We start from the raw sequence: 51995 nt of genomic DNA, 5'->3' as shown, positions 1-51995 counted from the left end.
CGCCCGCCACCGGGGCGGGCGGCCCCCAGGTGTACCGTCCGGTCGGCGCACGCGTCCCGCGCGCAACGCCGCCGCGCGCGCGATCGCGGCACCGGACCACCCGTTCGCCGGACGGCGGGCCGGAAAGCTCCGATGATCGGTCCGGCCCGCGCGGTCCTGCTGCCGGTGCTGCTACTTCTCCGGCTCGTGGGCCGGCTCCGTCACCTCGAACTCGGGGCCGTCCTGCGGCCCCTTCTCCTCCTCGTGCTCCGGCGGTGGGCTTCCCTCGCCGGTCATCCGGGACTCCGGCGTCTCGACCGGCTCCTGCGGATCCTTCGGTACCGGGTTGCTCATGGTGCTCATCGCGTTCGCCTCCTTGGAGCGGGCGTGGGGCGCGGGCGGGCGGCCGGTCAGGGCTGGAACAGCACCTTGACCACGCCGTCCTGCTTGTGTTGGAACATGTCGTACGCGGCGGGGGCCTCGGCCAGCGGCAGGTGGTGGGTGGCGAAGCCCTCCACCCCCAGCGGGTCGCCGTCGCCCAGCAGCGGCAGCAGGTCGTCCATCCAGCGCAGGACGTTCGCCTGCCCCATCCGCAGCCGCAGTTGCTTGTCGAACATGGTCAGCATCGGCAGCGGGTCGGTCATCCCGCCGTACACGCCGGACAGCGAGATCGTCCCGCCGCGCCGGACCAGGTCCACCGCCAGGTGCAGGGCGTGCAGCCGGTCGAGGCCGACCCGGGTCATCAGCCTGGCGGCCAGCGCGTCCGGCAGCAGCGAGGTCATCCGCTGGGCGGCGGTCGCGGCGGGGGAGCCGTGCGCCTCCATCCCGACGGCGTCGATCACGGAGTGCGGGCCGCGGCCGTCGGTGAGGTCCCGGACGGCGTCGACCACCCGGGAGCCGAGCCGGACCAGGTCGAGCACCTCGACCCCGTTCTCCCGGGCGCGTTCCAGCCGCTCGGGCACCAGGTCGACGCCGATCACGGTGCCGGCCCCGCGGTGACGGGCGATCCGGGTGCACATGTCCCCGATGGGGCCCAGCCCGAGCACCGCGACGCTGCCGCCGGGCGGGATCTCCGCGTAGTCGACGGCCTGCCACGCGGTGGGCAGCACGTCGGACAGCAGCACGTAGCGGTCGTCCGGCGGCCCGTGCGGGATCGGCACCGGCAGCGTGTTGCCGAACGGGACCCGCAGCAACTCGGCTTGACCGCCCGGAACTTGACCGTAGAGCTTGGTGTAGCCGAACAGGGCGGCGCCCATCCCGTAGTCGCGCACCTGGGTGGTCTCGCACTGGGACTGGAGGCCCTGCACACAAGTGGGGCAGGTGCCGCAGCAGACGTTGAACGGCACGACCACGCGGTCGCCCGGTTCGACGGCGTGCACGGCGGGGCCCGCCTCGCGGACGACGCCCATCGCCTCGTGGCCCAGGATGTCGCCCTCGTCCAGGAAGGCGCCCAGCACCTCGTACAGGTGCAGGTCGGATCCGCACAGCCCGGTGGTGGTGACCTCCACCAGGATGTCCGTGGGCTCGCGGATCACCGGGTCGGGTACGGAGTCGACGCGGACGTCACGGCGTCCGTGCCAGGTCACGGCCTTCATGGTGGCTCTCCCTCCGGACGGGTCGGCGGCCGCGCGGGGCGGCCGCCGTACCGGACTCAGTCCTTCCCGACGTCCTTGAGCTTCTCGCCGGCCTGCTTGATGTCGCTCTTCATCTGCTTGCCCTTGCCCTCGGCCTCGACGACCGGGTCGCCCATGGCCTTGCCGGCGGCCTCCTTGACCTTGCCGTGGGCCTTCTCCGCGACATTGCGTGCCTTGTCCTCGGTACCCATGGGGTGTGCTCCTCTCGTGGCTCCGACGGTGGGGCGGGTCATGGCCCCCGAGCCGCGTGTGCCCCGGACGCGCGCTTCCACACCCGGCAGGCGGGGGCAAACACCCACCTCAGGACGCGGTCGGCTCGTTGTGGGCCCGGGCCGCCCGCCGTCCGAGGGCGGTGAGCCGGTGAACCGGGCCACCCGGACGGTGCCGGGAGGCGGCCCGCACGCCCGGGACGCCGTGCTCCGGAGCGCCGCCGGCCGACGGCAGCACCCGCGCGGTCAGGGAGAGCAAACGGTTGGTGGTGGCGGGCGCGGCGCCGTGGGCCAGCACGGCGGCCTTGGCCAGCGGCGTCAGCACCAGCTCGCGCCGCCCGGTCTCGGCCGCCCGGACGATCCGCCGCGCGGCCCGCCGGGCGTCCATCGACACCAGCGGCATGGACGCCGCGGTGGCGAACCAGGCGTACTCGCGGTCCGCCTGCCCGGCGAACTCGGCGGCCGTGTGGGAGCCGGTGCGCATCAGGCCCGGCAGTACGGTCGTCACCCGGATGCCGTACGGCGCCAGCTCCGCCGCCAGCCCCTCCGAGAGGCCGGTCAGCGCGAACTTGGCGGCCACGTACGGCAACAGGTGCGGGGCCGGGATCCGCCCGCCGATCGAGCTGATCATCACGATCGAGCCCGCGCCGCGGGCCCGCATCGCCGGCAGCACCGCCTGGACCAGCCGCAGCGGCGCCCTCGTCATCAGCTCGTGCGCCCGCCGGAAGTCCTGCTCGTGCATCGCCGAGACCGGACCGACCTGGATGACACCGGCATTTCGGTCAGCCGGGGGCCGGGTGCGCCCAGGCGAGGAGCCGCTCGCGCGGCCAGGTGGTGACGAGCCGTTCGGGGGTGAGGCCGAAGCGGGCCGCGCGGGCGTAGCCGGAGGTGAGCCAGTGCAGTTGCTCCGGGGCGTGGGCGTCGGTGTCGACGGCGAACAGGCAGCCCGCGTCGACGGCCAGACGGAGCAGCTCGTCGGGCGGATCGCGGCGCTCTGGGCGGCAGTTGATCTCCACGGCCGTCCCGGCGGCGGCGCAGGCCTCGAAGACGGCCTCGGCGTCGAAGCGGGAGGGCGGCCGGCCGCGGCCGGTGACGATCCGGCCGGTGCAGTGGCCGAGCACGTTGGTGCGCGGGCCGAGCACCGCCGTCAGCATCCTGGCCGTCATCGGCTCCGGGTCCGCGCGCAGTTTGGAGTGGACGGAGGCCACCACGAGGTCGAGCCGGTCGAGCAGTTCGGGTTCCTGGTCGAGCGAGCCGTCCTCCAGGATGTCGCACTCGATCCCGGTCAGGAGCCGGAAGGAACCGTCGTGCCCGTCCCGGGAGTTGTACGCCGTGACCACGTCGAGCTGCTCCCGCAGCCGTTCGGGGCTGAGGCCGTGGGCGATCGTCAGCCGGGGCGAGTGGTCGGTGAGGACGGCCCAGCGGTGCCCGAGCGCGCGGGCGGCCTCGGCCATCTCCTCGATGGGGTGGCCGCCGTCGGACCAGTCGGAGTGGAGGTGGCAGTCGCCCCGGGCGGTCGCGAGCAGACCCCACCCGGCCTCGGCGGTCGGTCCGGCCGCGGCTTCCAGCCGGGCGAGGTACGTCGGGGTCGTGCCGGTGGAGGCCTGGGCGATCACCTCGGCGGTGACCGGGCCGACGCCCGGCAGGCGGCGGGCCCGCGCGGCGTCCACCGGCCCGGGCGGCAGGGCGTGGACCGCGTCGGCCGCGGTGTGGAAGGCCCGCACCCGATAGGGCGAGGCGTCGTTCCACTCCAGTAGGAAGGCGATCCGCCGCAGCGCCGTGCCCGGATCCATGACGGCCGGTCGGTGCACCGCCGCCGGTCACCGCCCCCGCGCGAGCGCGCGGGCGGCGGCACCGGCGAGGACCGCGCCACCGGTGGTGGCGAGCAGTCCGTGGTGCTGGGAGGCCCAGAGCTGGGCGCTGCGTTCGTGGGACTCCTCGTCGAAGCGGCCGTGGGCGCCGTGGTCCCGGGAGGCGTCCGCCGGGGCCCACAGGTTGGCGCGGTCCTCCGGGTGGCGCGGCCCGTGCTCCTGCTGGGCGTTGATGCCGGTGCGGGCGAGGTAGCGGTCGAGCAGACCGGGGGCGATCGCGTTGGCGATCAAGGTGGCCACGGTGCTGCCGCCGACCCAGTACTCGCGCCGCCCGGGGTGGTCGGCGGCGTAGCGGACGGCGCGGGCGGCCACTTCGGGCTGGTGGACGGGCGCGACGGGTCGGGCCCGGCCGCGCAGCCGGTTGAGCACCCAGTCGAACTGCGGGGTGTTGACCGCGGGCAGCTGCACCATGGTGACCCGCACCCCCGTCCCGCTGGCCAGCAGCTCGCAGCGCAGCGCCTCGTGCCAGCCCTGGATGGCGTGCTTGGCACCGCTGTAGGCGGTCTGGAGCGGGATGCCGCGGTAGGCGATCGCGGAGCCGACCTGGACGATGGTGCCGCGGTCACGCGGCAGCATCCGGCTCAGCGCGGCCCGGGTGGCGTTGACGTAGCCGAGGTAGGTGACCTCCGTGACCCGGCGGTACTCCTCGGGGCTGATCTCGGTGAAGGGCGCGAACACCGACACGAAGGCGTCATTGACCCAGACGTCGATCGGGCCGAATTCCGCCTCGGCCCGGGCCGCCGCCGCCTCGCAGGCCTCCGGGTCGGAGACGTCGGCCAGGATGGTGCGCACCGGGGAGCCGGCGGCCTGCGCCTCGGCGGAGGCCGCGCGCAGCCCGGCGACGCCACGGGCGACCAGCACCAGTCGGTTGCCGTCGGTGGCGAACGCCCGGACGCAGGCCCGGCCGACTCCGGCGGTGGCACCGGTGATGACCACGGTTCGGGGCTCGGAATGCGTACGGATCCTCATGGGGGGCGTCTTGCCGGGCCCCCGGCGCCGAAACGTGCCGGACGGGTCACCCCGTCACGGGTGGGGGTCGTCGCAGTCCGGCCCGTCGGGCCCGTCGGGCGGCCGGGGGCTCCGGTCGTTGTGCCGGTGCAGGTGCCCGACGGGCAGCAGCAGCCAGCAGGACGCGAACCACAGCATGACGGCGGCGGTGATCCAGCCGGAGATCGCCGAGTCGGTCGCCACCCGCAGCAGGAGCAGCAGCGCCGAGCCGATCGTCAGGGCCAGCAGCACCAGGCCGACGGCGACCAACCGGGCCGCGGCGTCGACCAGTTGGGGCTTGAGGCGGCGCCCGGCGAAGATCCGGTGGTAGGCGACGGGGGACGTCAGCGAACCGGTGGCGAGAGCGCCGAGCACGACGGTGGCCACGTAGAGTCCGCGGTCGAAACCGTCGAGCTGGGCGAAGCGCGGCATGAAGACCACGCTCAGCAGGAAGCCGAAGAGGATCTGCGAGCCGGTCTGGGCGACCCGGACCTCCTGGAGCAGGTCGCTCCAACGCCGGTCGGCCCGTTCCTCGGGCGACTCCCGGCGGCCGACCCGGGGCCGGGGGAGGTGGTCTTCGTGGCCGATGTTCGTCGCCGCCATGGTGATCGCCTCCGCCTCCTCACGTCGGCGCGTGTCTCACGTCGGCGCGTGTAGCCATGACCGGGCGGGGCAAACGCGGGGCATGGACGAGGAGCACGTGGCGTCCCCGGCCGCATCCGGGACGGTCTCCGAGCACTCGACCGTCCGCCTCGCGCGGCACGGCGGTCGGGACGGCGCGGCGCCGTCCCGACCGGTGAGACGGGTCGACGAACCCGCGCAGCGGGTCCATCCAGATCCGGGAGCGGCGTCGGCCCTGCCCGGTTCTTCGCCGGACGCGGAGCCCGGGGCGTCGCCCGAACCCGCACGGCCGTCGGAGGAAGTGTCGTCGGCGCGACGAAGCGCCCCGCCGGGCCCGGTGTGAGGAGGGCCGGCATGGACCGTACCGGGCGAGGACGACCGGCGGCCGCCGGGGATACCAGGCGGCTCGCGTTCGCGGGCAGTGAGGGCGCGGTGCAGCGCAGCCGTGATTTCAGCCGTGCGGCGCTGCGGTCCTGGCACTGGCTGCCGGCCGCGGACGACGAACAGAGGGCCCTGGCGGAGGACGTCCTGCTGATGGTCTCGGAGCTGGTCACCAACGCCTGTCTGCACGCCCCCGGCGGCCCGCGGGAGCTGCGCCTGGACTGGGACGGTGCCCGTCTGCGGGTGGAGGTCGTGGACGCCAGCCCGGTGCCGCCGCGGCTGGCCGAGGCCGGTGACCCGGCCCGGCCGGGCGGGCACGGCCTGCGGGTGGTGGACCGGCTCGCCCGGGCCTGGGGGTCGGTGCCCGAGGGCGGGGGCAAGCTGGTCTGGCTGGAGGTGCCCTCCCCGCTCGACCGGCACGTACGGCTCGACGGCTTCAGCCGTCGGGGCTGAAGCCGTCGAGCCGCAGAACGCTACGGCTGCCCGGGGTGTGGCTGCGGTGGTGGTGCCGGGTCGGGGTCAGGGTAGGGCGTGGGGTCCGGGAACGGCGGGATGGGCGGAGGCACCGGATCGGGGCCCTCGCCCGGCCTGGGCGCGGGGTTGGGGTGGGGGATCGGCTGGGTGTCCGGATCAGGGGGCGTCGGAACGGTCATGGCGCACCTTCGTCGGAAGTCGGAAGTCAGGAGCCGGAAACCGGATGCAGCGGCGGCCCCGCTCGGTGAGCAGGGCTCAGCGGCCGAGCGCGTCGGCCAGCTCGTGCTTGTTCATCTTCGAACGGCCCTTGATGTTGCGGTGTTTGGCCTCGTTGTACAGCTGGTCGTAGGTCGGCCCGCCCGAGCCCTTGTGCGAGCGCTGTCCGCCGCGCCGGGCGGACGACATGTCGTGGGTCGACGTGCGGCTCGCGGTCTTGGACTCGCCGTGCCGGGCGCGCTCCTTGTTGACCGTCCGGGCTGCGATCTCCTCGGCCCGCTTCTCGCTCTCGCCCCGGTCGAGCGCGCTGTCCTTGATGTGCTCGTACTGGCGTTCCCGCTTGGGGCTGGATCCTCGGGGCATGACCGCCCCTCCTCTCGGACGTCCGGGTCATTGCCTGAGCGCGTGTACCCGGATAAATCACAAGAAACCAGCCGGAAACGTGAATTCCATGTCGTATGTCGGGTAGAACACCCGTGCGGCGGTTCGCCGGACGAACGGTCGCCGGCACCCGGCCGGGTGCCACCGGGACCCCGCCGGCGAAGCCGGGTCGGGATCCTGGGGAAGAGCCCCCGACGCGCGAGCGAGAGCCCGTGGGCGTCGCCGGGCGTTCATCCCGATGCCGAGGAGGACTCGTGTCCACCCCTCTGGAAACAGCTCCCCGTGGCGGGCAGGAGACCGTCCTGTCCTCGGGCACCCCGTCCGACCTGCCGCCCCGACCCACCAAGACCCAACTCCGCGCGATGGGCAAGACCGAGGCGCGTGAACTCAGCGACGCGCTGTTCGAGCGGCTGTCCGGGCTGGCCCGGGAGAGCGCCGCGTACAGCTACGTACGCGGCACGATCATCGAGCTGAACATGCCGCTGGTGCGCTTCATCGCCGCCCGCTTCCGCCACCGTGCGGAGGACATGGACGACATCCTCCAGGTCGGCACGATCGGCCTGATCAAGGCCGTCGACGGCTACGACCCGCAGCGCGGCGTCGAGTTCGTCACCTACGCCATCCCCACCATCGCCGGCGAGATGAAGCGCTTCTTCCGGGACACCTCGTGGCCGGTCCGGGTGCCGCGGAGCATGCAGGAGCTGTACCTGACGGTCGCCCGTGGCTCGGACCGGCTGGAGCAGGAGCTCGGCCGCCTCCCGCAACCGCGGGAGATCGCCGAGGACCTCCACCTGAGCGTCGAACAGGCCACCGAAGGCCTGGTCGCCGGCCGGGTCTACCGCCCCAGCTCGCTGGACGCGCTGCGCGAGCAGGACACCGACGAGAGCGGCAGCGCGATGCTGGACCGGCTCGGCGGCTGCGACCCCGGCATCGAACTCGCCGACTTCCGCACCGCCGTGCGCCCCCTGCTCGCCGGACTCCCCGAGCGCGAACAGACGGTGCTCAAGCTCCGCTTCTGGGAGGGCCGGACCCAGTCCGAGATCGCGGAGCGGATCGGCGTCTCCCAGATGCACGTCTCCCGGCTGCTCACCGCCACGCTGACCCGGCTGCGCGAGCAGCTGGAGGACCGCGACGCCCCCGGCTGGGCCGACGAACCGGCCGAGTCGGACTGACTTTTCCCCCGGCGGGTGTTTCCGACCCCCCGCAGCGGTTAGCCGTGCTGCGGGGGGCCGTCGTGTCAAGGGCGTCAGGAGGAGCACTGTGTCCCCGAAGGTTTCCGACCACATCCTGGAACGACTGCGCGCCTGGGACGTCCAGTACGTCTTCGGCTACCCCGGCGACGGCATCAACGGGCTGCTCGCAGCCTGGGGCCGCGCCGACAACAAGCCCGTCTTCGTCCAGGCCCGCCACGAGGAGATGGCCGCCTTCGAGGCCGTCGGCTACGCCAAGTTCTCCGGCCGTACCGGAGTGTGCGCGGCGACCTCGGGCCCGGGCGCGATCCACCTGCTCAACGGGCTGTACGACGCCAAGCTGGACCACGTCCCGGTGGTGGCCATCGTCGGCCAGACCAACCGCAGTGCCATGGGCGGCTCCTACCAGCAGGAGGTCGACCTGCTGAACCTGTTCAAGGACGTCGCCGCGGAGTACTGCCAGATGGTGACCGTCCCCGAGCAGCTGCCCAACGTGCTCGACCGGGCGATGCGCACCGCTGCCGGCCGCCGCACCGTCACCGCCGTGATCGTGCCCGCCGACGTCCAGGAGCTGGACTACAGTCCCCCGGAGCACGCCTTCAAGATGGTGCCCTCCAGTCTGGGCGCCCCGCAGTGGACGGTCGTCCCCGAGGACGCCGAGCTGCGCCGGGCCGCCGACGTGCTCAACGCCGGCCGCAAGGTCGCGATCCTGATCGGCCAGGGCGCCCGCAGCGCCCGGGAGCAGGTCCAGCAGACCGCCGAACTGCTCGGCGCAGGGGTCGCCAAGGCGCTGCTCGGCAAGGACGTCCTGCCCGACACGCTGCCGTACGTCACCGGGTCGATCGGCCTGCTCGGCACCCGCCCCTCCTACGAGCTGATGCGCGACTGCGACACCCTGCTCACGATCGGCTCCTCCTTCCCGTACACCCAGTTCCTGCCCGAGTTCGGGCAGGCCAGGGCCGTGCAGATCGACCTCGACCCGTTCATGGTCGGACTGCGCTACCCGTACGAGGTCAACCTGGTCGGCGACGCCGCCCGCACCCTCGACCGGCTGCTGCCGCTGCTGGTCCGCAAGGAGGACCGCGACTGGCAGCGCACGATCAGCGACAACACCGAGCGCTGGTGGGACGTGATGGAGCGGCGCGCCGGGGTGGATGCCGACCCGATCAACCCCGAGTACGCGATCCACGCCCTCGACCACCTGCTGCCCGACGACGTCATGGTCACCGCCGACTCCGGCTCCGCCGCCAACTGGTACGCCCGCCACCTGCGCTTCCGCGGCCGGATGCGCGGCTCGCTGTCCGGCACCCTGGCCACCATGGGCCCGGGCGTGCCGTACGCGATCGGCGCCAAGTTCGCCCACCCCGACCGGCCCGCCATCGCCATCGTCGGCGACGGCGCGATGCAGATGAACGGGCTCGCCGAACTGATCACCATCGCCAAGTACTGGCAGCAGTGGGAGGACCCGCGGCTGGTGGTGGCGGTGCTCAACAACCGCGACCTCAACCAGGTCACCTGGGAGATGCGGGCCATGGAGGGTGCCCCGAGCTTCCTGCCCTCCCAGCAGCTGCCCGACATCGACTACGCGGGCTTCGCGCGCAGCCTCGGCCTCGGCGCCGAACGCGCGGTCGAGCCGGAGGACGTGGCCGGAGGCTGGCAGCACGCCCTCAACGCGGACCGCCCCTACGTCCTGGAGCTGCGTACCGACCCGGCCGTCCCGCCGATCCCGCCGCACGCCAGCTGGGACCAGATCCAGGCCGCCGCCGCGTCCGTGCTGCGCGGGGACAGCGACCGCGCGGCGATGGTCCGCCAGGGCTTCAAGGCGAAGCTCCAGGAACTGCTGCCGTCCTTCGGAGGCCGGCATGGCCATCACTGACCCGGTCCGGCGCGGTGCCGGACTGGCGCTGCGCAACGTCCGCACCGGGCGCTTCCAGCGCTCGCTGGCGCTGGCCACCGGCGCCGGCTCGGTGATCACCGCCGCCGAGATCTACCTGGAGCACGACCGGGCCGGCTTCGGCAACCGTGTCATGTGGTGGCCGGTCCTGCTGGGCCCGGTCGGTGCCGTCGCCGGGGTGGCCGGGGCGATCAGCCCCCGGGCCGCCCGCACCCTGCTGCCGGTCGCCTCCGCGTCCATCGTCGCCAACGGCCTCCAGGGCACCTGGCTGCACGTGCGCGGCATCGCCGAGAAGCCGGGCGGCTGGGCGATGGCCCGCTACAACGTCGAGATGGGCCCGCCGCTGTTCGCACCGCTGCTGATGAGCCTGGTCGGAGGGATGGGATTGGTCGCCGCCGTACTGCGACGGGAGTCCGCTGATGCCTGAGCCCCGCTTCCCCGGCTTCGACGTGCTCTCCCAGGCCCGGCACTGGGACCGCGAGACGACGGCCGTCGTGGTGGCCCGCACCGGGCCCCAGCCGCCGCTGCGGTTCTTCACCCCCGCCGAGGAGGCCACCGCCCGCGCCCTGCTCGACCAGCTGCTCGACCACCCCGACGCCCCGCTGCTGCCGATGATCGACGCCCGGCTCGCCGAACTGGAGACCGACGGGTGGCACTACGCCGACATGCCGATGGACGACGAGGCCTGGCGCCGCTCCCTGCGCGCCCTGGACGAGGAGGCCGACGGCCCGTTCGCCGCGCTCAGCGAGGTCCAGCAGCGGGCGCTGATCGGACGGGTCCAGGAACTCACCGGCGAGCACTGGCACGGCATGCCCGCCAAGCACGTGTGGAGCCTGTGGACCAGGTACGCGTGCACCGCGTACTACTCGCTCCCCACCGCCTGGAACGAGATCGGCTTCGGCGGCCCCGCCCACCCGCGCGGCTACCTGCGCCTCGGCGCGGACCAGCGCGAACCCTGGGAGGTCGCCGACGCCCACTCCAGGCCGCCCCGGCCGCCCGACGACGAGCCGCCCCACCCGGTGCCCCCCGCCACCGACCCCGGCCGGCACTCCAGGCTGCGCGCCGCCGCCGAGACCGTACGGGCCAACGCCGCCGCCGAGCGGGAGGTCCGCCGCAGCAACGCCTCCGCCTGGCTGCTGCCCCGCGACGGCCACGGTTTCGACCACGGCCTGCGGCGCGACATGCGGCGCTACGCGGAGACCGACGAGGTGGACCTGCTGATCGTCGGCTGCGGCGCGGGCGGCTCCACCCTGGCCCAGCGGATGGCCCGCCGGGGCTGGAGCGTCGTGGTGCTGGAGGCCGGCCCGTTCTGGGACCCGCTCACCGACTGGGTCAGCGACGAGGCCTCCTCCCACCACCTGTACTGGACCGAGCCCCGGCTCATCTCCGGCACCGACCCGGTACCGCTCGGCTCCAACAACTCCGGCCGCGGCGTGGGCGGTTCGATGATCCACTTCGCCGGCTACGCGCCCCGCTTCCACCCCTCCGACTTCCGCACCCACAGCCTCGACGGCGTCGGCGCCGACTGGCCGCTCGACTACGAGGACCTGCGCGAGGCCTATCGCCGTGTGGAGTACGAGCTCCCCGTCGCAGGCCAGTACTGGCCCTGGGGCGACCCCCACCCCTACCCGCACCCGCCGCACCCCGTCGGGGGCAACGGCGAGATCTTCCTGCGCGGGGCCGCCGCCCTCGGCATCGAGGCCCGGGTGGGCCCGGTCGCCATCACCAACGGCCGCTTCGGCCGCCGCCCGCACTGCATCTACCGGGGCTTCTGCCTCCAGGGCTGCAAGGTCAACGCCAAGGCCTCCCCGCTGATCACCCACGTCCCCGACGCCCTCGCCCACGGCGCCGAGATCCGCGCCGACTGCATGGCCGCCGCCGTCGAACTCGACGCCGACGGACTCGCCCGCGGCGTGCGCTACTTCCACCACGGCCGGGAGCACCTCCAGCGCGCCCGTACCGTCGCCGTCGCCGGCTACGCCATCGAGACCCCGCGCCTGCTGCTCAACTCCGCCTGCCCGCGCTTCCCCGACGGGCTGTGCAACGACCACGACCTGGTCGGCCGCTACGTCATGGTGCAGGGCGCGCCGCAGACCTCCGGCCGCTTCGACGAGGAGATCCGCGCCTACAAGGCCCCGCCGCCCGAGGTCTCCACCGAGCAGTACTACGAGACCGACCCCGACAAGCCGTACAAGCGCGGCTTCACCATCCAGAACATCTCCCCGTTGCCCATCACCTGGGCCGAGCACGTCGTCGCCCAGGGTCACTGGGGCGCCGACCTGCGCACCTACCTCTCCGACTACGTCCACTGGGCCACCCTCGGCGCCATGGCCGAACTGCTGCCCCAGCCGGACAACCGGATCACCCTCGCCGAACAGACCGACCGGTACGGGCTGCCGGTCGCGAACTTCTCCTTCTCCCAGTGCGACAACGACCGGATGCTGATCCAGGCGGCCCGGGGGGTGATGGAGTCCATCCTGCGCGCCGCCGGGGCGAGCGAGGTCATCACCATCGACCGCTACGCCCACCTGGTCGGCGGCTGCCGGATGGCCGACCACCCGCTCGCCGGGGTCGTCGACCACCGCCTGCGGACCTTCGCCGTCCCCAACCTCCTGATCACCGACGGCAGTGTGCTGCCCACCCAGGGCAGCGCCAACCCGGCGCTGACCATCATGGCCCTGGTCGACCGGGCCGCCGGGCTGCTGGCGGCGGGCGAACGCTCCGGACTGCGGGTGCCGTCATGAGCGAGGCCGAACACGTCGCCGCGGCAGCGGCTCCGGCGAAAGGATGAAGACCATGACGACCACCGCGGCAGCACTCTTCGACGTCGACGGCACCCTGCTCGACACCACGTACTTCCACGCCCTCGCCTGGTGGGAGGCGCTGCGCCAGCACGACCGCACCCTGCCCGTCGCCCGGGTCCACCGGGCCATCGGCATGGGCTCCGACCAACTCCTCGACCACCTGCTCGGCACCGACCGCGACCGCGGCGACGACGAGGGCATCACCGCCGCCCACAGCGCCCTCTACGCCCGGTTCTGGCCCCACATCCAGCCGCTGCCCCGCGCCGCCGACCTGCTGCGCGCCTGCGCCGACCGCGGCTGGGCGGTCGTCCTCGCCAGCTCCGCGTCCGAGCGCGAACTCGCGGTGCTGCGCCGCGCGCTCGGCGCCGACGAGGTGATCACCGCGGTCACCTCCGCCGACGACGTGGACGCCACCAAACCCGCCCCCGACCTGGTCCACGCCGCCCTCGACCGGGCGGGCGCCGAACCCGAGCACGCGGTGTTCATCGGTGACACCGTCTGGGACGTCACCGCGGCCGGCCGCGCCCGGGTGCCCTGCATCGCGGTGGAGAGCGGCGGCTTCGACACCCGCGAGCTCCTCGGCGCGGGCGCCGCCGAGGTCCACCGGGACACCGCCGAACTGCTGGCCGACCTCGACCGCAGCCTGCTGGCCGGCCCGGCCTGAGGCTCCAGGAAGACGGCCCACCGGCCCGGGGCTCCCGAAGACCAGATGGAGTCGCCCCGGCGGAGTGAACTCACGTGGGCGGGGTACCCGTCGGGGCGTCCCGAACGGACCCCACGGAGGAGGCCGCGATGGACCGAAGCCCCGGACAGCCCGATCCGTCCGGCCCGGCCCGGACCGAGCCGAACGGCTGGCCGCTGGACGAACCCGGGGGCCACATGCCGCCCGACCGGGCCCAGGCGATCCTGGAGGCCGCGAAGCGGATCGGCTCGCTGCTCAAGGCCAAGGACCACCCGTTCGCGCTGGCCGGCGGGGTCGCCGCCTACGCCCACGGCGCCGATGTGCGGCTCCAGCACGACGCCGACTTCTGCATCCGTCGGGAGGACGTCGAGGCCGTCACCCACACGCTGCGCGAGGCCGGACTCCAGGTGTTCCTGCCGCCCGAGGACTGGCTGATCAAGGCCCGCTGCCTGGGCCAGGACGTCGACCTGATCCTGGAGCTCGCCAAGCGGCCCGTCACCTCGGAGCTGCTGGAGCGCGCCGAGGTGCTGCCGGTGGACTCCGTGCGCATGCCGGTGCTCTCCGCCACCGACCTGGTCAGCGGCCTGCTGGCCGCCTTCTCCGAGCACCACTGCGACTTCGGGGCGGCGCTCTCGGTGGTGCGGCCGCTGCGGGAGAAGATCGACTGGCGGCGGGTGCGGGCGGAGCGCGGCGAGCAGCCGATGCCGGCCGCCTTCCTGTACCTCCTGGAACGGCTCCAGGTGATCGAACCAGAGGAGGCCGCCGCATGACCGGCGCCCACGACACCGGGTCCGAGGACACCGAGTACCGGCTCGCCCACCTGCGCGACCGCCTCGCCGACGACGAGGTCGGCGAACTGGGCCTGAGGATCGAACTGCACGGCACCCACGTCACGGTGAGCGGCACCGTGCCGAACGAGCGGCGCCGCGCCGCCGTCGAGCGGATCGTGGGGGAGGTCCTGGACGGTCTGAAGGTGTACACCGACATCGCGCTGGCCGACGGCCGGCCGCCGACCGGGGCGGAGGACCTTCCGTGATCCGGGTGGCGGCGGTGGGGGACATCCACCTCGGCCCGGACAGCCGGGGCGTGCTGCGGCCCGCCTTCGCCACCCTCGGCGACCTGGCGGACGTCCTGCTGCTGGCCGGGGACCTCACCCGGCACGGGACCCCCGAGGAGGCCGCCGTGGTGGGGGCGGAGGTCGGCGGACTGCCCGTACCCGTGATCGCCGTCCTCGGCAACCACGACTACGACGCCGGCCGGCCGGAGGAGGTCGCCGGGATCCTGGCCTCGCACGGCGTCCAGGTGCTGGAACGCAGCTCGACCGCCGTACGGGTGGACGGCCTGCTGGTCGGAGTGGCCGGCACCAAGGGCTTCGGCGGCGGCTTCGCCGGCCGCAGCGCCGGTGAGTTCGGCGAGCCCGAGATGAAGGCCTTCGTCCGGCACAGCCGCGAGTGCGCCGACGGGCTGCGCACCGCCCTCGACGGACTGGCCGCCGAGGGCTGCGACCTGCGGATCGCCCTGACCCACTTCGCCCCCGTCCCGGACACCCTGGCGGGGGAACCACCCGAGATCCACGCGTTCCTGGGCAGCTACCTGCTCGCCGAGGCGATCGACGGCGCCGGTGCCGACCTGGCCGTGCACGGTCACGCCCACCTGGGCACCGAGCGCGGTCTGACGGCCTGCGGCGTGCGGGTGCGCAACGTCGCCCAGCCCGTCATCGGCCGGGCCTTCGCCGTCTACCAGTTGCACCCGCCGGTCAGCTGACCCCGAGCCCGCCGGTCAGCGCCGGTCAGCCGGCGGCTGGGCCAGCCGGGCCGCGCACTCCAGCAGCATGGCGTGCACGAAGGCCTGCGGCAGGTTGCCCCGCTGCTGGTGCTGGGCGACGTCGTACTCCTCGGAGAACAGGCCGGCCGAGCCGCAGAGTCCGCGAGTGGTCTCGAACCAGCGGGCGGCCTCGACGGCGTCGCCCTGCCGGTGCTCGGCGAGGGCCATCAGGAAGCCGCACAGCACGAACGCGCCCTCGGCCTCCGCCAGCGGGCGCTCGTCGTGCCGGAAGCGGTAGGCGTAGTGCCCCTGGGTGAGCTGCTCGCGGCAGGCCCGCAGGGTCGCGACGGTGCGCGGGTCGTCGGCGGGCGGCCAGCCGCGCACCGGGGGCAGCAGCAGGGCCAGGTCGGCCGCCGGGTCGCCGGGGGAGCGCTGCCAGCGGCCGGACGGGTGCAGCGAGCGGCGGGAGGTACGGGCGGACAGCCGGTCGGCCAGTGCGTTCCACTCGGCCGCGAGCCCGTCCGTCAGCCCGGCCGGTCCGATCACCTGCGGTCGGGTGATCGCGCGCAGTCCGGCGGCGCAGATCAGCCGGCTGTGAGTCCACAGGCGGGGGCCCAGCTCCCAGATCCCGGCGTCCGGTTCGCGCCACCGGGCGGCGATCGCCGCGGCCGCGGTCCGGGCCGCCCTGCGGGTCTCCGGGCCCAGCCGACCGTGCCGGGCGGCGGCCGCGAACAGCAGTAACGCCTCGCCGAACGCGTCCAGTTGGAACTGCCGGGTGATCTGGTTGCCGACCTGGTCGTGGCCGCCCGGGTACCCGGGCAGGTCGACGCTGTGCTGGTCGGGCACCTGTCCGCCGGTCACGGTGTAGGCGGGGGCGATGTGCGGCCCGTCCTCCGCCAGCCGCGCGGTGGTGAACCGTACGGCGTCGTCCAGGAGCCGGTCCGGTCCGCAGGCGGCGACGGCCTGCCCGGCCAGGCACTGGTCGCGGATCCAGACGTAGCGGTAGTCGTAGTTGCGGCCCTCCTCGGCGCGTTCGGGCAGGCTGGTGGTGGCCGCGGCCACCATGCCGCCGGTGGCGGGCGAGGTAAGGCCGCGCAGCACGGCGTGGGAGAAGCGGGCGTCGCGTTCGTCGTAGGTGTGCCGGAGGTCCGGCACGGCCGCGTGCCAGGCACGTTCGGTGGCCCGCCAGCACCGTTCGGGGTCCGGCGGCGGCCCGTCGAGGCCGTGGTCGGACACCTCCAGGACGAGGTCCAGCTGCTCGCCCGGGGGCAGGGCGACGTCCGCCACCAGGCATCCGTCCGGATCGGGGCGGGCCGCCCCGGCGCCCGTCCAGCGCAGCCGCAGCCGCCCGGCGCGGATCGTCCAGCCGTCCGCAGTCCGGTGCGGGGTACGGGGGCGGTCCGGTCCGAAGCCGCTGCCCGCCGCCAGCCGCAGCCGCAGCCGGGCCGGGCCGTAGTCGGCGGTCACCCGGCGCAGCAGCACCAGCCGGTGCGGGTCGGCGGGCATCGCGAGGGCCTCCCGGCACACCACCACGCCCTGCTCGGTGATCCACCGGCCATGCCGGATCAGGCCGCGGTCCTCGTAGTAGCCGCCGGGGACGAACCGGCCGACCGGGGTCACGGCGTACTCGCCACTGCCGCCGATCAGCCCGGCGAACACCGGGTCGGAGTCCCAGCGGGGAGCGCAGAGCCAGGCGACCTCGCCGGACGGGCCGATCAGCGCGCCGCGTTCGCCGTCGGCGAGCAGGGCGTATTCGCGCAGACTGCGGGGAGGGAAGGCCGTCAAGTCACTCCCCCTGGGCCACGCGGGGCAGGATCTGCTCGCGGTAGAAGTCGAAGAAGCCCTCCTGGTCCGGGCCGATCTGGCCGACGTACACCTCGTCGAAGCCCGCGCCGACGTAGCTGCGCAGCCGCTCCGTGTGCTCCTGGGGGTCGTCGCCGCAGGTGACCGCCTCGGCCACCATCTCCTCCGTCACCAGCTCGGTGGCCTGCTCGAAGTGCCGCGGCGTGGGCAGGACCTGGGCGAGCTCGCCGGGCAGCAGTTCGCTCGGCCAGAGCCGGTGGACGGTCTTGACCGCCCGCTCGCGGTCGGGCGACCAGCACACCTTCACCCCGCCGACCACCGGTCCGGTGCCGCCCGCCGCGCGGTAGCGGCCGACCAGCTCGGTGTCGGGGGTCATGGTGACCAGCCCGTCCGCGTACCGCGCCGCCGACTCGGCCGCCTTGGGGCCGAACGCCGAGACGTACACGGGCAGTCGGCCGTCCTTCGGTGGGGTGTAGAGCCGGGCGTTCTCGACCGTGTAGTGGGCACCGCGGTGCGAGACGAGGCCGCCGGTGAACAGCTCGCGCATCACCGCGACGGCCTCCTCCAGCATCTCCGTCCGTACGTCGAACGGCGGCCAGCGGTCACCGAGGACGTGCTCGTTCAGCGCTTCGCCGGTGCCCACGCCCAGCCGCAGCCCGCCGGCCAGCTGCACGTCCGCGGTGGCCGCCGCCTGGGCCGTCACCGCGGGGTGGAGCCGGACGGTCGGGCAGGTGACCAGGGTGGTCAGCGGCAGCCGGGTGACCTGGGAGAGCGCGCCGATCACGCCCCAGACGAACGGGCTGCTGCCCTGGGCGTCGTTCCACGGGTGGTAGTGGTCGGAGATCGCCAGGCGGGTGAAGCCGGCCCGCTCGGCCAGCTGGGCCTGCTCGACCAGCTGCGCGGGGGTGAACTCCTCGCAGGACAGGAAGTAGCCGAACGCGGTGGTCATGGCAGCCTCGGTTCCTCGGTGGGCTCCTCGTGGTTCCTCCGGTGGAGCGGCTAACCCCGCCTGGGGCGGTGAAACCTCGGCGCCGCCCGCCCGCCCGTCGTTCGCCCGGCGCGCCGGACGACGAGAGCAGGGTGATGCGGAGACCTACGCCGTCCTCGGAGAGGACTGACCAGGCGGGGACCGGCCGGGCGCAAGCCGTCGGCCCCGGCACCTGCTCCCGTCTTCCGCGCGCCGCCCGGCGGCCGGTCCACCACCGGCCCGGCCGCCGCTGGCCGGGCGTCGGCCGCGGCGCCCGGGCCGCCCGCTACCGGCTCAGGCCGGGGGCTGCGCGGCCTGACCGGGGGTCCGCGTGGCCACGTCCCGGGGTGCCTCAGCGTGCCGGGACGAACTCCGAGAGCCGGTCCAGGCCCTGAGCGACCGCCGCGAAGCCGCGGTCGAGCATCCGCAGCTCGTACTCCTCGACGGCGGAGGACAGTTGGGCCTCGCCGCGGTGGACGGCGGTGAGCGAGCGGCAGAGCAGCGCCGCGTCCCGGAACGCCGTGTTGGCGCCCTGGCCGGCGCTCGGCGGCATCGTGTGGATCGCGTCGCCGAGCAGGGTGACCGGCCCGGTGCCCCAGTGCGCCACGGGCTCGGCGTAGCGGATCGTCAGCGGCGAGCTGTTGCCCGTGTCGGACCGCCGGACGAGTTCGACCAGATCGGGGTGCCAGCCGTTGATCAGGCCGAGCAACCGGTCGCGCACCTGCGGCCAGGTCACGGCGTCAGCGCCGAGCGGCTCGGGGAGCATCACCACCCAGCGCAGGTAGCTGTCGGCGTCCGGCAGTTCCACGTCGGGCGCCAGCTCGGCCGCGGCGAGCCGCGGTGGCCTGCGGAACTCCATCCGGCCGATCAGCAGGCTCAGTCCGGAGCCGCGCACCAGGGTGCCCGCACCCGGCACCAGGGCGGCGAGGCGCTCGGTCAGCGGGGTACGGCCCAGCAGCGCGTTGCCGGGAACGGCGGCGACCTCGGCCCCCGGAAGCAGCTGCCGGCGCACCGCCGAGCCCACGCCGTCCGCCCCGACCAGGAGGTCGCCCACCACGCTGCCGCCGTCCGCGAGCCGGGCCTCGACCCGGCCGTCCGGCAGCTCGTCGTACCCGACCACGGCCCGGCCGAACTCCACCCGGTCCCCGAGCCCGGCGAGCAGCAGCTGCCGCAGCACGTGCCGGTCGGCGGCCGTGCCGTCGGCTACCTCGCCGAGCTGCCGGAGTTCTTTCAACTGCGGGTCCACCAGCCGCCTTTCGCCCGTGAGCGGTCCGGTCACGGCCGCCAGCAGGCCGTGCAGCCGGGGCGGCAGGCACTCCCGCAGCGCGGCGAGCCCCAATCCGTCCAGGCCGATCCGGAAGCCCTGGTAGCGGCTGCCCGCGCCGGGCTCCCGTTCGAAGACCCGGACGTCGATCCCCGCCCGGACCAGCCCCTGTGCCAGGCAGAGCCCGCCGATCCCGGCCCCGGCCACCAAGACCTTCATGCTCTGGATCCCCTTCGCCATGGTGCTCTCTCCTGCGTGTGCGTTCGATTGATGCACCGTCAGCTTCGCGAATCCCGGCCCCCGGGCGGCAGGCCGCTGCGTCACCGGTCGGGGGTGACACCTGTCACCCCCGATCTCCTGACCGCTGTCAGCCCCGCGGCACCCCGGCCCGGGCGATCTCTCGGACGGTACTGGGACACCCACCCGTCGCTCCAGGACGCCGAGCCACGCGGTGCCGACGCCGTCGCCGGGATCGCCGCCCACGACCGCAAGCTCGCCGCGGCCCGGCAGTTCACCTCCGTCGGCCTGCCGCTGACCGTCAACGCCGTGTTGCACCGCGGCAATCTGGCCCGGCTCGGCGCCCTCGCCGACCAGGCGGTCGCGCTGGGCGCCGACCGGGTCGCGCTGGCCCACGTCCAGTACTACGGCTGGGCCTGGCGCAACCGCGCCCACCTCGCCCCCGGCGAGGAGCAGGTCCGGCACGTCGAACGGGACGTCGCCGCCGCCCGGGAGCGCCACCGCGGGCGGGCCGAGATCGTGTACGTCGCCGCCGACCTGCACGGCGGCACCGTCAAGCCGTGCACGAACGGGTGGGGGCACGAGCAGTTGGCGGTCGCCCCCGACGGCGACGTCCTGCCCTGCCTCGCCGCCGCGCAGCTGCCCGGCCTGACGGCGCCCAACGCGGTCACCGACGGGCTGGCGGCCAGCTGGCACGACTCACCCGCCTTCAACCGGTTCCGGGGCACCGCCTGGATGCCGGAGCCCTGCCGCAGCTGCGACCTGCGCGAGCTGGACCACGGCGGCTGCCGCTGCCAGGCCTACCAGTTCACCGGCGATCCGGCGGCGACCGACCCGGCGTGCCGGCTCTCGCCGCACCACCATCTGGTCTCGGACCCGGCCCCGGTCGAGACGGCGGCCCCGGTGCCCCGGCGCTTCCGCTGGGGACCCGCCCGGGCCACCGGGAAAGGAGCAGGTGTGAAGGTCAGGGTCCTCGGGGCCGCCACCGGCGGCGGCCTGCCGCAGTGGAACTGCGGCTGCGCCGAGTGCACCGCCGCCCGCCGCAGCGGCACCGCGCACAGCCAGGACTGCCTGGCGGTCAGCGGCGACGGCCGGGCCTGGTACCTGGTCAACGCCTCCCCGGACCTGCGGACCCGGGAGCTCAAGCGGCCCGGAGTTCCGCCAGTGCGTCCTTCGACAGGCCGACCCGGACCAGGGCGGCGGCAAGTCGGGCGTGCTCCTCCGGCGGGACGAGGCCGCCCAGGCCGCGGGGCGTGTGCGGCAGGCCGAGGTCCTCGGCGGCCGCACACGCCCGCTCGTCGAAGAACGGGCGCAGCCACGGCCACACCGCCTGGACCTCCCGGCAGAAGATGTCCGCGCCGACCGGGCCGATCCGCGGCACCTCCCGCAGCAGCTCCCGCAGCGCGTCCGGATCGCCGTCGGCCTCGTCGCCCAGCCTGCGCAGGTCGCCGTGCCAGCGGTCGAGCAGCAGCTGCGCCCCTTCGCCGAGCGCGGTCGCGGTGCTCTCGTCGTACCGCACGTAGTGGGCCCGGCCCAGGGCGTCCACCCGGTCCTGCCAGCCGGAGGCGGCCATCGCGCGCGGCGTGCGGTACCCGGCGGCGGACAGCTCCCGGGCGGCCTCGATGGCGGTCCCGGCGCTGATCCGGATCGAGCACAGGACGGTCATGACCAGCAGCCGGTACAGCGGCGAGGGCTTGTCGTGCAGCGTGATGCCGGCTTCCTCGGCGTACGTCCGGCCGTGCTCGGCGAGCAGCCGGGTGGTGATCGTGTCGACCGTCATGGCGTCGGCGCCTCCGTCGGATGGGTGGCCGTCAGGAACGGGCGAGCAGCGCCCGGTAGACGCCGCGGTGGCACATCGCCGGCCACTGGCGCTCGGCGGCGCGCCGCGCCAGGTCGGCCCGGTGGACGGTCCGGGTGGCGTGGGCGGCGCGCACCGCCCCGACGAGCGTGTGCCCCGCGGGGACGGCCGCGACCCGGATCCCGGTGCGGCAGCGGCGTTCCGGCCCTGCGGGGACGGGCGGGAGATCGGGGATGACGGCGGTCATGGCTCCTCCTGGAGCGCGGCCGGTGACGGTAGGTCAGCCGGCGCCGGGCAGCCGGACCTCCAGGTGCCCCGAGAGCACCCGGGTCTCCAGCACGGGCTGCGGCGCGGTGGCGGGGCCGCCGGCCACCTCGCCGTCCCGCAGCCGGAACTCGCTGCCGTGCCAGGGGCAGCGCAGGCAGCCGTCGACGACGGTGCCCTCCGAGAGCGGGCCGGAAAGGTGGGCGCAGCGCTCCGCGAGCACGTGGCAGCCGTCCCCGTCGCGGACCACGACCACGGAGAGCTCGCCGGCCTGGCGGCGGACCGGTCGGCCGACGGGGAAGTCCTCGACCGGGCCGAGCGCGGCCCAGTCCGGCGGCGCCAGCCTGGGCACGGCGGCGGCCCGGTCGGGTCCGGCGGCCTGCCGGTAGGCCAGGTGCCCGCCGAGCACGCCGCCGGCCATCACGGCGGCCATCCCGGCCATGCCGAGCAGCCGGCCGCGGCCGCGGTGCCCCCGGCAGCGGGCCAGCAGCGAACCGGAGTACAGCAGCACGCCGCCGGTGTTGGCGAGCGCGTGCACCAGCCCGGTGCGCCGCCGGGGCGGGTCGAGCTTGGCCCAGTCCACCCAGCCCGCGAGTGCGGCGGGCCCGGCGGCCAGCAGGCCCGCCGCCACCAGGGCGTCGGCCGATCGGTGCCGGCCCGGGGCGAGGTCCAGAAGTCCCGCCGACATCCAGCAGCCGATCGGCAGCTGGACCAGGGCCGGGTGCAGCGGGTGGCCCAGCCAGACCCCGTGCAGGGCGTCGCGGTAGGAGCCCAGCGGAAGGGCCTGGACGGCGTCGGCGAGCGGCTGGGCCGGGGCGTCCAGCACGTCCCAGTGCGCCGGTGCCTCCAGGGCGCGGCGCAGCAGACGGGACCACTGGTGGGTGTGGAGAGCTGAGGTGTCCATATCGGGCGGCTAGCCGAACCCGGCCCGGCCAAACCCACCTCGGCGGCAGGGCCCGCCGCTCCCCGCGGGAACGGGCCCAGCGGCTGGGCACCGACCTGGACGGAGTGGTCCGCCGGATCATGGCGGAAGGCCGGTAACGGTCAGGAGCCCCGGCCGGCGGAACCGGGCCGGCGGAACCGGGCCGGGTTTCCCGGGGCGGCGGTGTTTTCGATCGGCGGCCCGGGGCAGCCGCCGGGTGTCGGAGCCGCTGCCACCTGGGACGACACCATGACCTCTCCCGATCCAGAACCCGACCGCACCCCGGCGCTGGACGAACACGGCGCACTGCCCGGCGGGGACACCCCGCCGGCCGAGGGCGGAATCTCCGGCATCTCCCACCCGGAGCCCGTGGAAGTGCGCCGGGCCTGGGGGCCCTGGCCGGCCGTCCTGATCGTGCTGCTGGCCGTGGCGGTCTCCGCCATGCTGGTCGGCATGCTCGTCGTGCTGGCCTGAAGCCCCCTCCGGCCCGCCCGGCCCGCGGTCAGCGATCGCCGGCCGCGAGCGCCTCGCGGACGGTCACCAGACAGGGATCGCAGTACCGGTCCGGCACCTCCGTGCCGGTGCCGTCCGCGGCCGGGACCACCCGCTGGGACGGTTCGAGGAACCGCCCGCACAGTGACGCCGTCACGTCGTCCTTCGCCACCACGTGCCACACCACGGCGGGCGGCGTCACCGCCGGGTCGTGCTCGGCCCACATCTCGTACACGGCGACCTCCGGGTCTCGTGGCTCGGTCACCCCATGCAAACCCGGGACACCGGGCTCGGCCACCGGGCCGGGCCCGGTGGGATGGTTACGCCGCTCGGAGACGGGCACACGCGGGATCGGCCGGGACGGACCCGGCCGGGCGACACGAGGAGGCCCCAGATGAGCATGGTGAAGGAGTCCGTGGACGTCGACGTCCCGCTGCACGCCGCCTACAACCAGTGGACGCTGTTCGAGGAGTTCCCCCGCTTCATGGAGGGCGTCGACGCGGTGACCCAGCTGGACGACCGCCACAACCACTGGCGCACCAGCATCGGAGGGGTCAGCCGGGAGTTCGACACCGAGATCGTCGACCAGCAGCCCGACGAGCGGATCGCCTGGCGGACCGTGGACGGCGATGTGGAGCAGAAGGGCGTGGTCACCTTCCAGCGACTGGACGACCTGCACACTCGTGTCAACATGGCCATCGACTTCCGGCCCGAGGGCATGGCCGAGAAGACCGCGGACGTGCTGGGCGTGGTCGACCGGCGGGTGAAGGGGGACCTGAAGCGCTTCAAGGAGTTCATCGAGGAGCGCGGCCGGGCGGAGGGCGGCTGGCGCGGCCGGATCAGCCCGGGCTGATCCCCTCCGCCGGTGCGCTCCGCCGGTGCGGCCCCCTCCCGGGAGACCTCCCGGGAGGGGGCCGCACCCGTGCGGTGGGCCATCAGCTCTCGGTCGGCCGCTCGCCCTCCGCGTCCTCGCCGCCGGTCGTGCCCTCCACGGACTCCGGCGTCTCGACGCCCGGCTGATCGGTACGGTCCTCCGCCCACGCCGCGTCGGTTTCCGGGGCGGTCGGATCGGGCTCGGGCGCGCCGCCGTCGGAGCGGATCCGCACCGCCTCCTCCTCGGCCGACAGGCCCGCCGTGTCACCGGGGGCGTCGCCCCGCAGGTCGGTGTGCCGGTCCGGGAGGTCCAGCCGGCCGGCGGCGTCCTCCGGCTCGTCCGCCACGGCCGTCCGCTCGTCAATCTCCGGCTCCTCCTGGGCGAGCCGGGCCTCCAGGGACTCTCCCTCGGCCTGTTCGGCCCCGGTGGTGCCGTGGGACTCGGCGGCCACCGGGGTGTCCCCGGGGACGGCCGGGATCTGCGGGTCCTGCGACCACTCGCGGGACGGGGAGCCGTCCTGGAGGTCGGGGATGCCCTCGTCCTCGGGCTCGGCGCCCGGATCGTGGTGGCCGCGCTCGGGCTCCGGCAGCGGTTCGTCCGTCTCCGGCACCGGGTCCCCGGCGCCCGCCGGGTCGGCCCGACTCGTTCCGGTGGGCGGATCGTCCGAGGGCGGCGGCTCGACCGAGGTCGGCTGCCGGCGCGTCGGTCCCGCGTACTCCTCACCCGGCTGGACGCCCGGCACAGGGCCCTCGGCGATCTCCGGCTGCTGCTCGGCGCTCCCGGCCACGTTCGGCGTCCCGCCCTTGCCGGTCGGCGACGTGCGGCGCTCGGGGCCCTCGCCCCGCTCCTCGGCGGGCTGCGTCCCCGCGGTGTCCGCCGGCCCGATCGCGCCGCCCATGTCGTGCAGCGGCCGTTCGTGTGGCGATCCGTTCATGGTGTTCCTCCCTGCCGTGTGCGGCCCGATCGACCGGACCGCTGACGCGTCTACCCGGCCGCCGCCGCGCGTACCGGCCGGTTTGCCGGGCCGATGCGGGGTAGGCGCGCGGCATGGAGGACTTCGGACCCCCGGCGGACGACTCGGCCGCCGACGACACGGAAGCGTTCGACCTGTGCGACCTGTGCGGCCAGGTCGTCGCCGCCCCGGACCTGCTCAGCGCCCTGGTGCCGGACTCCTCCGCGCTGCACCCCAGTGATCCGGAGCTGGACGGCAGACGGGTGCTCACCGCCTGCACGGTGGAGCACCTGGCCGAGCTCGTCGAGCACTACCGGGACCGTCCGTTCGTCCCCGAGGAGCAGTGGGCCGGCAAGGTCTGCCGGACGCTCGCCGAGCAGGAGGAGCCCGTTCCGCTCAGCCAGGTCGCGCAGCTGAGCGGTCTGTCCGTGCAGCAGGCGGCGCAGGGCGTGGAGTGGCACAACGCCCGCGCCCGCGAGTGGCAGGCCCGCTACGGCGACCGGGCGGCAGCCGACCACGACGACGACGAGCCGTGACGCGGCGGGACCGCGCAACCACCCCATCGAACCCGGAGGATGGAACACCACCACCGCCCTCCCGCTGGGCCGTCCGGTCCGCGCGGAGCCGCCGGACTGACCGCCGGTCCGACGGCCCGACAGCCGCCCGATGAGCCGCCGGCTGATCCCGAGGTCGCGCCCGGGACCAGCCGGTGACGGCTGTGCGAGGACCACCCGCGTCTCACGGCTCGGCCGACTCCGTCGCCCGGGGGTCCGGGTTTTCGTCGGGCCGTTCCTGGTCCTCCTCCAGGCCCGCCGCAGGCGCGTCGGGGCCCGGGGCGCGGGGACGCGGCGGACCACCGCCTCCAGCGTTCCGGTGCGGGATCCTTCGGCCCGCCGGTGCCGCGCGGCTACCCGGAACGGACACCGGCGATCCGGCATGGCCGCGCCGATGACGGGTACCCGCCGACATCCGGGGGGCGCGGTCCGCCGCGCCCGACGATACCGAAGCCGCCAAGGAGGAGCGATGACCCACCACACCAAGGTCCTGGCGATCGTGACGAACTACGGTGTCGAACAGGACGAACTCCTCGTCCCCCTGCGGCACCTGCGCGAGAACGACGTCCAGGTCGACATCGCGGCCCCGCACCGGGACGACATCCAGACCCTGGTGGGAGACAAGGACCCGGGCGAGACCGTGCGCCCGACCCACACCCTCGACGAGGTCGAACCCTCCGGCTACGACCTGCTGCTCATCCCCGGCGGCACGATCAACGCGGACACCCTGCGGCTGCGCCAGGAGGCGGTGGCCCTGGTGCTCGCCTTCACCACCTCCGGCCGGCCCGTCGCCGCCATCTGCCACGGCCCGTGGATGCTGGCCGAGGCGGGCGTCGCCTACGGCAAGCGGCTCACCTCCTACCCCTCCCTGCGCACCGACCTCGCCAACGCCGGTGCGACCTGGGCCGACGAGGCGCTGGTCACCGACGACGCCAACGGCTGGCGGCTGGTCACCTCCCGCAACCCGGACGACCTCGACCACTTCCTCCGGGGCATCGACTCCGCCCTGAGCGCCCGCACCGGAGCCGCCGCCTGACCGGCGCCCCACCGGCCCGGGCCACGGCGAAGGCCCGTACGGGCGCCGCCTGGTCCGGCACCGTACGGGCCTTCGCGGCGCCGGTCACCCGCGGCGCCGGTCACCCGCGGCGCCGGTCACCGCGACGGGAAGCGGTCGCGACGGGAGGCGGTGGGGCTCCACCGTCCTGGCGAGAGCGGCCAGCGGAACCACGGCGTTCACGCGCCGGAGTTCCCCGTGGAGCGACGGAGTTCTGTTGGTCGGTGCCGCAGCAGGAGGTAGGCCGCCTCGGCCGGTCCTTCGGCAGCCGGGCAGGCCGTCGGCGTACAGGACCGGTACGGGGCGACCGTCGGCCGGGTCGCGTCCGGGACCCGGATGGCGTGGGCGCCGGCCGCGAGCGCGGCGGCGATCACGTTCTCCCCGCAGCCGATCACCGTGACACGGGAGGGCGGCAGGCCGAGCGCCCGGCAGGCGGCGGTCACCAGACCGGGTGCGGGCATGTGGCAGGAGCAGGTGTCGTGCGACCCGTGCGGGCACACCGCCCACACGTCGATCGGACCCAGCAGCGCCTCGGCCCGGGCCTGGACCGTCTCGACCTGCCCGCGCCCGAGGAGCCCGCGGGCCACACCCGGCTGGTTGCTCAGTACGCCGACCGCGAAGCCCGCCGCGCGCAGCGCCGCGAGCGCGGCCCGGACGCCCGCCGTCGGGTGGACCATGGCGGGGTCGCCGTTGCAGGCGACGTTCTGGAGGAGAGTGCCGTCGCGGCCGAACAGCACGGCGCCCGTCGGCCCGTCGGCCGTCGCTCCGCCGACCCTCGCCGCCTCGGGGCGGGCGGAGAGCCAGGGTCCGGTCCGGCCCGGGGGCTCGGCGGTCGGGCGGGGCTGCGGGACGGTCGGTACGGGTTCTCCTAGGTAGGCCATACCCCTGCGGGTTGCCGCCGCCGGGACGGGCAAACAGCCCACGGACGGATCGGTACGGGCCGGGCTCAGGGCGAGTGCCGCCCGGTCGTGTCGTCCGGCGAGTCGGTCGCGCAGGACGGTGGTCGCCCCAGTGCCCGGCGGAAGCCCCCGGACCGTGGAGCCCTCAGACCGTGGAGCCCGCAGGCCCCGTGGAACCCGCGGGCACCGGCGGGCCCGCCCGGGGCTCCCCCAGGCGGCGCTCGCACCGCCGCAGCTCGTCCGGCCGGGCGCGGGACCGGAGGGCGGGGAGGAGTTGCTCCTCCTCGCCGCGCAGGTGGGTGCGGAGCACCAGGAGCAGCACGGCGGTGGCCCGGCGGCGCCCGGCGACGGACAGGCGGCGGTCGTCGGTTCGGTCCAGCAGTCGGCGGATCGACGCGTGGGTCCGGCCGGCGGCGTCCGCGAGGGCCCGTCCCCCCGGCAGGCACCGGCGTGCCAGCGGGTAGAGGTGCTCCTCCTCCGTCGCCAGGTGGGGCAGGAGGAGGCGCCGCAGCGCGCTGAGCAGCCGCAGGTCCTCGTCGTCGGTGGCCCCGTCGCGGGCCCGGACGCCGTCCAGCTGTCGCAGCAGCGCCTCGATGGCCCGGTGCTGGGCGAACAGCCCGCTCGGGAACCCTTCGGCGGCGTTCATGGGGCCCTCCGTTCAACGGCGGGTGGGAAGCGCTTGAACGCAGGCGTCTGCCCGGTCCCGGCCCGGACAACCCCGTTGGGGCGTCCGGGCCGGGACCGGGCGGTCGGAGGGTCCAGCCGGTCGTGACCCGGAGCGCGGCCGGTGTGCCCGGCGGGTACGGGGGTGAGGATCCGGGTGGTGATCCGCCCGGCGGTCCGGACGGCTCAGCCGGTGGAGTCCCGCCCGGGGGCGAAGCGCTCGTGGTAGCGGCGCACCGCCTCGTCCAGGACGTTCCGCCCCAGCCAGGCGAGCGGCAGCGGATCGGCGATCAGCGGCTCGTGGTCCGGTCCCGCGCCGACCACCCGGCCGGTCAGCACCCACGGCCGACGTTGCGGGCAACTCTCCGCCAGGTCCGCGTACTTCATCACCCTGCGGGCGACCCAGTCGGCGGCGGGCCGCGGCCACCAGGGCTCGGGACGCAGCGGGGTCACCGACAGGCCGGGCAGGGGGACGTCCGCCTCGTAGTCGCGGCTGAGGGCCCCGTCCTCGGCGGGTCCCTCGGAGTACCGCAGGTAGACGTCCAGGTCGCCGGTGGCGAGCGAGGTCAGCAGGGCCAGGTCGTCGATCAGGCCCATGCCGTCCTCGCCGCTTGCCCCGTGCATCGCCTGCCCTGCCTCGGTGACGTCGGCCGTCCCGGTCGTCGATCCGGAACCGGGACGTACCGGGCGGCTGCCCGGGATGGACAGCGGCAATCCTGCCGACGGCCGGCCAGCGACCCGGCGGCGTTCGCGCTGGTCACGGTCCATGGGAGGCGGCGTTTGACCACGGACCGCCCGGGGACACGCCGGACCGTGGGGGAATTGTCGAGGAGGAGGCCAGCGATGTCGAACGATGCCATCGTCCTGCTGCGGGAGGACCACAAGGAGGTCCGCCGCCTGTTCCGCGAGTACCGGGGGCTCGCCGACGGCGACGGCGACGACGGAGCGCGGCGCAGGACGGTCCAGCGCATCGTCGAGGAGCTGACCGTCCACACCTACCTGGAGGACGAACTGGTCTACCCCAGGATCCGCCAGGAGCTGCCCGGGATGGCCGAGGAGATGGACCGCGCCGAGCAGGAGCACCACGTCGCCGACCTGCTCTGCGAGGAACTCAGCCGAATGTCCCCGGACGACGACGGCTACGACGCCAAGACCGCCGTCCTGATCGACTCCGTCGAGCGGCACATCGAGCACGAGGAGGAGGACTGGTTCCCGAAGGTGCGGGCCGCGCTGGGCCGCACCGAACTGCGGGAGCTGGGCGAGCGGATGCAGGCCGTGCGCGAGACCGCGCCGCGCCACCCCACGGCCGGCGGCATGCTGCACCGCATCGCCGACGCGCTGGAGGGCTGATTCGGACCGGCCGCGGCAGCGAGCACGACCCGCAACGCCCAGGAAAGTAGTCCCGTGCAGCACGACGAAGACCTGCTGGACCAGCTCACCGCGGACCACCAGGCCGTGCTGGTCCGCTTCAGCGAACTCAGCGGTCTGCCCAGCGGGGACCGGCGGCGCAAGGAGCTGGCCGATCTGGTGACCGACCAGCTGGTGCGCCACACCCGCGCCGAGGAGCAGCACCTCTACCCGCTCGCCCGCGACCGGCTGGCCGACGGCCCGGCCGTGGTGGAGCGCGAACTCGCCGACCACCGCGCGGTGGAGGCCCTGCTCGGTGAACTGCGCCCGACCCGGGCCGGCGGGCCGCGCTTCGACCGCCTGGTCGCGCAGCTGGCCGAGGAGGTCACCCGGCACGCCGCCGAGGAGGAGAACCGGCTGTTCCCGGCCGTACGGGCGGTCACCACCGAGGACGAGCTGCGCCTCCTGGCCGCCCGCGCCCGCGAGACCAAGGAGGACTCATCCGGCCGGCCCCGCCACCAGCCCCCGGCCGAGCGCCCCGCCGACCGGCTGCCGCCGCCCGAACGCCCGCTGATGGAACGGCTGCGGGACTTCCTGACCCCGGGCGGACCGCGCTGACCGCGCCGCACCCGGGGAGGACGATGAGACCGGCCCGGCGCCCCCGCCCGGACGTTTCGCCCCGGTGCTCCCGGGCAGCCGAGCGGTGACCCGCGGACGACCGTCGGCGGGCCCGGAGGGAGTTGAGGACCATGGGACACGGCGGAAACGCCATCGCCGAGTTGACGACTGATCACCGCCAGGTGAAGAGGCTGTTCGGCGAGGTCTGGGCGCTGCCTCCGGGCGCCCCGCGACGCCGTGGGCTCGTGGACGGGGAGCGGAACCCGTTCCCCGCGCCGGAACGCGCCGGCTCGCCCGACGAGCTGAGCGAACTCGGCGACCAGGTCCGGCGCGCGAAGAAGCCTGCGCCGGCCCGGACGCACCCCTGCGCCCCGGACACCCCGCCCGGGAACAAGCTGCCCTGTTCGCCTGGAAGGCCAACCACGCCGCCGACCGGCTCACCCGCCCGCTGGTGCGCCAGGACGACCGTCTGGTCGAGACCGACTGGGACACCGCGATGAGCGCGGTCGTCGCCCGCTCGAAGCATCTGCTGCGTGAGCGCGGGCCGGGCTCGATCGGCTTCTACACCAGCGGTCAGCTCTTCCTGGAGGAGTACTACACCCTGACGGTGCTCGCCCGGGCCGGCACGAGAACCCCACCGGGGGCCCGGTCGACCACCTGCGGGAGAGGGCCGCGACGGCGCTCGGCCGCCGCCACGAACCCGGCCTGCTCCTGCTGCACGACCTGCGGGACCGCCACATCGCCGCCACCCGGAACTCCCTCCACTGGGAGATGCTCGCCCAGGTCGTGCAGGCCACCCACGACGCGTCGCTGCGCGCCCTCGCCGACGCCTGCCACCCACAGACCCTGCGACAGACGCGGTGGACCAACACCCTGGTGAAGACCCTCTCCCCGCAACTGCTCAGCAGCCTCTGACCGGAGGAACCCCCATGCCCGCACCCCCTTTCCGCACCGCCCCCGCACCTCCCCGGGGCCGGCGCACCGGCCGTAGGCCGACCCCATGACGGACCGGCCGGCGGGCCTCGGGTGGACCTTCCTCACCAACCACGCCCGCGTACTGGTGCAGATCGCCCGGGACCCCGGTATCCGGGTGCGGGACATCGCCGCGCGCTGCCTGCTCACCGAACGGGCGGTGCAGCGGATCATCGTCGACCTCGAAACGGCCGGCTACCTCACCCGCGAACGCCAGGGGCGGGTCAACCGCTACCGGGTGATCGCGGGAAAGCAGCTGAGGCATCCGGCCGACGCGGGGCCCACCCTCGCGGAGCTGCTGGAAGCGCTGCTGCGCTGACGGCGCCGGGGCGGGCGGGCCGAGGGCGGGCGGGCCGGGGGCGGGCGGGCGGGGTCAGTCGGTGGCCTGCTGGAGGGCGGCCCGGACGAAGTGCAGCAGGTCGGCGACCGTGAGCGCGGTCAGCCCGGAGCAGACGAGCCTGGTCGCCCCGGGCGCGATCACCTGGGCGCCCGTCAGGCCCGTCGCGATCCACAGGCCGGTGCACCGCACTGGCGGTGAGCAGCACGTCCCACGGGCCGGGCGCTGGCAGCGGCCGCCCGGTGCGACGGGCGGCCGCGGCGAGCAGGCCGGTGCCGCCGAGGTGGACGGCCATCGCGGTGAGGTACCCGCCGATCGGCTGCTCGCCGTCCGGCTCGTAGGCGCGTCGCTCGTCGCGCAGGGCGGTTTCGACGGCGTCACCCGGTGATCGGGGGCCGGTCACGGCGGGCCCCGCCGGACGCGCGGACCTGCGGTCACCAGCGGTACCACCGGCTGCCGCCACGGCGGCCGAACACGAAACCGAGCAGCCACAGCACCAGTACGGCGAGCGCGATCCACCACAGGGCGTGCACGATGAAGCCCACCCCGCCCAGGATGATCGCCAGCAACAGGATGAGAACGAGGAGAATCATGGGATTCGGCCCCTCTCGTGGGGAGCGGATCGTTACGAATCCGGCGTGTGCCCGCTCCGGCCCGGTCCATTCGCGGACGGCGGTTCCGCTCCGTGCCCGGAAGGGCCGGTAGCCCCGGGCTATCCTGCCGGAATGCCTTCACCAGATGCCGGAACCGACCCGGCGGTCGTACTGTCGGGCTACGGTCCCGTCGGCCGTGCCTACGCGGAGCGACTACTGACCCAGGGCGAGGGGGTCGCGCGCGACCACGGCGTCCGGCCGAGGCTCGCGGCCGTACGCGTCGGCTCCGCGCAGACGCTGCTCTCCGACGGCGAGCCCGTTCCGGCGCGTACGGCGTGGGCCCCGCTGACGTCCCTGGAGCGGACCCTCGACCGGACCGGCGCACGGGTGCTGGTCCAGGCGCTCCCTTCCTCCCCGCAGGCACGGCAACAGGCCGCCGAGGAAGCCGTGCTCGCGCTGGGCCGAGGGGTCCACGTCGTCACCGCCGCCAAGAGCCACCTGCTGAGCCACTGGAAGGAGCTCGGCGAGGCCGCACGGGCGGGCGGAAGCCTGATCAGGATCTCCGGAGCCACCGGCGCCGCCCTTCCGGCCGCGGACCTGGCACGCACCGGAGTGCGCGGCCTCGGCTGCCGCTCGGTCCGGGCGTGCCCCAACGGCACCGCCACCTTCGTGCTCGACCGCCTGGCGGCGGGCGACGCCCTCGACCAGGCGGTGCGCGAGGCCCAGCGCCGCGGCATCGCCGAGGCCGACCCCACGGCCGACCTCTCGGGCAGCGACGCCGCCACCAAGGTGCGGCTGCTCGCCGCCCTGCTGTGGGGCTGGGAGCCCTCGGCCGTCCGCGTCAGCACCGAGGCCGTGGACGCGCGGACGGGCCGGGCGGCGGTGGCCGCGGCCGCCCGGGGGCACCGGCTGCGGGCCGTGGCGAGCGCGAGCGCGGACCGTCCGCTCGTGGTCGAGGTGCGTCTGGAGCAGACCGCGCCGGGCGACCCGCTGCACGCGCTCACCGGCCCGGAGAAGGCGGTCGTCTACGGCTGCCCCGACGCCGGGGACATCACGGTCAGCGGCGGCCGGTCCAGCCCGCTCGGCGCGGCGCTCGCGCTGCTGCGGGACACCCTCGACGTGACGGCGCCCCACAGGTACGGCTTCGCCTGAGGCCCGAGGGGGCGGCCCGGCCGGGCCCTACGGCGCCCGCAGGGCCGTCTCGCAGGCGAGGCAGCGCCGGTCGGCCAGGGCGGGCGGGTACCAGGGCTCGCCCGGGCGGGTGGGCCGGTAGTGGGAGTGCTCCATCGGATCGGTGTCCAGGCCGCACAGGGTGCGGGGGAGCGGATCCTCGGGCACGTCCGGGTCGCCGCCCGCCGCGTGCACCGCGAACACCACCGGCTCCACGCCGTCCGGCCCCAGGGCCTCGTCCTGCTCCAGTTCGAACAGGACGACGATCGCCGTCATGTCGTTCCGCCCGTCCGTGTCCCGGCCGCCGTCCGACGGACCCCGCCGGTCACCGCTTCTTCTTCGCCAGCCACTCGGCGAGCACGGCGGCCTGGCTGTGGTCGACGTCCTTGGTGGCGGTCAGCAGGGTGAGCCTGTCGTGGGCGGCGAGCTCGCGCAGGTGGCCGGCGGCCTCCTGGTGGTCGTCGTCGTGCAGCTCCGTGAGGTAGCGGCGGCGGAACTCGGTGAAGCGCTCCGGGTCGTGGCCGTACCACTGGCGCAGTTCGGTGGACGGGGCGACGTCGCGCAGCCACTCGTCCAGGTGGGCGTCCTCCTTCTTCATCCCGCGCGGCCAGACGCGGTCCACCAGCACCCGCTGCCCGTCCTGCGGAGAGGAGTCCTCGTAGATCCGCCGGTAGGTGATCTTCGCGGCCATGACGGGATCCTCTCGGTTGCGCGGTGCGGCGGGAGGCGGCGGGCGCCCCACACCAGCGTGTGCCCGGATCGGGCGGATCCGCACACCGGCGGCGGTCCGCGCCCGGCGCTGCCGCGTGGCACCCGGGCGCACCGGCCGGGCGCCGCTAGGGTCCCGCCGGGGGGTGTCATCGGCTCCATCGCGGAGGTTCCATGAGTGCGTCCGACACCGCCGCGCCGCCGCGCACCCAGGTCAGGGTGCGGCGGGGCAGCAGGTTGCTGCGCTGGCTGTTCACCACCGATCACAAGGTGATCGGCAACCTCTACCTGGTGACGGCCTTCGGGTTCTTCCTGCTGGGGGGCCTGATGGCGCTGCTGATGCGGACGCAGTTGCTGGGCCCCCACACCGGTTTCCTGTCGAACGAGCAGTACAACCAGATGTTCACCATGCACGGCACGATCATGCTGCTGCTGTTCGCCACCCCGACCTTCGCGGGCTTCGCCAACGCGATCATGCCGCTGCAGATCGGCGCCCCCGACGTGGCCTTCCCCCGGCTGAACGCCTTCACCTACTGGGCCTTCCTGCTGGGCGGGCTGATCGTGCTGAGCGGGTTCCTCACCACGGGCGGGGCCCCCGCCTTCGGCTGGTTCGCCTACGCGCCGCTGAACGGGCCGGCGCACTCGCCGGGGACGGGCGGGGACCTGTGGGCGCTCGGCCTGGTGGTGGCCGGGCTCGGGACGATCCTGGGCTCGGTCAACTTCATCACCACCATCACCTGCCTGCGGGCCCCGGGCATGACGCTGTTCCGGATGCCGATCTTCACCTGGAACGTGCTGTTCACCTCGATCATGGTGCTGCTGGCCTTCCCGGTGCTCACCGCCGCCCTGCTGCTGCTGGAGGCGGACCGCAAGTTCGGCGCCCACGTCTTCGACCCGGCCAACGGCGGGGCGCTGCTGTGGCAGCACCTGTTCTGGTTCTTCGGCCACCCGGAGGTGTACATCGTCGCGGTGCCGTTCTTCGGCATCGTCACCGAGATCATCCCGGTCTTCAGCCGCAAGCCGGTGTTCGGCTACTACGGGATGATCGGCGCGACCATCGCCATCACCGCGCTGTCGATGTCGGTGTGGGCCCACCACATGTTCGCCACCGGGCAGGTGCTGCTGCCGTTCTTCTCGATGATGTCCTTCCTCATCGCGGTGCCCACCGGGGTCAAGTTCTTCAACTGGATCGGGACCATGTGGAACGGCTCGCTGTCCTTCGAGACCCCGATGCTGTGGTCGATCGGGTTCCTGGTGACCTTCCTGTTCGGCGGCCTGAGCGGGGTGCTGCTGGCCGCGCCGCCGATCGACTTCCACGTCACCGACAGCTACTTCGTGGTGGCCCACCTCCACTACGTCCTGTTCGGGACGGTCGTGTTCGCGACCTTCGGGGGCTTCTACTTCTGGTGGCCGAAGATCACCGGGAAGCTGCTCGACGAGCGGCTCGGCAAGGTGCAGTTCTGGATCCTGTTCGTCGGGTTCCAGACCACCTTCCTGGTGATGCACTGGCTGGGCGCCCAGGGCATGCCCCGGCGCTACGCGACGTACCTGGCCGCGGACGGCTTCACCACGCTCAACGTGGTCGCCTCGATCGGCGCCCTCCTGCTCGGCGTCTCCAACCTGCCGTTCTTCTACAACGTCTGGATCACCACCCGGCACGGCACCCCGGTCGGGCAGGACGACCCGTGGGGCTGGGGCCGCTCACTCGAATGGGCCACCTCCTGTCCGCCGCCGCAGCACAACTTCCTGGTCCTGCCCCGGATCCGCTCCGAGTCGCCGGCCTTCGACCTGCACCACCCGGAGGCGCCGCCGGAACAGTCGTCGAGCGACTCCGAACAGCACCGGGGCGGCCGGAGCGGACAGGAGGAGGGGCGATGAAGGCCGAGGGGTGGCTGTTCACCGTGATGACGGTGTTCTTCGCGGGGACCGGGCTCGTCTACGGGCTCTGGGCCCGGGAGCCGGCCGGAAAGGCGATCCTGACGGTGGCGTTCCTGATGTCGGGACTGGTCGCGCTGTTCTGGTTCGTCCAGCACCAGCGCAAGGGCGGCGGACGGCCCGAGGACCGCAAGGAAGCCGAGATCGTGGAGAGCGCAGGGCCGAAGGGCTTCTTCCCGCCACGCAGCGGCTACCCGGTGCTCACGGCGGTGGGCCTGGCGGTCTTCGCGCTGGGCCTGGTGTACGCCCTGTGGCTGATCGTCTGCGGGACCGTCCTGCTCGCCTTCGCCGTGTTCGGCTTCATCTTCCAGTACCACGACCGCGGCGACGACGGGGCCTGAGCCACCGGAACAGCCGGCCCAGCGGCCCGCGTCCCCGGACGGTCGCGGGCCGCTCGGCGGTCGGCTGCGGGGGGTGCACCGGATCGGTGAGGACGGCCGTGACGGCGCGGGACTCCTGCTCGGTGGCGGGCAGTTCGACCCGGTCGCCGTGGTACCAGGAGCCGAGCGCCGCCCGGACCAGCTCGGTGCGCGGTGCCCCGGGCAGCGGCTCGTCCGGCCGTGGCGCGTCCCTGACCAGCATCGCGTACCGTTCGGCCGCCGGGACCGGCCGGTGGTGGCCGTCGAAGCCGCCCTCGATCGACTGGTCGATCCGGCCGGTCTCGTCACCCTCCAGCAGCCGGCTGCGGTCGCGGGCCTGGAGGGCCAGGCACAGCCGGCGGGTCGCCATGAAGGCGAGCGGCGGTGCCAGGAAGAACGCCGCCCGCAGCCCCCAGGTCAGCGAGTTGACCGAGACGCCGAAGTAGTAGGCGATCACGTCGTTGCCGCCGGCGATGAGCAGCACCGTGTAGAAGGTCACCCCGGCCGCCCCCAGGCCGGTGCGGACGGGCTTGTTGCGCGGCCGGTCGCACAGGTGGTGCTCGCCGCTGCCCGGGGTCAGCCAGCGCTCCACGAAGGGGTAGGCGTACAGCCCCGCGAACAGCAGCCCGGGCAGCACCAGCGCGGGCAGCAAGGCGTTCCAGGAGACGGTGTGCCCGAGCACCCCGGTCTCGACGGCCGGCATCAGCCGCAGGGCGCCCTCGATGAACCCGATGTACCAGTCGGGCTGGGCGCCCGCCCCGACGATGTCGGGGCGGTAGGCGCTGTAGCGCCAGATCGGGTTGATCTCCGCGAGCAGCGCGGACAGCGCCAGGACGCCGCCCACGGTGAACGCCAGGCCGGTGGTTCGGGTCAGGAACTGGGGGAAGAACGGGTGCCCCACCACGTTCCGGTTGGTGCGGCCCGGCTCCGCCCACTGGGTGTGCTTGAGCACCACCACCAGCGTCAGGTGGAGGCCGATCAGTGCCAGCAGCAGCCCGGGCACCAGGAGGATGTGCACGGTGAACAGCCGCGGGATGATCGCGTGCCCGGGGAACTCGCCGCCGAAGACGAAGAAGCTGAGGTAGGTGCCGACCACCGGCACGGACAGCAGGACGCCCTCGGCGATCCTGAGCCCGGTGCCGGACAGGGTGTCGTCCGGCAGCGAGTAGCCGGAGAACCCCTCCAGCAGGGCGAGGGCGAACATCGTCACCCCGATCATCCAGTTGAGCTCGCGCGGGCGGCGGAAGGCACCGGTGAAGAACACCCGCAGCAGGTGCACGCAGATCGAGGCGGTGAACAGCAGGGCGGCCCAGTGGTGGATCTGACGGATCAGCAGGCCGCCGCGCACCTCGAAGCTGATCCGCAGGGTCGAGGCGTAGGCCTCGGACATCCGCACCCCGCGCAGCGGTAGGTAGGGCCCGCGGTAGTCGAGCTCGGTCGCGCTCGGGATGAAGAAGAAGGTGAGGAAGACCCCGGTCAACAGCAGGAAGACGAAGCTGTACAGCGCCAGCTCGCCCAGCAGGAACGACCAGTGGTCGGGGAACACCTTGCGGAGCAGCTCCTTGCCCGCCTCCGACAGCGGGAGCCGCCCGTCGACGGCGCGCACGGCGCGCTCACCGCGCGTCGGCCCGGGCGGGTTCGTCCCCGCCCGCTCCTCGCGGTCCGGCATGCCGTCCGGAGACGGGTCGTGGCCCAGATTTCCGTCCATAGCGGGCAACCTAGTGCGAAACGCCCCGTCCGGGTGCGCAGGCCGTCACGATCCTCCCTCCGAGCGAGGAGTGGAGCACCCCATCGGAGCAATCCGGCGGAGCCCGGGCAGGCGGAGCCCGGGCAGGCGGTGGCCGACGGTCCGGGCCGGACCGTCGGCCGGGGTGCCGCGCCGGATGCCCGGCTACCCCCAGTAGCCCACGTGCACGGCGGAGGCCTCCTCGAAGAGGTACGGCCCGGACACCTCCACCGTGTTGCCGCCGGCCGCGAAGACCGTGCGGCACGGCAGTTCGAGCACCGGCTCGTCCGGGTCCACGCCCGCGATGGCGTTCAGCTCGGTCGCGGCGAGGGCGTAGACGACCCGGCGGATGCCGCTCCAGTAGATCGCCCCGGCGCACATCGCGCAGGGCTCGGTGCTGGAGTAGAGGGTGGCCTCGGCGAGCTGGTGCGGGGCCAGGGTGCGGGAGGCCTGGCGGACCAGGTTGGTCTCCGCGTGGGCGGTGACGTCGTGGTCCGTCAGCACGGTGTTCTCGGCCGTGAGCAGGACGGTCCCGGCGGGGTCGGTGAGCAGCGCGCCGAAGGGGTGGTTGCCGTGGGCGCGGGCGGAGGCGCCGAGCTCGATGGCGGCGAGCAGGTAGTCGGGGGAGTGGTCGGCCATGACGGGGTCTCCTCGGGGCGGTGCAGGTCGTGGCGTTAAACGTATAACGTCACGAAGGTCGGATGGTGGTCAGCAGCTGCCGTAGCCTCCTCCGCCGGGGGTGCGGATCTCCAGGGCGTCCCCCGCTCCGACGTCGGCGCTGCCGCAGCCCGGCAGGTCCTCGACGCCGCCGTCGGCGCGCAGGATCCGGTTCTCGCCGAGGCCGCCGGGCGAGCCGCCGTCCAGGCCGTACGGGGGGACGCGGCGGTGGCCGGAGAGCAGGCTGACCGTCATCGGTTCGCGGAAGCGCAGCCGGCGCAACGCGCCGTCGCCGCCGTGCCAGCGGCCCGTGCCGCCGCTGCCGGGACGGACGGTGAACTCCTCGACCAGGACGGGCAGTCGCCACTCCAGGACCTCGGGGTCGGTGAGGCGGGAGTTGGTCATGTGGGTCTGGACGACGTCGGCGCCGTGGAAACCCGGCCCGGCGCCCGAGCCGGAGGCGACGGTCTCGTAGTACTGGTGGTGCTCGTTGCCGAAGCTCAGGTTGTTCATCGTGCCGGAGCCCTCCGCCTGGACGCCGAGCGCGGCGTAGAGCGCGCCGGTGATGGCCTGGGAGGTCTCGACGTTGCCCGCGGCGACCGCGGCGGGGTGGGTCGGGGCGAGCATCGAGCCGGGCGGGACGACGATCCGCAGCGGGCGCAGGCAGCCGTCGTTGAGCGGGATGTCGTCCTCGACGAGGGTGCGGAAGACGTACAGGACGGCGGCGGTGACCACGGCGGAGGGGGCGTTGAGATTGCTCCCGAGCTGGGGCGAGGTGCCGGTGAAGTCGATGGTGGCGCTGCGGTCCTCACGGTCCACCCGGACCTCGACCGCGATCACGGCGCCGGAGTCGGTCTCGTAGCGGTACGAGCCGTCGCGCAGGCCGTCGATGGCGCGGCGCACCGCCTGCTCGGCGTTGTCCTGGACGTGCCGCATGTAGGCCTGGACGACATCGAGCCCGAAGTGCTCGATCATCGCGTTGACCTCGTCGACGCCCTTGCGGTTGGCGGCGATCTGGGCGCGCAGGTCGGCGAGGTTGGTGTCCGGGTCGCGGGAGGGGTACCGCGCGCCGGTGAGCAGCCGGAGGGTCTCCGCCTCGCGCAGCCGGCCGTCCGCCACCAGCGGCCAGTCGTCGAAGAGCACGCCCTCCTCCTCGATCTCGCGACTGGCGGCGGGCATCGAGCCGGGGGTGATGCCGCCGATCTCGGCGTGGTGGCCGCGGGAGGCGACGAAGAAGAGGACCTCCTCCCCGGCGGCGTCGAACACCGGGGTGACCACGGTGACGTCGGGCAGGTGGGTGCCGCCGTGGTACGGGTCGTTGACCGCGTAGGTGTCGCCGGGGCGCAGGTCGGGGCCGCGGCGGCGGATCACCTCCTTGACGGTGGTGCCCATCGACCCGAGGTGCACCGGGATGTGCGGCGCGTTGGCGACGAGGTTGCCGTCCGGGTCGAACAGCGCACAGGAGAAGTCCAGCCGCTCCTTGATGTTGACCGACTGGGCGGTGGACTCCAGCCGGGCGCCCATCTGTTGGGCGATCGCCATGAAGAGGTTGTTGAAGACCTCCAGCAGGACGGGGTCGGCGGTGGTGGTGACGGCCTCCTCGGTCCGGGCCTCGACGTGCTCGACCAGCAGGTGCCCGGTCTGCGTCACGGTCGCCCGCCAGCCGTCGTCCACGACGGTGGTGGCGTTGGCCTCGGCGATCACCGCCGGGCCGTGCACGGTGGACCCGGGGCGCATGGACTCCCGCTCCAGCAGCGGGACCCGGCGCCGTTCGCCTCCGGTGTACAGCGGGACGGTCAGGGGCTCGTCCTCGGTCGCGGGGGTGGCGGAGAGGGCGCCGAGCTCCGGCTGCTCGGTGAGGCCGGTGCCCTCGACGGCGAGGGCCTCGACTACCAGCGGGCGGTCCATCAGGAAGGAGTAGGTGGCCCGGTGCCGCTGCTCGAACTCGGCGCGCATGTCGGCCGGTTCCCCCAGCCGGACGCCGATCGCGGTGTCGGTTCCCTGGTAGCGCAGCCGGGCCCGGTGGGTCAGCCGGATCCGCTCCCTCGGGATGCCCTGGTCGAGCAGCCGGTCGGTCGCTCCGGCGGCCAGCTCGTCGGCCCGCTCCCTCACGGTGGCCATCTCGCCCTCGGCCAGCGGCCGTTCGACGGCGTGCTCGCGCAGCACGGTGGTGTCGGCCAGGCCGATACCGAGGGCGGACAGCACACCGGCCATCGGCGGGACCAGCACGGTCCGGATGCCCAGCGCCTCGGCCACCGGGCAGGCGAGCTGGCCGCCCGCGCCGCCGAAGGTGGTCAGCGCGTAGCGGGTGACGTCATGGCCCTGCTGGACGGAGATGCGCTTGATCGCGTTGGCGATGTTGCCGACCGCGATCCGCAGGAAGCCCTCGGCCACCTCCTCGGCCGATCGGTCGCCGATCTTCCCCGCCAGCTCGGTGAACTGACGCTGCGTCAGCTCACGGTCGAGCGGCCGGTCGCCGTCCGGGCCGAAGACGTGCGGGAAGTGCTCGGCCTGGATCCGGCCCAGCAGCAGATTGGCGTCGGTGACGGTCAGCGGCCCGCCGCCGCGGTAGCAGGCCGGCCCGGGGTCCGCGCCGGCCGAGTCCGGCCCCACCCGCAGGCGTTCGCCGTCGAAGCGCAGGACGGAGCCGCCGCCCGCCGCGACGGTGTGGATGGCCAGCATGGGCGCCCGCAGCCGTACCCCGGCGACCCGGGTGGTGACCACCCGCTCGTACTCGCCGGCGAAGTGCGACACGTCGGTGGAGGTGCCGCCCATGTCGAAGCCGATCACCCGGTCGTACCCGGCCAGTCGGGACATCCGCACCATGCCGACGATGCCGCCCGCCGGACCGGAGAGGATCGCGTCCTTGCCGCGGAAGTGCCCGGCCTCGGCCAGGCCGCCGTTGGACTGCATGAACATCAGCCGCACGCCGGCGAGTCGGTCCGCCACCCGGCGGACGTAGCGGCGCAGCCCCGGGTCGAGGTAGGCGTCGACCACGGCGGTGTCCCCGCGCGGTACCAGCTTCATGAGCGGGCTGGCCTCGCTGGACAACGACACCTGGTCGAAGCCGAGTCGCTCGGCGAGGCGCCCGATCTCACGTTCGTGCCCGGGGTGGAGGTAGCTGTGCAGGCAGACCACGGCGACGGAGCGGATGCCGTCCGCCAGACAGCCGCGCAGCTCCTCGGCGAGCCGGTCCAGGTCGGGTGGGCGCAGCACCTCGCCGTCGGCGGTGATCCGCTCGTCCACCTCGACCACCCGGGCGTACAGCGGTTCGGGCAGGGTGATCTCGCGGGCGAAGATCTGCGGCCGGTCCTGGTAGCCGATCCGCAGCGCGTCCGCGAAGCCGCGGGTGATGCACAGGGCGGTCGGCTCGCCGGTGCGCTCCAGCAGGGCGTTGGTGGCCACCGTCGTCCCCATCCGGACCGAGTCGACGTCCCTCCCGAGGTCGGCGTCGGGCGGCAGGAGGGCGCGGATGCCGGCCACGGCGGGGTCGCGGTAGCGGGCCGGGTCGTGCGAGAGCAGTTTGTGGGTCAGCAGCCGGCCGTCCGGGGCCAGCGCCACCACGTCGGTGAAGGTGCCGCCGCGGTCCACCCAGAACTGCCAGCCCCTGGAAGCCATGACCGGGTCCCTCCTCAGTCCGCGGCGTGCGCGAACAGCGCCGCGTGGCGGGCGATCGCCCCGGCGTGGTCGGCGCACTGCTGGTAGCAGCAGGCCAGCAGCACCAGGTCGGAGGCGTCCACCGGGTCCGTGGCGTCCTCGTGCAGCAGCAGCTCGTAGAGCAGCCGCTGCCGTCGGCCGACCTCCGGCAGCTCGGTGAGCACGTGGGTGACGCCCTCGGGTGCGCCGGCCTCCAGTGCGTGGGTCGCCCGCGCCACCAGGTCCAGCGAGGTCTCCGCGAGTCCGCGCAGCGGGCCCAGCAGCCGATCGCCGTACGGCTCCCGCTCCTGCCGCGCCCAGGCCGCCTCCAGCAGCCGCTGCACCAGCTGCCCGAGCGACTCCACCTCGCACCCGACGTGGACGCCGACGACCACCCCGGGCCGCCCGCCGAGTGCGGTGGCGGCGTCCTCCTCGATCCTGGCGTGCAGTTCGGCCAGGGCCGTCTCGGCGGCCGTGATCGCGTGGTGGTCGGCGGCCGGGTCCGTCAGCACGGCGGTGGCGCCGCGCAGGGCGCAGTGCGCCAGGCGGACGAGATCGGCCAGCTCGCCGACCAGAGCGCGGTAGCCGGACATCCTCCTCACCTCCCGCCCCCTCGACCAGTGTCTCCCCGCCGCCGCGCCGCCGCCCCGGCGGGGGCGGTGACGACCGGCGACGCCACCGGGTGAGCGCGCCCACCCGGTTTTGGACACGTACGGCTCAGTATTCGTCACCCACGGGTGCGGACGCGCCGAGCAGGGCGCACGGTTTCCCTGGGAGAAGGAGTTCTCCCAGGTCGTACGGTCGGCCTCCAGCCCGCCGGGTTGCGGCTGGTGCCGGTGACGCACCGCGCACATGACCGACGACCCCCGGGTACGCGCCCGGGCTCCGCAAACACAAACCACCGAAGGAGACGGCTGATGAGCCGGATCAAGCCCACCGATGTCCAGAAGGCCCTGAAGGGCGTCAGCTACCCCGCCGACCGCGACGAACTCGTCGAGCGCGCGCGCTCGAACGGGGCTGACGAATCCCTCGTGGACCAGATCTCCGACCTGGACCGGGACAGCTTCGAGGGCCCCGACGAGGTCAACAACGCACTGTTCCGCCAGAGCTGACCACTGTGCGGTAGCTGACCACTGTACGGTGGCCGGAGGCCCGGGAACCCCCCGGGCCTCCGGTTCGTCCTGTCTGTGCCGCATCCGTGCCGCATCCGTGCCGGTCTCTCCCTGGAGGAGCTCGGCCGGCGCGCCCAAGCCCCACGAGCTGACGCGGTCGGCTCAGCGGTCCAGGGCGGCCGGACGGCGTCGGGCGGCGCCCAGCGAGCGGCCGCGGGGCAGAGGCTGCCAGGGGTCGTTCGCAGCGAGCTCGTCGGCGTCGGCGAGGGTCCAGCGGCGGGCCGTGAGCGACGGGTCCTCGACGTCGGCCCAGGTGACCGGCGCGGCGACGGGGGCGCCCGGCAGGGCCCGTACGGCGTAGGGGGCGACGGCGGTCTGGGCGTAGGCGTTGCGCTGGGTGTCGAGGTAGAGACGGCCGCGGCGGGCGGCCTTGCGGGCGGCGGTGGTGAGGCGGTCCGGATGGCGGGCGGCCAGCACCCCGGCGAGGTCACGCGCGAAGGCGCGGACCTCGTCGAAGGGCGCCCGGCGGTCCAGCGGGACGAGGACGTGCAGACCGCGCGAGCCGGTGGTCATCGCGAGGGCGGGAAGGTCGAGTTCGTCCTCCAGCAGCGCGCGCAGCAGCAGCGCGGCCTCGCGCACCGCGGCGAAGTCGGTGCCCGGCGGGTCGAGGTCGAGAACCAGGCGGTCCGGGTGGTCGGGACGGTCGCTGCGCGAGAGGAAGCGGTGCAGGGTGGTGCAGGCCTGGTCGGCGAGGTAGACCAGGGTGGCCGTGTCCTCGCAGACGGCGTACGTCACCGTGCCGCCCTCCTTGGGCAGTTCGACCCGGCGCACCCAGTCCGGGAAGTGCTCCGGAACGTCCTTCTGGTAGAAGCCGCGGTTCTCGATGCCGTCGGGGTGGCGTTCGAGCATGAGCGGCCGGCCCCGCAGTTGCGGGAGCATGCGGGCGGCGACGGACCGGTGGTAGCGGGCGAGGTCGGCCTTGGTGAGGCCGTCCTCGGGGAACAGCACCTTGTCCGGGCGGTCCACCGGCACGGTGCGGCGGCCGGCCCGGATGTTCACGGCGGCGGTCATCCCGGGCTCCCGGGGGGTGTCAGGGCATCGCCCCGGCCGCGACCTGGCGCAGGGTGTGGCCGGAGCGGGCGGAGCGGGCGCGGTACGGGTCGGGCGTGCCCTGGGCGGACGCGCCGGCGTCGGCCCGCTTGACCAGCAGCCAGGCCTCCCGGCTGCCGCTGCCGCGCTGGGACGTGTCGCGGCCGGTGCGGATCCGGGTGAGCGCGTAGCCGCCGTGCAGCTTGTGGCCGTCGAGCCGGAAGGAGGCGTGGCCGCGGTCGAGCGCCTCGGCGAACGGCACCGGGCGGCCGTCGCGGTCGGTGGTCAGGTTGCGGAAGGTGCCCTCGTCCCAGACGATCACCGCGCCCGCACCGTACTCGCCCTCCGGGATGACGCCCTCGAAGGTGCGGTACTCCAGCGGGTGGTCCTCGGTGGGGGTGGCCAGGCGCTTGTCGTGCGGGTCGGTGGACGGGCCCTTCGGCACGGCCCAGGACTTCAGCACGCCGTCGGCCTCCAGCCGGAAGTCGAAGTGCAGGGTGCCGGCGTCGTGGATCTGCACCACGAAGCGCGGCTGCTCACCAGGCGGGCCGGTCCTTCCGCCCCGGGGCTCCGCCGTCCGGGTGAAGTCCCGCCGGCGGTGGTAGCGGTCGAGAGCTTCCTTGGCAGCCATCGCGTCCTCCCAACGGATGCGGTTCCGACGCGAAGCGGCTACCCCGGGCGCCGGTTCTCACCCGCCGGCCGCCGGCACCCACGCCTCCCGCACATCACGGGGGCCGGACGGTACGGGCCCGGACGTTACGGGGGCCGCCCGCCGGGCAGCCGTCTGGTGGGAGGTGGCGCGGATGGACGGGCCGGGGCTCTCCGGGCGCGAACTGCGGATCCTCACGGAGATCGAGAACCAGCTGCGGGTGGACCGCCGTATGGACCGCGCCCTGCGCACCATGCGGCGCGGCCCCCGCTGGCTGGCGGGGCGGATGCTGCGGGCGGCCGCCCGGGTGCCGGCCTTCGTGTTCTCGGCGCTGGGGGCGCTCTCCGCGGCCCTGCTGCTGGTCAGTGTCACCGCGCACTCACCCGCCGTGCTGGCCGGATCCTCCCTGGTCTGGGCGGGATCGATCACGCTGGGGACGGCGCGGGTGGTGGCCCACCGCCGGGGCATCGCCCCGTGATCCGTGCCTGCGCGGCTTCTCCGGCGGGTCGTGGTCCCGCAGCTCGCTGATCACCGCCCAGGCCACCGACACCACCGGCACGGCGACCACCGCGCCCAGCACCCCGGCCAGCACGGCGCCGCCGATCACCGACAGCGCCACCGCCACCGGGTGGATGCGCACCGACCAGCCCAGCACCAGCGGGTGCAGCAGATGCCCCTCGATCTGGCCGATGACCACGATCAGCGCGAGCACCAGCAGCGCGATCACCGGCCCCCGCGCCGCCAGCGCCACCAGCGCCGCGACCGCCAGCGCGATCGGGGAGCCGATCAGCGGCACCAGCGCAGCGACGAACTCCAGCACCATCAGCGGCAGCACCAGCGGCACCCGCAGGATGGCCAGGGCGATGCCGACCAGCACGGCGTTGGTCGCCGCCACGATCAGCACCCCGCGGGTGTAGCCGGCGAAGGTGTGCCAGGCGACCCGCCCGGCCCGGCTCAGGACCGGGCGCGCCTCGGCCGGGAGCTGGCGCTGCGTCCAGCCCCACATCCGGTCGCCGGAGTGCAGGAAGAACACCGAGCAGAACACCGCCAGGGCCAGCCCGGTCGCCATCTCCACGGCCGTGCTGGCCCCGCTGAGCGCGGTGGTCAGCAGGGCCGAGCGGTGTGCCGAGATGATCGCCCCGATCTTCGCCCGTAGGTCCGTGACGGTGCCGGGCCGCAGGTGGAAGGGGGCGCGGGTGAGCCAGTGGTCGATCCGGCCCAGACCGCCGCGCAGCTCGTTGCCGAGCCCGTTCCACTCGTCGGCGACGTTCGTCCCGACCAGCGCCAGGACGCCGCCGACGAGCGCGATCGCGCAGACGAAGGCCAGCAGTACGGCGAGCGGGCGGGGCATCACCCGGTTCAGCAGGTCGACCAGTGGGCGCAGCACGGAGGTGATCACCAGTGCCAGGAACACCGCGATCACCGGCACCTGGAGCCTGCCCAGGACGGCGACGGCCAGGTAGGCGGCCACGCCGATCAGCCCCAGCCGCCAGACGTACCCGGCGGTGGTGCGCAGCCCGGCCGGAACGTGTTCCCGGGGCGCCACCGGACGCGTTCGGCGCAGCGCCACCCGGGGCGGACGGCTGCCGAGCGGCCGGGGGCGACGGCCCGGTCGTCCCGGGCCGTTCACGCCCACGGGCCGGCCCCCGGGCGTCGACCGGGCCGGACGGGCGGAACCGGCAGCGGCGACCGCACCGGCCGGTCGGGCCGGTGCGACCGCGGGTCTCGCCGGGGCTTGCTCACGGGGCGGTTTCCGGGACGGGCCACGGCCGGCTCAGTCGGGCGTCTCGTGCGGCTCCGGCTCGTGGGCCGGGTCGGTCGGTACGTGTCCCTGTCCGTCGTCCGGGCGGCGCCGCCCCTGTTCGGGCCCGGGCGGGGGACCGTCGTCAGCCGTCCGGGACCCGGGTGCCCGGACCGGGATCGGCGGGTCCTTCGGCACGGGCGTGCCGTGGTCGCGGGTCGGGTCCTGGTCGCTCATGGGCTCGCCTCCCTCGTCTCGATCCTGCTCGGGGCCGTAGCCCGTCCGCGCCCCGGGTGGGCCGGACGGAGTCGTGTTCAGGCGGCCTTGTCGTGGTGGACGCGCAGTGGGCGGATGTTCCGCACCGCGGGCTCGTCGTTCTCCTGGTAGTGGGTGAGCCGCACGCCGATGTGGTGGTTCCGCACCGGCCTCCGCCCGAGGAAGCCGGCGACGACCGCGCACACCAGCCCGGCGGACGGGGGGACCGGATGGCCGGCGACGGTGGCGCTGCCGTACATGGAAGCCTCCCGGCTGGACGTCCTGCTCCCAGCGTCTCTCCGGCTCGGAAGCTCGTACACCTCGGCGCCACGGGATCCGTGCGGCCGGACCCGGGCCCCGACGGCCGTCCGAGCGGTTCGGCGCGCCGCGCGGCATGATGGTCGGGACGGCACCCCGCCGTTCCGAGCGGACCGGGAGCGCACGATGCCAGGGCCAACCGAGGTCCCCAGCGAGGGGGAGAAGCAGAGCGGGAGCCTGCACGTGGTGGTCGACGACCGGGCGTCGGTGCGGGTCGTCACGGTGACCGGGGAACTGGACCACGACTCGGCGCACGTGCTGCGCGCGGCGCTGGCGCAACCGCTGCACGACGGCGTCCGGCGGATCGTGGTCGACCTCGCGGAGCTGCGGTTCTGCGACTCCACCGGCCTGAACATCCTGCTGCGCGCCCGGCTCGACGCGGACGCGGCCGGGCGGACCCTCGAAATCTCGCGGCCGCGGCCGATCGTGGCCAGGCTGTTCGAGGTCACCGGCACCGACACCGTGCTGCGGGTCCGGCTCGACCCCGACGCCACACCCGGCCCACCGACGACGGAGGCCGCCGGCGATACCCCGCCTCCCGCGTCGCCTCCGGCCGCGCGTCCCGACGCGAAGTGAGGCGGCGCACCGTGAGCCCGCCGGGAGTGATGGACTGCCGGGGGCCCGGGCGGACCGGACGACTCCTGTTCGCGGGCAGCGAGGGCGCGGTGCGGCGCAGCCGTGACTTCAGTCGGAACGCCCTGCGGATCCTGGGGCCGGTTGCCCGGGCGAACCGTGCGTCGGCCGCCGGATCCCGGGCAGAACCCCTCTGCAGCGGCTGCGGGTTCGCGGCGCTGCCGGGAGAATCACCGTGTCCGGCACTCTGGAGACCGCGCCTTCGGTGTGGGAGATCGCCGAGGACCTCCACCTGAGCGTCGAACAGGCCACCCAGGGCCTGGTCGCCGGCCGGGTCTACCGCCTCAGCTCGCTGGACGCCCTGCGCGAGCAGGAGACCGACGAGAGCGGCAGCGCGATGCTGGACCGGCTCGGCGGCTGCGACCCCGGCATCGAACTCGCCGACTTCCGCACCGCCGTGCGCCCCCTGCTCGCCGGACTCCCCGAGCGCGAACAGACGGTGCTCAAGCTCCGCTTCTGGGACGGCTGCACCCAGTCGGAGATCGCGGAGCGGATCGGCGTCTCCCAGATGCACGTCTCCCGGCTGCTCACCGCCACGCTGACCCGGCTGCGCGAGCAGCTGGAGGACCGCGACGCCCCCGGCTGGGCCGACGAACCGGCCGAATGCGTCTGAACTGCTCGGTCACACGGTGTTTCCCGGCCCCGGCAGTGGATAGTCGCGCTGCGGGGACCGTCGCGGGAGAAGACGTGGAGGAGGAGCACGATGGCGCGCCGCCAGCCGAAGGGCCAGGGCCTGGCATTCGACCGCACCAGCGCGCCCGGCGCGTTCAGCGCGCAGGCCTCGCCCTGGGCCGAGGGCACCGTGATCGCCCTGTACGGGGAACTCGACCTCGACTCGATCACCGAGCTGAACGACGTGCTCCTGCCGGCCCTGGCCCAGCCCGCCACCGTCGTCGTGATCGACTGCGCCGGGCTGGAGTTCTGCGACTCCACCGGGCTCAACGCCCTGCTGCGCGCCCAGGCCCGCGCGGCCGACGACGGCAGCCGGATCGAACTGGCCCGCCCCCGGCCGCTGGTCCTGCGGATGCTCGAACTCACCGGCGCCACCGACGCCTTCCGGATGCGTGACATCGTCCCCGGCTGAGGGCGCCGCCGGCGCCGGGGAGGCGGAGGAAGGCCGGGAAAGCGGAGCGACGTCGGGCGAGCCGCGGAAGGGAGCCGAACATGGCCCGGCTGCTGGTCGACGGTGACGACCTGGTCGTCCGCCTGGCCTGGTGGGAACGGATCGTGACCCGCCGCAGGGAGGTCCGGGTACCGCTGGACACCGTCACGACGGTCGAGGTCCAGTCGGACCGCTGGCGGGCGCTGCGCGGCGTCCGGGACGGCGGACTGGCCGTCCCCGGCGCGCTCTGCCTGGGCGTGTGGCGGCACAAGGACGGACGGGACTTCGTCGCCCTGCGCGGGCACGCGCACGCCGTGCTCCGCGTCGGTCTGCGCCCGCCCGCACCGTTCGCCGGGCTCGCCGTGGAGACGGACGACCCGCTGCGGACGGCGGCCGAGCTGCGCACCGTCCGGGCGCGCACCGCTCCTTCCTGAGCGGGCCGCTCCGGCGGCGTGGCTGCCGTCCCCGGGCTTGCGGTGGCACAGTGGGAGCAGGGCGGTGGCCCGCCGCCCCGAGCCGGGTTGCCCAGAGGCCCCGGCCGTGCGATCCGGACGGTGGACGGATGGACGAGCACCTTGAGAACGGGCTTGCCGAACAGCCGCTGCGGCAGCTGCTCGCCGGGCTCACGGCGGTCCGCGACGGCGACTTCCGGACCCGGCTGGACCCGGACCGTCCGGGGGAGCTGGGCGAGATCGCCACGGTCTTCAACGGGATGTCCGAGCAGCTGTCCCGGGTCACCTCGGAGGTGACCCGGGTCGCCCGCGAGGTCGGCACGGAGGGCCGGCTCGGCGGCCAGGCCCAGGTGCCGGACGCGTCCGGGACGTGGCTGGACCTCACCGAGTCGGTCAACGCGATGGCGGGCAACCTGACCGGCCAGGTCCGGGGGATCGCGCGGGTGGCCACGGCCGTCGCCGGGGGCGACCTCACCCAGAAGATCCGGGTGGACGCGCGCGGCGAGATCCTGGACCTCAAGGAGACCCTCAACACGATGGTCGACCAGCTGTCCGCCTTCGCCGACGAGGTCACTCGGGTGGCCAGGGAGGTCGGCACGGCCGGCAACCTGGGCGGGCAGGCGACCGTCCGGGGCGTCTCCGGCACCTGGAAGGACCTCACCGACAACGTCAACGTGATGGCCTCCAACCTCACCGGACAGGTCCGTTCGATGTCCGAGGTGGCGACCGCCGTCGCGCGCGGGGACCTCTCCAAGAAGATCACGGTGGAGGCCAAGGGTGAGGTCGCGGCGCTCGCCGCCGCGATCAACACCATGGTGGACACCCTCTCCGTCTTCGCCGCCGAGGTGACCAGGGTCGCCCGCGAGGTCGGCACCGAGGGCATCCTGGGCGGCCAGGCCCGGCTGCCGAACGTCGCCGGCACCTGGAAGGACCTCACCGACAGCGTCAACTTCATGGCGCACAACCTGACCAGCCAGGTGCGCAACATCGCCCAGGTGACCACCGCCGTCGCCGAGGGCGACCTCACCCGCAAGATCGACGTCGACGCGCGCGGGGAGATCCTGGAGCTGAAGACCACCGTCAACACGATGGTGGAGCAGCTGAGCTCCTTCGCCGCCGAGGTGACAAGGGTGGCTCGCGAGGTCGGCACCGAGGGGCGGCTCGGCGGCCAGGCCGAGGTCGAGGGGGTGTCCGGCACCTGGAAGCGGCTCACCGAGAACGTCAACGAGCTGGCCGGCAACCTCACCCGGCAGGTCCGGGCGATCGCCGAGGTCACCAGCGCCGTCGCGGCCGGCGACCTCACCCGGTCGGTCAGCGTGGACGCCTCCGGCGAGGTCGCCGACCTCAAGGACAACATCAACGCCATGGTCGAGTCGCTGCGCGAGACCATCCAGGCCAACCAGGAACAGGACTGGCTGAAGACCAACCTGGCCAGGTTCTCCGCCGCCATCCAGGGCCGCCGGGACATCAAGGCCGTCGCCGAGATGATCACCGACGAGCTGACGCCCCTGGTCGACGCCCAGTACGGCGCCTTCTATCTCGCCGAGGAGACCGACGGCGGCCCCGAACTGGTCCGGATCAGCGCCTACGGCCGGGCGGCGGACGAACTCTCCGACCAGCGCGTCAAGGTGGGCGACTCCCTGGTCGGCCAGGCGGCGCGGAGCCGACGGGTCATCGCGGTCGACGAGCTGCCGCCCGGCTACGCCGTCATCGCCTCCGGCGCCGGGGCCGCCGACGCCCGCTCGCTCGTCCTGCTGCCCATCGCGTTGGAGGAATGGCTGCTCGGCGTCCTGGAGTTCGCCTCCGTGCGGCCCTTCACCGAGGTGCACCGCGACTTCCTGGCCCAGTTCGCCGAGGCCTGCGGCGTCAACATCGGCACCCTGCTGGCCAACGCGCGCACCGACGAACTGCTCGGAGAATCGCAGCGGCTCACCGCCGAACTCCAGGCCAGGTCCGAGGAGTTGCAGTCCGGCCAGGAGGAGCTCCGGCGCTCCAACACGGAGCTGGAGGAACAGGCCGCGCTGCTCGCCGAGCGCAACCGCGACATCGAGGCCAAGAACCTGGAGATCGAGCAGGCCCGCCAGGAACTGGAGGAACGCGCCCGGCAGTTGAGCCTGACCTCGATGTACAAGTCCGAGTTCCTGGCCAACATGAGCCACGAGCTGCGCACCCCGCTGAACAGCCTGCTGATCCTCGCCCAGCTGCTCGCCCAGAACGCCACCGGGAACCTCACCTCCAAGCAGGTCGAGTACGCGGGTGTCATCCACTCCGCCGGTGCCGACCTGCTCCAGCTCATCAACGACATCCTCGACCTCTCCAAGGTCGAGGCCGGAAAGATGGAGCTGACCCCCGAACCCTTCGCCGTGCGCGAGCTGTTGGAGTACGTCGAGTCCAGCTTCCTGCCCCTCGCGGACCATAAGGGCCTCACCTTCACGGTCGCCGTCGACCGGGCCGTCCCGGACGAACTCGTCACCGACCAGGCGCGGCTGCGCCAGGTGCTGCGCAACCTCCTCTCCAACGCGGTCAAGTTCACCGACAGCGGCCGGGTGGAACTGCGGATCCAGCGGGTCGACGGCCCGGAGCTGCCGTTCGAACTCGGCCGGGTGGGGGCGGCGGTGGCCTTCCACGTCGAGGACTCCGGCATCGGCATCGAACCCGACCAGCTGGACACCATCTTCGGTGCCTTCCAACAGGCCGACGGCACCACCAGCCGCCGCTACGGCGGCACCGGCCTCGGCCTGTCGATCAGCCGGGAA

At 74.2% G+C, this 51995-nt stretch carries 60 protein-coding genes and 3 pseudogenes (1 of these 63 cut by a window edge); 30 read left to right on the top strand and 33 right to left on the bottom strand.

Annotation, left to right across the window (positions count from 1 at the left end; translation table 11 throughout):
• Nucleotides 1–171: 171 nt before the first annotated feature.
• The 7 genes from ACH4J0_RS01230 to ACH4J0_RS01200 form a co-directional block, all read right to left on the bottom strand.
• A complete protein-coding gene (locus ACH4J0_RS01230; protein WP_396235591.1) occupies nucleotides 172–342 on the bottom strand; it encodes a hypothetical protein in 171 nt (56 codons plus the stop codon).
• Nucleotides 343–389: 47 nt separating this feature from the next.
• Nucleotides 390–1574, bottom strand: coding sequence for an alcohol dehydrogenase catalytic domain-containing protein (locus ACH4J0_RS01225; protein WP_396235590.1), 1185 nt, complete (start codon nucleotides 1572–1574; stop codon nucleotides 390–392).
• Between the two features lie 56 nt (nucleotides 1575–1630).
• Nucleotides 1631–1804, bottom strand: a complete 174-nt coding sequence (locus tag ACH4J0_RS01220) for a CsbD family protein (protein ID WP_396235589.1) — start codon at nucleotides 1802–1804, stop codon at nucleotides 1631–1633.
• A 109-nt stretch (nucleotides 1805–1913) separates the two neighbouring features.
• Nucleotides 1914–2588, bottom strand: coding sequence for an SDR family NAD(P)-dependent oxidoreductase (locus ACH4J0_RS01215; RefSeq protein ID WP_396235928.1), 675 nt, complete (start codon nucleotides 2586–2588; stop codon nucleotides 1914–1916).
• A 16-nt stretch (nucleotides 2589–2604) separates the two neighbouring features.
• Nucleotides 2605–3615: a PHP domain-containing protein gene (locus ACH4J0_RS01210; RefSeq protein ID WP_396235588.1), complete on the bottom strand. Its 1011-nt coding sequence runs from the start codon at nucleotides 3613–3615 to the stop codon at nucleotides 2605–2607.
• A gap of 27 nt (nucleotides 3616–3642) precedes the next feature.
• Nucleotides 3643–4662, bottom strand: coding sequence for an SDR family oxidoreductase (locus ACH4J0_RS01205; RefSeq protein ID WP_396235587.1), 1020 nt, complete (start codon nucleotides 4660–4662; stop codon nucleotides 3643–3645).
• 54 nt (nucleotides 4663–4716) lie between these two features.
• Nucleotides 4717–5283: a DUF6328 family protein gene (locus ACH4J0_RS01200; RefSeq protein ID WP_396235586.1), complete on the bottom strand. Its 567-nt coding sequence runs from the start codon at nucleotides 5281–5283 to the stop codon at nucleotides 4717–4719.
• Nucleotides 5284–5655: 372 nt separating this feature from the next.
• On the opposite strand from ACH4J0_RS01200, the gene ACH4J0_RS01195 reads away from it, so the two are divergent.
• On the top strand, nucleotides 5656–6135 hold the full coding sequence (locus ACH4J0_RS01195; protein ID WP_396235585.1) for an ATP-binding protein: 480 nt from the start codon (nucleotides 5656–5658) through the stop codon (nucleotides 6133–6135).
• A 276-nt stretch (nucleotides 6136–6411) separates the two neighbouring features.
• Here ACH4J0_RS01195 and ACH4J0_RS01190 read toward each other — a convergent pair whose 3' ends face one another.
• Complete coding sequence (locus ACH4J0_RS01190; protein WP_396235584.1) at nucleotides 6412–6735, bottom strand: plasmid stabilization protein; 324 nt, start codon at nucleotides 6733–6735, stop codon at nucleotides 6412–6414.
• Nucleotides 6736–7007: 272 nt separating this feature from the next.
• On the opposite strand from ACH4J0_RS01190, the gene ACH4J0_RS01185 reads away from it, so the two are divergent.
• The 8 genes from ACH4J0_RS01185 (at nucleotide 7008) to ACH4J0_RS01150 (ending at nucleotide 15087) form a co-directional block, all read left to right on the top strand.
• Nucleotides 7008–7925: a SigB/SigF/SigG family RNA polymerase sigma factor gene (locus tag ACH4J0_RS01185; protein ID WP_396235583.1), complete on the top strand. Its 918-nt coding sequence runs from the start codon at nucleotides 7008–7010 to the stop codon at nucleotides 7923–7925.
• An 88-nt stretch (nucleotides 7926–8013) separates the two neighbouring features.
• Nucleotides 8014–9819, top strand: coding sequence for a thiamine pyrophosphate-requiring protein (locus tag ACH4J0_RS01180; RefSeq protein WP_396235582.1), 1806 nt, complete (start codon nucleotides 8014–8016; stop codon nucleotides 9817–9819).
• Nucleotides 9806–10264 (top strand): hypothetical protein, encoded by a 459-nt coding sequence (locus ACH4J0_RS01175; RefSeq protein WP_396235581.1) that lies wholly within the window; start codon nucleotides 9806–9808, stop codon nucleotides 10262–10264. Before ACH4J0_RS01180 ends, ACH4J0_RS01175 begins: the two co-directional genes overlap by 14 nt.
• Complete coding sequence (locus tag ACH4J0_RS01170) at nucleotides 10257–12581, top strand: GMC family oxidoreductase (protein WP_396235580.1); 2325 nt, start codon at nucleotides 10257–10259, stop codon at nucleotides 12579–12581. The genes ACH4J0_RS01175 and ACH4J0_RS01170 overlap by 8 nt, the downstream gene beginning before the upstream one ends.
• A gap of 52 nt (nucleotides 12582–12633) precedes the next feature.
• Nucleotides 12634–13305 (top strand): HAD family hydrolase, encoded by a 672-nt coding sequence (locus ACH4J0_RS01165; RefSeq protein WP_396235579.1) that lies wholly within the window; start codon nucleotides 12634–12636, stop codon nucleotides 13303–13305.
• A gap of 128 nt (nucleotides 13306–13433) precedes the next feature.
• The gene (locus ACH4J0_RS01160; RefSeq protein ID WP_396235578.1) at nucleotides 13434–14093 is read left to right on the top strand and encodes a nucleotidyltransferase family protein; all 660 of its coding nucleotides are present in this window, start codon (nucleotides 13434–13436) and stop codon (nucleotides 14091–14093) included.
• Entirely contained in the window at nucleotides 14090–14359 is a 270-nt protein-coding gene (locus ACH4J0_RS01155) for a BON domain-containing protein (RefSeq protein ID WP_396235577.1), read from the top strand. The genes ACH4J0_RS01160 and ACH4J0_RS01155 overlap by 4 nt, the downstream gene beginning before the upstream one ends.
• Nucleotides 14356–15087, top strand: a complete 732-nt coding sequence (locus tag ACH4J0_RS01150; protein ID WP_396235576.1) for a metallophosphoesterase — start codon at nucleotides 14356–14358, stop codon at nucleotides 15085–15087. Before ACH4J0_RS01155 ends, ACH4J0_RS01150 begins: the two co-directional genes overlap by 4 nt.
• A gap of 15 nt (nucleotides 15088–15102) precedes the next feature.
• Here the strand turns inward: ACH4J0_RS01150 and ACH4J0_RS01145 are convergent, their stop codons facing one another.
• The 3 genes from ACH4J0_RS01145 to ACH4J0_RS01135 form a co-directional block, all read right to left on the bottom strand.
• On the bottom strand, nucleotides 15103–16872 hold the full coding sequence (locus tag ACH4J0_RS01145) for a glycoside hydrolase family 15 protein (RefSeq protein ID WP_396235575.1): 1770 nt from the start codon (nucleotides 16870–16872) through the stop codon (nucleotides 15103–15105).
• 1 nt (nucleotide 16873) lies between these two features.
• Entirely contained in the window at nucleotides 16874–17839 is a 966-nt protein-coding gene (locus ACH4J0_RS01140) for a TIGR03557 family F420-dependent LLM class oxidoreductase (protein ID WP_396235574.1), read from the bottom strand.
• A gap of 370 nt (nucleotides 17840–18209) precedes the next feature.
• Nucleotides 18210–19361: an FAD-dependent oxidoreductase gene (locus ACH4J0_RS01135; protein WP_396235573.1), complete on the bottom strand. Its 1152-nt coding sequence runs from the start codon at nucleotides 19359–19361 to the stop codon at nucleotides 18210–18212.
• Nucleotides 19362–19391: 30 nt separating this feature from the next.
• Here ACH4J0_RS01135 and ACH4J0_RS01130 point away from each other — a divergent pair.
• Nucleotides 19392–20141, top strand: a pseudogene (locus ACH4J0_RS01130) (SPASM domain-containing protein); the annotation flags it as partial.
• A 17-nt stretch (nucleotides 20142–20158) separates the two neighbouring features.
• Here ACH4J0_RS01130 and ACH4J0_RS01125 read toward each other — a convergent pair.
• Genes ACH4J0_RS01125 through ACH4J0_RS01110 form a run of 4 tightly spaced genes read right to left on the bottom strand, consistent with a single transcriptional unit; the run spans nucleotide 20159 to nucleotide 22324 of the window.
• Complete coding sequence (locus ACH4J0_RS01125; RefSeq protein ID WP_396235572.1) at nucleotides 20159–20470, bottom strand: hypothetical protein; 312 nt, start codon at nucleotides 20468–20470, stop codon at nucleotides 20159–20161.
• A 29-nt stretch (nucleotides 20471–20499) separates the two neighbouring features.
• Nucleotides 20500–21138: an endonuclease gene (locus ACH4J0_RS01120; RefSeq protein ID WP_396235571.1), complete on the bottom strand. Its 639-nt coding sequence runs from the start codon at nucleotides 21136–21138 to the stop codon at nucleotides 20500–20502.
• Nucleotides 21139–21169: 31 nt separating this feature from the next.
• Nucleotides 21170–21403, bottom strand: coding sequence for a hypothetical protein (locus tag ACH4J0_RS01115; RefSeq protein ID WP_396235570.1), 234 nt, complete (start codon nucleotides 21401–21403; stop codon nucleotides 21170–21172).
• Nucleotides 21404–21436: 33 nt separating this feature from the next.
• Nucleotides 21437–22324: a Rieske 2Fe-2S domain-containing protein gene (locus ACH4J0_RS01110; RefSeq protein WP_396235569.1), complete on the bottom strand. Its 888-nt coding sequence runs from the start codon at nucleotides 22322–22324 to the stop codon at nucleotides 21437–21439.
• Between the two features lie 267 nt (nucleotides 22325–22591).
• Between ACH4J0_RS01110 and ACH4J0_RS01105 the strand changes: the two genes are divergently transcribed.
• Complete coding sequence (locus ACH4J0_RS01105; protein WP_396235568.1) at nucleotides 22592–22816, top strand: DUF6480 family protein; 225 nt, start codon at nucleotides 22592–22594, stop codon at nucleotides 22814–22816.
• 28 nt (nucleotides 22817–22844) lie between these two features.
• Here ACH4J0_RS01105 and ACH4J0_RS01100 read toward each other — a convergent pair whose 3' ends face one another.
• Nucleotides 22845–23099 carry a hypothetical protein gene (locus ACH4J0_RS01100; protein WP_396235567.1) on the bottom strand — a complete coding sequence of 85 codons (255 nt, stop codon included), beginning with the start codon at nucleotides 23097–23099 and terminating at the stop codon, nucleotides 22845–22847.
• Between the two features lie 129 nt (nucleotides 23100–23228).
• Here ACH4J0_RS01100 and ACH4J0_RS01095 point away from each other — a divergent pair, with 129 nt between their 5' ends.
• On the top strand, nucleotides 23229–23687 hold the full coding sequence (locus tag ACH4J0_RS01095; RefSeq protein WP_396235566.1) for an SRPBCC family protein: 459 nt from the start codon (nucleotides 23229–23231) through the stop codon (nucleotides 23685–23687).
• Nucleotides 23688–23769: 82 nt separating this feature from the next.
• Here ACH4J0_RS01095 and ACH4J0_RS01090 read toward each other — a convergent pair whose 3' ends face one another.
• The gene (locus tag ACH4J0_RS01090) at nucleotides 23770–24642 is read right to left on the bottom strand and encodes a hypothetical protein (protein ID WP_396235565.1); all 873 of its coding nucleotides are present in this window, start codon (nucleotides 24640–24642) and stop codon (nucleotides 23770–23772) included.
• 113 nt (nucleotides 24643–24755) lie between these two features.
• Between ACH4J0_RS01090 and ACH4J0_RS01085 the strand changes: the two genes are divergently transcribed.
• Together ACH4J0_RS01085 and ACH4J0_RS01080 are read left to right on the top strand one after the other, a co-directional pair.
• Nucleotides 24756–25196 carry a hypothetical protein gene (locus ACH4J0_RS01085; RefSeq protein WP_396235564.1) on the top strand — a complete coding sequence of 147 codons (441 nt, stop codon included), beginning with the start codon at nucleotides 24756–24758 and terminating at the stop codon, nucleotides 25194–25196.
• A 487-nt stretch (nucleotides 25197–25683) separates the two neighbouring features.
• The gene (locus ACH4J0_RS01080) at nucleotides 25684–26250 is read left to right on the top strand and encodes a type 1 glutamine amidotransferase domain-containing protein (protein ID WP_396235563.1); all 567 of its coding nucleotides are present in this window, start codon (nucleotides 25684–25686) and stop codon (nucleotides 26248–26250) included.
• Between the two features lie 197 nt (nucleotides 26251–26447).
• On the opposite strand, the gene ACH4J0_RS01075 is transcribed toward ACH4J0_RS01080, so the two are convergent.
• The 3 genes from ACH4J0_RS01075 to ACH4J0_RS01065 all read right to left on the bottom strand — a co-directional run bounded on the left by ACH4J0_RS01075 (nucleotide 26448) and on the right by ACH4J0_RS01065 (nucleotide 28454).
• The gene (locus ACH4J0_RS01075) at nucleotides 26448–27149 is read right to left on the bottom strand and encodes an HAD-IIIA family hydrolase (protein ID WP_396235562.1); all 702 of its coding nucleotides are present in this window, start codon (nucleotides 27147–27149) and stop codon (nucleotides 26448–26450) included.
• A gap of 163 nt (nucleotides 27150–27312) precedes the next feature.
• Nucleotides 27313–27813, bottom strand: coding sequence for a hemerythrin domain-containing protein (locus ACH4J0_RS01070; protein WP_396235561.1), 501 nt, complete (start codon nucleotides 27811–27813; stop codon nucleotides 27313–27315).
• A 203-nt stretch (nucleotides 27814–28016) separates the two neighbouring features.
• Nucleotides 28017–28454, bottom strand: coding sequence for a DUF6098 family protein (locus ACH4J0_RS01065; protein WP_396235560.1), 438 nt, complete (start codon nucleotides 28452–28454; stop codon nucleotides 28017–28019).
• Between the two features lie 219 nt (nucleotides 28455–28673).
• On the opposite strand from ACH4J0_RS01065, the gene ACH4J0_RS01060 reads away from it, so the two are divergent.
• From ACH4J0_RS01060 to ACH4J0_RS01040, 5 genes and pseudogenes are all read left to right on the top strand, one after another.
• Nucleotides 28674–29180 carry a hemerythrin domain-containing protein gene (locus ACH4J0_RS01060; RefSeq protein ID WP_396235559.1) on the top strand — a complete coding sequence of 169 codons (507 nt, stop codon included), beginning with the start codon at nucleotides 28674–28676 and terminating at the stop codon, nucleotides 29178–29180.
• Nucleotides 29181–29234: 54 nt separating this feature from the next.
• A complete protein-coding gene (locus tag ACH4J0_RS01055; RefSeq protein ID WP_396235558.1) occupies nucleotides 29235–29795 on the top strand; it encodes a hemerythrin domain-containing protein in 561 nt (186 codons plus the stop codon).
• Between the two features lie 400 nt (nucleotides 29796–30195).
• Nucleotides 30196–30429: pseudogene (locus tag ACH4J0_RS01050) on the top strand (molybdopterin-dependent oxidoreductase); the annotation flags it as partial.
• A pseudogene (locus tag ACH4J0_RS01045) lies at nucleotides 30423–30710 on the top strand (hypothetical protein); the annotation flags it as partial. The pseudogenes ACH4J0_RS01050 and ACH4J0_RS01045, both read left to right, overlap by 7 nt.
• Nucleotides 30711–30795: 85 nt before the next feature.
• Entirely contained in the window at nucleotides 30796–31086 is a 291-nt protein-coding gene (locus ACH4J0_RS01040) for a helix-turn-helix transcriptional regulator (RefSeq protein ID WP_396235557.1), read from the top strand.
• Nucleotides 31087–31140: 54 nt separating this feature from the next.
• Here the strand turns inward: ACH4J0_RS01040 and ACH4J0_RS01035 are convergent, their stop codons facing one another.
• The gene (locus tag ACH4J0_RS01035) at nucleotides 31141–31296 is read right to left on the bottom strand and encodes a DUF1360 domain-containing protein (protein WP_396235556.1); all 156 of its coding nucleotides are present in this window, start codon (nucleotides 31294–31296) and stop codon (nucleotides 31141–31143) included.
• Here ACH4J0_RS01035 and ACH4J0_RS01030 point away from each other — a divergent pair.
• A complete protein-coding gene (locus ACH4J0_RS01030) occupies nucleotides 31286–31492 on the top strand; it encodes a hypothetical protein (RefSeq protein WP_396235555.1) in 207 nt (68 codons plus the stop codon). The two genes, ACH4J0_RS01035 and ACH4J0_RS01030, sit on opposite strands and share 11 nt — an antisense overlap.
• 46 nt (nucleotides 31493–31538) lie before the next feature.
• Here ACH4J0_RS01030 and ACH4J0_RS01025 read toward each other — a convergent pair whose 3' ends face one another.
• A complete protein-coding gene (locus ACH4J0_RS01025; RefSeq protein ID WP_396235554.1) occupies nucleotides 31539–31697 on the bottom strand; it encodes a hydrophobic protein in 159 nt (52 codons plus the stop codon).
• 132 nt (nucleotides 31698–31829) lie between these two features.
• Here ACH4J0_RS01025 and ACH4J0_RS01020 point away from each other — a divergent pair, with 132 nt between their 5' ends.
• Nucleotides 31830–32849 (top strand): homoserine dehydrogenase, encoded by a 1020-nt coding sequence (locus ACH4J0_RS01020; protein WP_396235553.1) that lies wholly within the window; start codon nucleotides 31830–31832, stop codon nucleotides 32847–32849.
• A 27-nt stretch (nucleotides 32850–32876) separates the two neighbouring features.
• Here ACH4J0_RS01020 and ACH4J0_RS01015 read toward each other — a convergent pair whose 3' ends face one another.
• Nucleotides 32877–33143, bottom strand: a complete 267-nt coding sequence (locus ACH4J0_RS01015; RefSeq protein WP_396235552.1) for a hypothetical protein — start codon at nucleotides 33141–33143, stop codon at nucleotides 32877–32879.
• Between the two features lie 49 nt (nucleotides 33144–33192).
• Complete coding sequence (locus tag ACH4J0_RS01010; RefSeq protein WP_396235551.1) at nucleotides 33193–33558, bottom strand: DUF488 domain-containing protein; 366 nt, start codon at nucleotides 33556–33558, stop codon at nucleotides 33193–33195.
• Nucleotides 33559–33749: 191 nt separating this feature from the next.
• Here ACH4J0_RS01010 and ctaD point away from each other — a divergent pair, with 191 nt between their 5' ends.
• Together ctaD and ACH4J0_RS01000 are read left to right on the top strand one after the other, a co-directional pair.
• Complete coding sequence (gene ctaD / locus ACH4J0_RS01005) at nucleotides 33750–35453, top strand: cytochrome c oxidase subunit I (RefSeq protein ID WP_396235550.1); 1704 nt, start codon at nucleotides 33750–33752, stop codon at nucleotides 35451–35453.
• Entirely contained in the window at nucleotides 35450–35851 is a 402-nt protein-coding gene (locus tag ACH4J0_RS01000) for a cytochrome c oxidase subunit 4 (RefSeq protein ID WP_396235549.1), read from the top strand. Before ctaD ends, ACH4J0_RS01000 begins: the two co-directional genes overlap by 4 nt.
• Here ACH4J0_RS01000 and ACH4J0_RS00995 read toward each other — a convergent pair.
• The 4 genes from ACH4J0_RS00995 to ACH4J0_RS00980 all read right to left on the bottom strand — a co-directional run bounded on the left by ACH4J0_RS00995 (nucleotide 35811) and on the right by ACH4J0_RS00980 (nucleotide 42481).
• On the bottom strand, nucleotides 35811–37538 hold the full coding sequence (locus tag ACH4J0_RS00995; RefSeq protein ID WP_396235927.1) for a cytochrome bc complex cytochrome b subunit: 1728 nt from the start codon (nucleotides 37536–37538) through the stop codon (nucleotides 35811–35813). The two genes, ACH4J0_RS01000 and ACH4J0_RS00995, sit on opposite strands and share 41 nt — an antisense overlap.
• Nucleotides 37539–37760: 222 nt before the next feature.
• Nucleotides 37761–38234, bottom strand: coding sequence for a nucleoside deaminase (locus ACH4J0_RS00990; RefSeq protein ID WP_396235548.1), 474 nt, complete (start codon nucleotides 38232–38234; stop codon nucleotides 37761–37763).
• A gap of 69 nt (nucleotides 38235–38303) precedes the next feature.
• Complete coding sequence (locus ACH4J0_RS00985) at nucleotides 38304–41870, bottom strand: hydantoinase B/oxoprolinase family protein (protein WP_396235547.1); 3567 nt, start codon at nucleotides 41868–41870, stop codon at nucleotides 38304–38306.
• Between the two features lie 14 nt (nucleotides 41871–41884).
• Complete coding sequence (locus tag ACH4J0_RS00980) at nucleotides 41885–42481, bottom strand: hypothetical protein (RefSeq protein ID WP_396235546.1); 597 nt, start codon at nucleotides 42479–42481, stop codon at nucleotides 41885–41887.
• A gap of 324 nt (nucleotides 42482–42805) precedes the next feature.
• Between ACH4J0_RS00980 and ACH4J0_RS00975 the strand changes: the two genes are divergently transcribed.
• The gene (locus ACH4J0_RS00975) at nucleotides 42806–43000 is read left to right on the top strand and encodes a DUF2795 domain-containing protein (RefSeq protein WP_396235545.1); all 195 of its coding nucleotides are present in this window, start codon (nucleotides 42806–42808) and stop codon (nucleotides 42998–43000) included.
• A 162-nt stretch (nucleotides 43001–43162) separates the two neighbouring features.
• Here ACH4J0_RS00975 and ligD read toward each other — a convergent pair whose 3' ends face one another.
• Nucleotides 43163–44071, bottom strand: a complete 909-nt coding sequence (gene ligD, locus ACH4J0_RS00970; RefSeq protein WP_396235544.1) for a non-homologous end-joining DNA ligase — start codon at nucleotides 44069–44071, stop codon at nucleotides 43163–43165.
• A gap of 19 nt (nucleotides 44072–44090) precedes the next feature.
• Nucleotides 44091–44720, bottom strand: coding sequence for a DNA polymerase ligase N-terminal domain-containing protein (locus tag ACH4J0_RS00965; protein WP_396235543.1), 630 nt, complete (start codon nucleotides 44718–44720; stop codon nucleotides 44091–44093).
• A gap of 172 nt (nucleotides 44721–44892) precedes the next feature.
• Between ACH4J0_RS00965 and ACH4J0_RS00960 the strand changes: the two genes are divergently transcribed.
• Nucleotides 44893–45216: a hypothetical protein gene (locus ACH4J0_RS00960; RefSeq protein WP_396235542.1), complete on the top strand. Its 324-nt coding sequence runs from the start codon at nucleotides 44893–44895 to the stop codon at nucleotides 45214–45216.
• Here ACH4J0_RS00960 and ACH4J0_RS00955 read toward each other — a convergent pair.
• The 3 genes from ACH4J0_RS00955 to ACH4J0_RS00945 form a co-directional block, all read right to left on the bottom strand.
• A complete protein-coding gene (locus tag ACH4J0_RS00955; protein WP_396235541.1) occupies nucleotides 45118–46284 on the bottom strand; it encodes an AI-2E family transporter in 1167 nt (388 codons plus the stop codon). The genes ACH4J0_RS00960 and ACH4J0_RS00955 overlap by 99 nt on opposite strands.
• A 228-nt stretch (nucleotides 46285–46512) precedes the next feature.
• Nucleotides 46513–46716 carry a hypothetical protein gene (locus tag ACH4J0_RS00950; protein WP_396235540.1) on the bottom strand — a complete coding sequence of 68 codons (204 nt, stop codon included), beginning with the start codon at nucleotides 46714–46716 and terminating at the stop codon, nucleotides 46513–46515.
• A gap of 77 nt (nucleotides 46717–46793) precedes the next feature.
• Complete coding sequence (locus ACH4J0_RS00945; RefSeq protein ID WP_396235539.1) at nucleotides 46794–46994, bottom strand: hypothetical protein; 201 nt, start codon at nucleotides 46992–46994, stop codon at nucleotides 46794–46796.
• Nucleotides 46995–47178: 184 nt separating this feature from the next.
• Between ACH4J0_RS00945 and ACH4J0_RS00940 the strand changes: the two genes are divergently transcribed.
• From ACH4J0_RS00940 to ACH4J0_RS00920, 5 genes are all read left to right on the top strand, one after another.
• On the top strand, nucleotides 47179–47628 hold the full coding sequence (locus ACH4J0_RS00940) for an STAS domain-containing protein (RefSeq protein WP_396235538.1): 450 nt from the start codon (nucleotides 47179–47181) through the stop codon (nucleotides 47626–47628).
• Nucleotides 47629–47860: 232 nt separating this feature from the next.
• The gene (locus tag ACH4J0_RS00935; RefSeq protein ID WP_396235537.1) at nucleotides 47861–48298 is read left to right on the top strand and encodes a sigma-70 family RNA polymerase sigma factor; all 438 of its coding nucleotides are present in this window, start codon (nucleotides 47861–47863) and stop codon (nucleotides 48296–48298) included.
• A 90-nt stretch (nucleotides 48299–48388) separates the two neighbouring features.
• Entirely contained in the window at nucleotides 48389–48769 is a 381-nt protein-coding gene (locus ACH4J0_RS00930; RefSeq protein ID WP_396235536.1) for an STAS domain-containing protein, read from the top strand.
• Nucleotides 48770–48849: 80 nt separating this feature from the next.
• Nucleotides 48850–49221 (top strand): hypothetical protein, encoded by a 372-nt coding sequence (locus ACH4J0_RS00925; RefSeq protein ID WP_396235535.1) that lies wholly within the window; start codon nucleotides 48850–48852, stop codon nucleotides 49219–49221.
• 128 nt (nucleotides 49222–49349) lie between these two features.
• On the top strand, nucleotides 49350–51995 hold the 5' portion of the coding sequence (locus ACH4J0_RS00920; RefSeq protein WP_396235534.1) for a HAMP domain-containing protein. The gene runs 906 nt beyond the window's last position; only the first 2646 of its 3552 coding nucleotides appear in the window; it begins with the start codon at nucleotides 49350–49352; the stop codon falls past the right edge of the window.

This window comes from Kitasatospora sp. NPDC017646, from assembly GCF_044329365.1.
Lineage (GTDB): Bacteria > Actinomycetota > Actinomycetes > Streptomycetales > Streptomycetaceae > Kitasatospora.
This window is presented reverse-complemented; position numbering and strand designations above follow the sequence as displayed.

What these genes read in the sequence shown, in the direction of transcription:
- ACH4J0_RS00965 (WP_396235543.1), bottom strand. Translation starts at nt 44,720, where the DNA reads ATGGCTGCCAAGGAAGCTCTCGACCGCTACCACCGCCGGCGGGACTTC.
- ACH4J0_RS01230 (WP_396235591.1), bottom strand. Translation starts at nt 342, where the DNA reads ATGAGCACCATGAGCAACCCGGTACCGAAGGATCCGCAGGAGCCGGTC.
- ACH4J0_RS01115 (WP_396235570.1), bottom strand. Translation starts at nt 21,403, where the DNA reads ATGACCGCCGTCATCCCCGATCTCCCGCCCGTCCCCGCAGGGCCGGAA.
- ACH4J0_RS01110 (WP_396235569.1), bottom strand. Translation starts at nt 22,324, where the DNA reads ATGGACACCTCAGCTCTCCACACCCACCAGTGGTCCCGTCTGCTGCGC.
- ACH4J0_RS00990 (WP_396235548.1), bottom strand. Translation starts at nt 38,234, where the DNA reads ATGGCCGACCACTCCCCCGACTACCTGCTCGCCGCCATCGAGCTCGGC.
- ACH4J0_RS01155 (WP_396235577.1), top strand. Translation starts at nt 14,090, where the DNA reads ATGACCGGCGCCCACGACACCGGGTCCGAGGACACCGAGTACCGGCTC.
- ACH4J0_RS01220 (WP_396235589.1), bottom strand. Translation starts at nt 1,804, where the DNA reads ATGGGTACCGAGGACAAGGCACGCAATGTCGCGGAGAAGGCCCACGGC.
- ACH4J0_RS01105 (WP_396235568.1), top strand. Translation starts at nt 22,592, where the DNA reads ATGACCTCTCCCGATCCAGAACCCGACCGCACCCCGGCGCTGGACGAA.
- ACH4J0_RS01040 (WP_396235557.1), top strand. Translation starts at nt 30,796, where the DNA reads ATGACGGACCGGCCGGCGGGCCTCGGGTGGACCTTCCTCACCAACCAC.
- ACH4J0_RS01165 (WP_396235579.1), top strand. Translation starts at nt 12,634, where the DNA reads ATGACGACCACCGCGGCAGCACTCTTCGACGTCGACGGCACCCTGCTC.
- ACH4J0_RS01205 (WP_396235587.1), bottom strand. Translation starts at nt 4,662, where the DNA reads ATGAGGATCCGTACGCATTCCGAGCCCCGAACCGTGGTCATCACCGGT.
- ACH4J0_RS00995 (WP_396235927.1), bottom strand. Translation starts at nt 37,538, where the DNA reads ATGCCGGACCGCGAGGAGCGGGCGGGGACGAACCCGCCCGGGCCGACG.
- ctaD (WP_396235550.1), top strand. Translation starts at nt 33,750, where the DNA reads ATGAGTGCGTCCGACACCGCCGCGCCGCCGCGCACCCAGGTCAGGGTG.
- ACH4J0_RS00940 (WP_396235538.1), top strand. Translation starts at nt 47,179, where the DNA reads ATGCCAGGGCCAACCGAGGTCCCCAGCGAGGGGGAGAAGCAGAGCGGG.
- ACH4J0_RS01135 (WP_396235573.1), bottom strand. Translation starts at nt 19,361, where the DNA reads ATGGCGAAGGGGATCCAGAGCATGAAGGTCTTGGTGGCCGGGGCCGGG.
- ACH4J0_RS01000 (WP_396235549.1), top strand. Translation starts at nt 35,450, where the DNA reads ATGAAGGCCGAGGGGTGGCTGTTCACCGTGATGACGGTGTTCTTCGCG.
- ACH4J0_RS00945 (WP_396235539.1), bottom strand. Translation starts at nt 46,994, where the DNA reads ATGTACGGCAGCGCCACCGTCGCCGGCCATCCGGTCCCCCCGTCCGCC.
- ACH4J0_RS01090 (WP_396235565.1), bottom strand. Translation starts at nt 24,642, where the DNA reads ATGAACGGATCGCCACACGAACGGCCGCTGCACGACATGGGCGGCGCG.
- ACH4J0_RS00985 (WP_396235547.1), bottom strand. Translation starts at nt 41,870, where the DNA reads ATGGCTTCCAGGGGCTGGCAGTTCTGGGTGGACCGCGGCGGCACCTTC.
- ACH4J0_RS01225 (WP_396235590.1), bottom strand. Translation starts at nt 1,574, where the DNA reads ATGAAGGCCGTGACCTGGCACGGACGCCGTGACGTCCGCGTCGACTCC.
- ACH4J0_RS01175 (WP_396235581.1), top strand. Translation starts at nt 9,806, where the DNA reads ATGGCCATCACTGACCCGGTCCGGCGCGGTGCCGGACTGGCGCTGCGC.
- ACH4J0_RS01120 (WP_396235571.1), bottom strand. Translation starts at nt 21,138, where the DNA reads ATGACGGTCGACACGATCACCACCCGGCTGCTCGCCGAGCACGGCCGG.
- ACH4J0_RS01070 (WP_396235561.1), bottom strand. Translation starts at nt 27,813, where the DNA reads ATGAACGCCGCCGAAGGGTTCCCGAGCGGGCTGTTCGCCCAGCACCGG.
- ACH4J0_RS00930 (WP_396235536.1), top strand. Translation starts at nt 48,389, where the DNA reads ATGGCGCGCCGCCAGCCGAAGGGCCAGGGCCTGGCATTCGACCGCACC.
- ACH4J0_RS01060 (WP_396235559.1), top strand. Translation starts at nt 28,674, where the DNA reads ATGTCGAACGATGCCATCGTCCTGCTGCGGGAGGACCACAAGGAGGTC.
- ACH4J0_RS01200 (WP_396235586.1), bottom strand. Translation starts at nt 5,283, where the DNA reads ATGGCGGCGACGAACATCGGCCACGAAGACCACCTCCCCCGGCCCCGG.
- ACH4J0_RS01065 (WP_396235560.1), bottom strand. Translation starts at nt 28,454, where the DNA reads ATGCACGGGGCAAGCGGCGAGGACGGCATGGGCCTGATCGACGACCTG.
- ligD (WP_396235544.1), bottom strand. Translation starts at nt 44,071, where the DNA reads ATGACCGCCGCCGTGAACATCCGGGCCGGCCGCCGCACCGTGCCGGTG.
- ACH4J0_RS01015 (WP_396235552.1), bottom strand. Translation starts at nt 33,143, where the DNA reads ATGACGGCGATCGTCGTCCTGTTCGAACTGGAGCAGGACGAGGCCCTG.
- ACH4J0_RS01140 (WP_396235574.1), bottom strand. Translation starts at nt 17,839, where the DNA reads ATGACCACCGCGTTCGGCTACTTCCTGTCCTGCGAGGAGTTCACCCCC.
- ACH4J0_RS00960 (WP_396235542.1), top strand. Translation starts at nt 44,893, where the DNA reads ATGGACGGGCCGGGGCTCTCCGGGCGCGAACTGCGGATCCTCACGGAG.
- ACH4J0_RS00950 (WP_396235540.1), bottom strand. Translation starts at nt 46,716, where the DNA reads ATGAGCGACCAGGACCCGACCCGCGACCACGGCACGCCCGTGCCGAAG.
- ACH4J0_RS01025 (WP_396235554.1), bottom strand. Translation starts at nt 31,697, where the DNA reads ATGATTCTCCTCGTTCTCATCCTGTTGCTGGCGATCATCCTGGGCGGG.
- ACH4J0_RS01085 (WP_396235564.1), top strand. Translation starts at nt 24,756, where the DNA reads ATGGAGGACTTCGGACCCCCGGCGGACGACTCGGCCGCCGACGACACG.
- ACH4J0_RS01195 (WP_396235585.1), top strand. Translation starts at nt 5,656, where the DNA reads ATGGACCGTACCGGGCGAGGACGACCGGCGGCCGCCGGGGATACCAGG.
- ACH4J0_RS01075 (WP_396235562.1), bottom strand. Translation starts at nt 27,149, where the DNA reads ATGGCCTACCTAGGAGAACCCGTACCGACCGTCCCGCAGCCCCGCCCG.
- ACH4J0_RS01080 (WP_396235563.1), top strand. Translation starts at nt 25,684, where the DNA reads ATGACCCACCACACCAAGGTCCTGGCGATCGTGACGAACTACGGTGTC.
- ACH4J0_RS00980 (WP_396235546.1), bottom strand. Translation starts at nt 42,481, where the DNA reads ATGTCCGGCTACCGCGCTCTGGTCGGCGAGCTGGCCGATCTCGTCCGC.
- ACH4J0_RS00925 (WP_396235535.1), top strand. Translation starts at nt 48,850, where the DNA reads ATGGCCCGGCTGCTGGTCGACGGTGACGACCTGGTCGTCCGCCTGGCC.
- ACH4J0_RS01170 (WP_396235580.1), top strand. Translation starts at nt 10,257, where the DNA reads ATGCCTGAGCCCCGCTTCCCCGGCTTCGACGTGCTCTCCCAGGCCCGG.
- ACH4J0_RS01010 (WP_396235551.1), bottom strand. Translation starts at nt 33,558, where the DNA reads ATGGCCGCGAAGATCACCTACCGGCGGATCTACGAGGACTCCTCTCCG.
- ACH4J0_RS01095 (WP_396235566.1), top strand. Translation starts at nt 23,229, where the DNA reads ATGAGCATGGTGAAGGAGTCCGTGGACGTCGACGTCCCGCTGCACGCC.
- ACH4J0_RS01020 (WP_396235553.1), top strand. Translation starts at nt 31,830, where the DNA reads ATGCCTTCACCAGATGCCGGAACCGACCCGGCGGTCGTACTGTCGGGC.
- ACH4J0_RS01210 (WP_396235588.1), bottom strand. Translation starts at nt 3,615, where the DNA reads ATGGATCCGGGCACGGCGCTGCGGCGGATCGCCTTCCTACTGGAGTGG.
- ACH4J0_RS01160 (WP_396235578.1), top strand. Translation starts at nt 13,434, where the DNA reads ATGGACCGAAGCCCCGGACAGCCCGATCCGTCCGGCCCGGCCCGGACC.
- ACH4J0_RS00975 (WP_396235545.1), top strand. Translation starts at nt 42,806, where the DNA reads ATGAGCCGGATCAAGCCCACCGATGTCCAGAAGGCCCTGAAGGGCGTC.
- ACH4J0_RS01190 (WP_396235584.1), bottom strand. Translation starts at nt 6,735, where the DNA reads ATGCCCCGAGGATCCAGCCCCAAGCGGGAACGCCAGTACGAGCACATC.